Raw genomic sequence first — 56216 nt, forward strand, 5'->3', positions numbered from 1 at the left:
CCTCCATTGCGCTCTGCGCGCAGCTGACACACATATGTCGCAGCAGGTCGAGAGACGGGCGCGCGGCCTGGCGCGCCGGACAGGATTGCCGTTTGGAGACCAACCTCTTCCGATATGTCTGGGAGAAGAGCCGCGGCGAACAGATCATCGTCCTGCTGATCATTCTCGCCTCGATCCCTTTCACCTGGGCGTCCTTCGACGTGCCGAAGCGGATCGTCAACGACGCCATCCAGGGCGGCGCGTTCAGAGACGGCCGGACGAGCGCCACGCTGCTCGAATTCACGCTGAGCCTGCCATCGTTCCTCGGGGGCGCCAGTTTCAAGCTGTTCGAGGGCTTTCAGGTCGGCCAGCTTGGCCTACTGCTTGGCCTGAGCGGCTATTTCCTGTTCCTGGTCCTGGTCAACGGCGCCTTCAAATACGTCATCAATGTCCGCAAGGGCATTCTCGGCGAGCGCATGCTGAGGCGTATGCGCTACGACCTGTTCAGCCAGCTCATGCGCTTCCGTCCGGAGGACATCCGGGCGGTCAAGCCGGCGGAGGTCGCCAGCATGATCAAGGACGAGGTCGAGCCGATCGGCGGCTTCGTCGGCGACGCCTTCATCCAGCCCGTGTTCCTGTTGACGCAGGCGCTGACCGCACTGACCTTCATCATGGCGCAGAGCGTCTGGCTCGGCTCGATCGCGCTGCTGATCGTCCTTGCGCAGGCGATCATCATCCCGATCCTGCGGCGGGAGCAGCTGCGGCTGGGTCGCGAGCGCCAGATCGCGTCGCGCCAGCTCGCCGGCCGTATCGGCGAGATCGTCGATGCGGGGCCGACCATCCAGGGCCATGGCGCGACGACCTATGTGCAGTCCGACATCGCCGGGCGGTTGGGTCGGCTCTTCGACATCCGCTACGCGCTCTACAAGCGCAAATTCGCGGTCAAGTTCCTGAACAATCTGCTTGCCCAGATCACGCCGTTCTTTTTCTACGCGATCGGTGGGTTCTTTGCCCTGCAGGGCCGGCTCGACATCGGTCAGCTCGTCGCCGTCATCGCCGCCTATCGCGACCTGCCGCCGCCGATCAAGGAACTGATCGACTGGGACCAGCAGCGCAACGACGTGACGATCAAATACGAGCAGGTAATCGCGCAGTTCAACGCTGAAGAGACGGTGCAGCTCGACGAGGCGGATGGCGTGACCCGCCTGCCCGAAACCGGCGAGATCCGGCTCGAGAGCGTGCAGATGCTGGACAACCGCGGCCAGCCACTGCTGACGCCGCTCTCGGCCCGAATCCCGCGCCCCGGTACTGTCGCGGTGATCGGCCCCCAGGGCGGAGCGGCCGAGGTGCTCGGCCGCATCCTGGGGCGACAGGCGATGAGCTATTCGGGACGCGTCGTCATCGACGGGGTGCCACTGTCGCGGATGTCGGTCGAACGGGCGAGCCATCTGATCGGCTATGCCGGCCACGAGACCGAGATCATCGCCGGCACGATCCGCGACAACATCCTGCTGCCGTTGAAGCGCAACCGCCCGAGCCTCAAACCGACCGGCAAGGTCACGCCGGACGAACATCGCCGCTTCGTCGAGGCGATCCGCTCCGGAAACACGCCATTGCCGTTCGAGGCCGACTGGACCGACTATGACGGTGCCGGCGTCGCCGACAACGCAGCGCTTGCGGCCCGCGTCAGGGCCGTGCTGGACGTGCTCGGCTGCGCCGAGGACGTCTATGAGCTCGGCCTCGACGGGAAGGTGACCGCGACGCTGCGGCCCGAGGCGAAGGCGCAGATCGTCGATGCGCGCTGGGCGGTGGCGGAAGAGCTCGCCCGGAGCAAGTTGGCCGGGCTGATCACGCCCTTCGATCCCACAAGCTACAACGATAATGCCTCGATCGCCGAGAACCTGATCTTCGGTGCTCGCATAGGTCCGCGTTTCGCCAATGAGACGCTCCTGTTCGAGCCTTACGCCCACGCGATCCTCAAAGCGGAATCGCTGATCGAGCCACTGGTCGAAGTTGGTTCGCGTATCGCCGCGACAGTCGTCGAGATCTTCGCGGGCCTGCCGCAGGGCCATGCCCTGTTCGAGCGCTATTCCTTCGGTTCCGGGCTCGAATTCGATCGACTCGCCGAGCTGACGACACTCCTCGCGAAGCACGACATGCGCACGCCGCTCGACGCCATGGCGGAGCGGGATCTCGTCGCGCTGGCGCTGGGCTATATCGAACCCAAGCACAGGCTCAACCTGCTCGACGAGCGCCTGCGCCGGCGCATCCTGCGTGCCCGTGAGAGCTTCAAGGCGCATCTTCCGGCGGATGCCGCCGAAGACGTGCATTTCTACGATCCCGACAAGGTCATGCTCGGGGCCAGCCTGCGGGACAACCTGATGTTCGGGCGCATCGGCCATGGCGTCCCCGATGCCGGCAGGAAGGTGGCGATGGTCGTTCGCAAGGCGCTGGCGCGGGCGGGCCTCGACGGCGACCTCTACCGGATCGGGCTCGACACCGATTGCGGCATAAGGGGGCGCTTCCTGCCGACCAGGCTCAAGCTTGCCGTGCCGCTCGCGCAGGCGCTGATCAAGGCGCCGCAGGTCGCGGTGCTGGATATCGGCGCCTTCCTCGCGACGTCGGCCGAGCCTGACAGGATTCTCGCGCGGCTGCGCGAACATTGCTCGGGCATGACCCTGTTCCTTCTCGTCGGGGATGCTAGTCTTGTCGATGGCATTCCGCTGCGGATCGTCTTCAGCGGCCCGTCCGGGGCGATTGAAAGCGAGAGCGGCGAGCATGCCGACGACTCCGCTGTTGCTCCCTCCCGACGGCGCAACGGCGTCGAGCGGATGGAGGCACGATCATGACACTCGAAGCGGATATTGCCTCCCTGGGCCGGCTTCCCCTGTTCCGGTCCCTGCCGCCGCCGCGGCTCAAGCTCGTCGCCTTGATGGCCGAGAAGCTGCACTTCGCCGCCGGCGAGAGGATCATCGACGAGGGCGACAAGCCCGAGGGGGTCTATGTGGTCCTGCAGGGCGAGGTCGAGATCTCGCATGAGGACCCCGAGCACCGTGGCCCGCGGCTGCCGCTCGCTCCCGGCAGCCTGATCGGCGACGTGCCGCTCTTGTGCGGGCAGAGCTTTGTCGGGGCGGTCACCGCCAAGAGTGCGGTCAGCGCGCTGCGCCTGCCGAAGGATCTGTTCTTCGAATTGCTCGAGACGATCCCGGATTTCAGCCTGGCGTTGTCGCGCGATCTGGCCTCGCGACTGTACCGCCTGGCGGACTTCACGCTCCATGGGGAGAAGGTGCATTGACGGCATGAGCCTGCAGCAGACAGCCGGACGGCGGCACAACGGCATGGGCGCTGGCATGGGGCAGGTTTCGTCGTGGAGCCGGGACGTCCGCTTCGCGTCGGGCATGGTGCTGCTGTTCTTCGCGACGACGCATTTCCTCAACCATGCGACCGGGATCGCGGGCGTCGAGGTCATGGAGCAGGTGCAGGAGTGGCGCTACTGGCTGTGGCATTCCTGGATCGGCACGGTCGCGCTCTACGGCGCGCTGATCGTGCATCCGCTCTTCGCGCTCCTGCGCGTCGCGCAGCGCCGTACCTTCAAGATGCCGGCGCGTGAGATGCTGCAGATCGCCCTGGGTCTGGCGATCCCGCTCTTCCTGGTCGATCACATCGTCGGGACGCGGGTGATGGGGAGCTTCTTCCATCTCGACGAGAGCTACCACGCCGTGCTGCGCCGCCTCTGGCCAGGTCATGCCGCGACGCAGTCGCTGCTGCTGCTGCTGGTCTGGGTCCATGGCATCATCGGCCTCCACTTCACTCTGCGCTCGCGCGACGGCTATCAGCGTTGGCGCGATCCCTTCCTGCTCGCGGCGATCCTGATTCCTGTCCTGGCGCTGATCGGCTTTGCGGTCGCTGGACGCGAGGCTGCCCGGATGACGATGGCGCCGGAGGTTGCGAGCGACGCGCAGATCGTCATGTTCAACCAGCATGTCACCTGGGCGAAGGGGGTGTTCTACGGCCTCGTCGGCTGCTTCGTCGGTTTCGTTGGCATCCGCGAGATCCGCGTCCGGACGACCAGGCAGATCACGGTGCGTTTCGTCGGCCATGGCGTGCGCAAGCTCGCACCTGGGCCGACCGTGCTCGAGATGTTCCGGCGCTTCGGCATTCCCCATGCGGCGCTCTGTGGCGGCCGGGCGCGCTGCGCCACCTGCCGGGTTCTGGTGCTGGACGGAGGCGACGCGCTTGCGCCGCCGGGCGCGAATGAGGCCAGGCTGCTGCGCCGGATCGCCGCGCCCGAGCGTGTCCGTCTCGCCTGCCAGATCAGGCCGCGCGACGACGTGCAGGTCCAGATCCTCCTGGCCTCGCGGCTCAAGGCGACGACGCCGGGTGAGCTCGAACCGGATGCGAGCATCGGCAAGCGCGGCCTGACGGTGGTCGTGGCCGATTTGCGGGCGTTCTCCGCCCTCTCCGAGCGGCAGTTGCCGCAGGAGCTGATCGGCCTGCTGAACCGCTTCTTCGACGAGATGTCGCAGGCCATCACCGCCCATGGCGGGCGCATCGACGCGTTCTATGGCGACGGATTCATGGCGGTGTTCGGGTTGGAGGGCTCGACCGCCAAGGGGGCGCAGGCGGCGATCGCCGCTGCCGGCGACATCGTGCGCGCGGTCGAGGCGCTCAATCGCGAATTCGGTGCGGCGCTGCCGTTGCCGCTGCGCATCGGCATCGGCATCCATAGCGGCGAGGCGATCACCGGCGCCGTCGAGAATGACAGCATGGGCCGGCGCGAGATCACCGTCGGCGAGACGGTGGCGGTCGCCGCGCAGCTCGAACTGGCGACGCGCCGGGTGCTGGCCGACATCCTCGTGTCGGAGGAGACGATCCGGATCAGCGCGCGCCGATATCGCGGCACGACGGCGCTGAAGATCACGATGCGGGGGCGGGAGAAGCCGCTCAGCGCGCTCGGCTTCGCCAGCGCGCCGGAGCTCGCCGACACCGAGGAGGAGAGCGATGCCGCACCGGCCATCCTCGATGCCACGGTGGATGCCGGTGCGAGCGCGGTGCATGCCGACGAGAGCGGCGATCTCGCGATCGCGGCCCGGCCGGTCGAGGCCGGGGCGCAGGAGGAGGAGGCGCCTGCGCGCGACGAGCTTGCCGCACCGCCTCCGGCGCAGCCCAGGAGGGCGTCGCGCAAGAGGGTGGCGGCCAGCAAGCCGGCAGCCCCCGACGGGGATGAGCCCTAGAGTTCGCGCCGATCGGATCCGGGTCCAAGGCTCAGGTCGGGCCGAATACGAGGAAGCGCCTGCGGTCGAAGCCGGCGGCGCGCATGGCGTCGTCGTTGATCGTCAGGCCCAGGTCGATGATCGGCGGGGCCATGCGTGCAGCCGTCAACGCGCCTATCTGGCCCTGCGCCCGTTCCAGGCTGAGCGCATAGTCGATCACCAGCACATCGGCGTCGGCTGCGAGCGCGAGCAGTTCGGGCGGTGTCGCCCCGTGCGCCCCGAACGGCTTGAGCGACAGCCCAAGCATGATGAGGGCGTACGGGCCGGCCGGGGCAATTTCGATCTCCTGCAGCTTGGCGGCGTGATGGCGCAAACGGCAGGGCGTGCCGTTCAGTGACATGCCGGAGAATTCCGGGATCTTGGGATCGATCACCGTCACGCTTTCGGGGCGGTGGGTCAGGAAGCCCGTGATCGGCAGGCCGGCGCCACCGATCTCGACGATATGCGCGCAATGCCGCACGGCATGGGCAGCGAGAACCTGCCGCATGGCGGCCGGAGGGCTGGCTAGATGGGGCAGCACGATGCCGGACGATGGCGCGGCGAGATTGCTGGTCTTGACTGGTGTGCTTGCGTATGGTCCCGCCACTTTCATCCCGCTTTTCGAATTCGCCACCCCGACACGGCATGACACGCGACACGCCTCCCGACGCCTTCTATGACATTCTGCGCGGGGTCGCAGCCCTCACCGGCAACGGCGTGGTGGCGGATCTCGCACGACTTGTCGCCGACGAGATGCCGCCGGACCTCTGGGTGGCCTTCAATCACAAGCAGATCGGTTCGAAGCGCTGGCTGATCGATGCCCTTGCCGAGGCGATGCCGCGGCTCGATGGGCCGGTCTGGGTGCTGGGGGCGTGGTATGGCGTGCTCGGCGCGATGCTGCTCGCCGATGAACGGCTGGCGATCCCGGCGGTGGTCAGTGTCGATCTCGACCCAGGCTGCGCACCCGTGGCCGAGCGGCTCAATCGCCGCCATCTCGCCGCCGGTCGTTTCCGCACGCTGACTGCCGACATGATGACGCTCGACTTCTCAGGGCAGGAGCCCGCGCCGGGTCTCGTCATCAACACCAGCTGCGAACATCTCGACGATGTGCCGGGCTGGCTCGCGACCCTGCCGCCCGGCCTGCCGCTGCTGCTGCAGTCGAACGACTATGTTCGCGAGCCCGATCATCGCAGCTGCGTCGCATCGCTCGAGGCCTTCCAGGCGCAGGCCGGGCTGTCGGAGACGCTGTTCGCGGGCGCGCGGCCGACGAAGAACTACACCCGCTTCATGCTGATCGGTCGGCGATGAAGTCTCCTCGCATCGCGATCGCGATGAAGGGCTATCCGCGCCTGTCGGAGACCTTCATCGCTCAGGAGCTGCTCGGCCTGCAGCAGCGCGATTTGCCCTTCGCGATCTGGTCGTTGCGCCGGCCGACCGATGTCGCCCGGCATCTGATGCACAACCAGATCACGGCGCCGGTCTGCTACCTGCCGGAGTATCTGCACGAGGAGCCGGGGCGGGTTCTGCGCGGCGTCGCGCGAGCGCTGGCTCTCCCGGGCTTCGCGCGGTTGCTGCCGACGTTCCTGCGGGATCTCGCGCGCGACCGGACGCGCAACCGCCTGCGCCGCTTTGGCCAGGCCTGCGTGATGGCGCGCGAGCTGCCGGCTGAGATCACCCATCTGCATGTGCACTACCTGCACACGCCGGCTTCGGTGATCGCCTATGCGGCGCTCTTGCGGGGCCTGAGCTGGTCGTTCTCGGCCCACGCCAAGGACATCTGGACGACGCCGGATTGGGAGAAGCGTGAGAAGATCGCATCCGCCGACTGGGGCGTGACATGCACGCAGGACGGCCACCGGGAGCTCCAGCGGCTCGCGGACCGAACCGACAAGGTCGATCTTGTCTATCACGGGCTTGATCTCGCGCGCTTTCCGGCGCCGCCGGCCCGTCCGCCGCGCGATGGTACCGATGCGGCCGACCCGGTGCGCTTCGTCACCATCGGCCGTGCGGTCGAGAAGAAGGGATTCGACGATCTGCTGGCGGCGCTGGCGACATTGCCGGCCGGCCTGCATTGGCGCCTGACCCATATCGGCGGCGGCGAGAAGCTCAAGACGCTGCAGGCGCAGGCGCAGAGCCTGGCCCTCGCCGAGCGCGTCACCTGGGCGGGGCCGCGGGCGCAGGGCGAGGTCATCGCCGCGCTGCGCGAGGCCGATCTCTTCGTGCTGCCCTCGCGGCAGGCCGGGGACGGCGATCGTGATGGGCTGCCCAATGTCGTGATGGAAGCGGCGAGCCAGGCCTTGCCGATTGTTGCCACCGACTTCGCGGGCATTCCCGAATTCGTTCGCCAGAGTGTCGAGGGGCTGCTCGTCCAGCCGGGCGATGTCGAGGGGCTGGCGCGGGCGCTGGCCGAACTCGCCGCCGCACCGGAACGGCGGGCGATGCTGGGCCGGGCCGCGCATGAGCGGCTGACGGGAGCCTTCTCGGCGGCTGCCGGGCTCGACAAGGTCGCCACCCTGCTGCGCGCCTCCGCCGGGCTCTCGCCGTGAGCGCGACAGGCACGGGCGGGCGCGTCCTGATCGCGGTCACGCATCTGCTTGGCAGCGGGCATCTGGTGCGGGCGGCCCATCTCGCCCGAGCGCTGGCGGAGAACGGCTTTTCGGTGACGCTGGCGAGTGGCGGCATGCCGTTGCGGCCTATGGCCGGCGAGCCCTTCACCTTCGTGCAACTGCCGCCGGTCAAGGTCGAGGGCGTCGATTTTCGCAATCTGCTCGACGAGGGCGGCCGGCCAGTCGATGCCTCGCGGTTGGCGGACCGACAGGCGTCACTGGCAGGGCTCGCGACGTCGCTGAGGCCGGATCTGGTCATCACCGAGCATTTCCCGTTCGGGCGGCGGCAACTGGCCGGTGAGTTCCTGGGCCTGATCGCGGCAGCGAAAGCTGCCAGCCCGAACGCGCTGGTGCTGTCCTCGGTGCGCGATGTGCTGGTGACGCCGCGCCCGGACCGTATCGCCGAGGCGGAAAGGCGGCTGGCCGAGCAGTTCGACGGCATTCTGGTCCATGGCGACCGGACCTTCCTGCCGCTGGATCTATCCTGGCCGGTGTCGCGGGAACTGGCCGGCAAGCTGCATTACACGGGCTATCTGGCGCCGCCGCCGCTGCGAATGGAGCGTGGCAATGACGGAGAGGGCGAGATCGTCGTTTCCGGCGGCGGTTCGGCAGCGGCGCTGCCGCTCTTCCGGCTCTGCATCGAGGCTGCGCGCCTTTCCACTTCCTCACGGTCCTGGCGGATACTCGTCGGCCGGGGTGTCGCCGAGGCCGATTTCGACGGCCTGCGGCAATCGGCCTCGCCCAACGTCACTGTCGAGCGCGTGCGTCCCGATTTTCCTGCCCTGCTCGCCCGCTGCGCGCTGTCGATCAGCCAGGCCGGCTACAACACCGTCCTCGATCTCGTCGCCGCCGGTCGTCCGGCCATCGTCGTGCCCTTCGACGAGGGCGGGGAAACCGAGCAGGCAGTCAGGGCCGAGGCGATGCAGCGGGCGGGGCTGGCGCGCTGCCTGCGGCTATCGGAAGGCGGCGCTGCTGGCGCCGTCCGGTTTGCCGAGGCCGTCGAGGCTGCGCTGGAGGACGGGGCCCCAACGGCGTCGGCGATCGAGCGCAATGGGGCCGCCAAGGTCGCCGGCATCGTGGTGGGTTTGCTGGCGGAGCGCAGCTAGGGCTTGCTGCCGTCCGTGGATGCCGCAGGCGCTTTCCCGGCATGCCTCTTGCGAAAGCCCGACCCGGCGCTTTGCGAATTGCCGCTGCAAGGCTTTCCCTCTAATTAGGGAAGCATTGCCTCCCTCCTCGGTCGGCGTCGGGACAACCGGTCACTTGCCGGTCATGCTCCCACGCCCGGAGACTTGACGATGACAACGACGAATGCCGCCGGCCTGCCCGACATGAAGCTGTCGGTGCGCCAGACCTTCGGGATCGATTCGGACCTCGAAGTGCCGGCCTATTCCAAGACCGAGGCGCATGTGCCCGACCTCGACCCGGATTACCGTTTCGATCACGACACCACGATCGCGATCCTGGCCGGCTTCGCGCATAATCGCCGCGTGATGATCTCGGGCTATCACGGCACCGGCAAGTCGACCCATATCGAGCAGGTCGCGGCCCGCCTCAACTGGCCCTGCGTTCGCGTCAACCTCGACAGCCACGTCTCGCGCCTCGACCTCGTCGGCAAGGATGCGATCGTGCTGAAGGAAGGCAAGCAGGTCACCGAGTTCCAGGACGGCATCCTGCCCTGGGCGCTGCAGAACAACATCGCGCTGGTCTTCGACGAGTACGATGCCGGCCGCCCGGACGTGATGTTCGTGATCCAGCGCGTGCTGGAGCAGTCCGGCAAGCTGACGCTGCTCGACCAGAAGCGCGTCATCCGCCCGCACGCCGCCTTCCGCCTGTTCGCTACGGCCAACACGGTCGGCCTCGGCGATACGTCCGGCCTCTATCACGGCACGCAGCAGATCAACCAGGGCCAGATGGACCGCTGGTCGATCGTGACCACGCTGAATTACCTGCCGCATGACAACGAGGTCGCGATCGTGCTGGCGAAGTCCAAGCACTTCCAGGGCACGCCGGAGGGCAAGGGCGTCATCGACAAGATGGTCCGCGTCGCGGATCTCACGCGCAATGCCTTCATGAACGGCGATCTCTCGACCGTGATGAGCCCGCGCACGGTCATCACCTGGGCCGAGAATGCCGCGATCTTCGGCGATGTCGGCTTCGCATTCCGCGTGACCTTCCTGAACAAGTGCGACGAGATGGAGCGCACGCTGGTGGCCGAGTTCTTCCAGCGTTCCTTCGGCAAGGAACTGCCGGAGAGCGCGGCGAATGTCGTGCTGAGCTGACGGAGGCGGGCGCAGGCCCGGTACGAGGATGGCCCGGTATGAGGGAAGCTGCCATTGCGGGCGCGTCGCCTACGAGGTCGAGGTCGACCTCGCGGAGACGATCACCTGCAACTGCTCCTGGTGCCAGAGGCGTGGTTCGATCCTGGCCTTCACCAAGGCCTCGAATCTCGATCTGAAGTCGGGAGAGACGGCGCTGACCGAGTATCGCTTCAACAAGCGGACCATCCAGCACCTGTTCTGCGAGACCTGCGGCGTCGAGCCCTTCGCGCGCGCCGGTCTGCCGGACGGCACGCCGATGGTCGCCGTCAATGTGCGCTGCCTGATCGGCGTCGAGCCGACCGAGCTGAACTCGACGATGTTTGACGGGCGTTCGCGCTAGGAGAGGCCATGGCCAGGATTCAGCGCGAGACGGACACCGCGGCGGCGAGGGAGGCCGTCGTCGGCGGCCTCAGTGCCTACAACGCGGCGATCGTCGGAGCTCGCAACAGCCAGCCTTTCGCACTGAGCCTGCGTGACGATGCCGATGTGATCGTGGGCGGCCTGATCGGGGAGCTCAAGTGGGAATGGCTCCACATCGATCTGCTCTGGATCGACGAGGCCCATCGCGGCAAAGGGCATGGCGAGGCGCTCGTCGACATGGCTGAGAAGGCCGCGCGCGACCACGGTGCGCGCGGCGTCTATCTGAGTACGATGAGCCTGCAGGCGCCGGATTTCTATCCGAAGCTGGGCTATCGGCAATGTGGCCTGATGGAGGATTATCCCGTGGCCGGCCATCGGATCCACCACTTCGCGAAGGCGCTATGAGCATCTCGAACCGCAAGCCCGGAACGACCAAGGAAGCGCCGGCGGAGCCGCTGAAGCGCGCCATTTCCTCGGCGATGAAGGCGATCGCGCGCAAGCCGGAGATGGAGATCGTCTTCGCGGCCGACAAGCCGTCTCTCGTCGGCGAGCGCGCCCGCCTGCCCGAGCCGCCGCGAAAGCTGACGCGCGAGGATGTCGCGGTGCTGCGCGGCCATGCCGATTCGATGGCGCTCAGGCTCGCTTGCCACGATGCCAGCGTGCATCGCCGCGCCGCGCCGGAAGGCGATGCGGCCCGTGCCGTCTTCGATGCGGTCGAGCAGGCGCGCGTCGAATGCGTCGGCGCGCGGCGCATGGCCGGCATGGCCGGCAACATCACCGCGATGCTCGAGGACCGCTATCATCGAGGCGGGCGCTATGAGGAGATCACCGACCGGGCCGACGCGCCGCTGGAGGATGCGCTCGCCCTGATGGTGCGCGAGCGGCTGACCGGCCTGAAGCCCCCGAAATCGGCTCAGAAGCTGGTCGATCTCTGGCGCGAGCAGATCGAGGAGAAGGCCGGCGCCGATCTCGACAGGCTGTCGAAGGCGGTCGAGGACCAGCGTGCCTTCGCCCGCACCGTGCGGGACATGCTGGCCTCGCTCGACATGGCCGAGCAGACCTCGCAGGGCGAGGATTCCGAGGAGGACGAGGACAATCAGGACCAGTCCTCCGACGAGCAGCAGCAGCAGGAGGGCGAGGCCGAGCAGGAAAGCGCCGGCGAGCGCTCCGAGGTCGAGGTCTCCGACGACGCCACCGAAGAGTTGCAGGAGGGGGCCAGCGAGGCCTCCGACGCGCCCTCGGGCGAATGGGATGACGAGGACGAGAATTCGGAGGCCGAGGAGGCCGGCGAAGCGCCGCGCCCGCGCGAGTCGAAGAGCGACGGCCGCCCGCAGACCGACTACAAACCCTATACGACCAAGTTCGACGAGACGATCACCGCCGAGGAGCTCTGCGACGCCGAGGAGCTGACGCGGCTGCGCGCCTATCTCGACAAGCAGCTCGCTCATCTGCAGGGCGTCGTCGCGAGACTTGCAAACCGGCTGCAGCGCCGCCTGATGGCGCAGCAGAACCGCTCCTGGCAGTTCGATCTGGAGGAGGGGGCACTCGACCCGGCGCGCCTGCCGCGCATCATCATCGACCCGTACCAGCCGCTCTCCTTCCGGCAGGAATCGGACGTCAATTTCCGCGATACGGTCGTGACGCTGCTGATCGACAATTCCGGCTCGATGCGCGGCCGGCCGATCACGGTCGCGGCGACCTGCGCCGACATCCTGGCCCGCACGCTGGAGCGCTGCGGCGTCAAGGTGGAGCTGCTCGGCTTCACGACGCGGGCCTGGAAGGGCGGATTGTCGCGCGAGGCCTGGCTGCAATCGGGCAAGCCGGCTAATCCGGGGCGCCTCAACGACCTGCGCCACATCATCTACAAGGCGGCGGACGCGCCGTGGCGGCGTGCGCGCAAGAATCTCGGGCTGATGATGCGCGAGGGCCTGCTCAAGGAGAATATCGACGGCGAGGCGCTGGATTGGGCGCATAAGCGCATCCTGGCCCGGCCGGAGCAGCGCAAGATCCTGATGGTGATCTCGGACGGGGCGCCGGTCGACGACTCGACGCTCTCGGTCAATGCCGGCAACTATCTCGAGCGCCATCTGCGCCACATCATCGCGGAGATCGAGACCCGCTCGCCGGTCGAGCTGATCGCCATCGGCATCGGCCATGACGTGACGCGCTACTACCGTCGCGCCGTCACGATCGTCGACGCCGAGGAACTCGGCGGCGTCATGACCGAGAAGCTCGCCGAACTCTTCGAGGAAGATGCGGCGCTCGGCGGCCGGTCTTCGCCCGGGTCGCGGCGTCTGCAGTGAGGGGCGGCCTGGCTCGATGCGCCTGACCCGCCGCGCGGCTCTGGCCGGCCTTGCCGCTACCGTCGCGACCTCCGCCTCGGCCGAAACGACGGAAAGCGGCCGTATACCGGTCGCCGTCACGGCCCGGCCGATCACCTCCTTCGAGCCGCGCAGCCCGGAGAAGAGGCTCTTCGGCAAACTGACTTTCCGAAGCGGGCTTGTGCTCAGCGGCAACCATTCGCGCTTCGGCGGGTTCTCCGGCCTGTGGCGCGGACCGAATGGCCATGACCTGGTCGCGGTCACGGATAACGGCTTCTGGCTGACTGTGAAGGTCGTATCTCGCAATGGTCGGCTTGCGGGGCTGGAGCGTGCAGAGCTCGCGCCCATCCTGGGGAGTTCAGGCCGTCCGCTGCACCGGTCGCGCTACTACGATACCGAAAGCCTCTGCATTGCCGACGGCGTGGCCTATCTCGGCGTCGAGCGGACGCATGACGTGCTGCGCTTCGACTGGGCGGCAGAGGGCGTCATGGCGCGGGCCCGGATCGTGCCGGTGCTGCGCGAGGTCAAGCGCCTGCCGAACAATCGCGGGCTGGAGGCGATCGGCGTCGTGCCCGCAAGCCAGCCGCTAGCGGGGTCGATCGTCGCGATCGCCGAGCGTTCCGGCGCCGATGACGAGCCGACGCTGGGTTTCATCCTGGGAGGCCGTCAGCCCGGACAGTTCAAGGTCATCAGGCATGACGGCTTCGACATCACCGACCTCGCCTTCCTCCCCGATGGCGACCTGTTGCTGCTGGAGCGCTGGTATCGTCCGCTCCGCGGTGTCGGCATGCGTATCCGCCGAATCGCGGGGGCCAGCCTGAAGCCGGGTGCGCTGCTGGACGGCCCCTATCTGATCGACGCCGACCTTGGTCAGGAAATCGACAATATGGAGGGGCTGTCCGTCCACCTTGAGGGCGGCAGAACCGTACTGAGCGTGATCTCGGACGATAACTTCTCGTTCCTGCAACGGACGGTGCTGCTGGAATTCGAACTGGGCTGAGCCCCAAGCCCGCAAAACGAAAAAAGCGGCCTTGCGGCCGCTTCATTCAATCGAGAGGGCTGGTCCGCTCAGGCGGTGGCCAGCTTCTTCTCGATGTCGCGCTTCAGGGCGAGCGCGCCGACCGACAGGTCACCGGCCGGAGCCTTGACCAGGAAGGCGTCGAGGCCGCCGCGATGATCGACCGTGCGGAGCGCATTGGCCGAGATCCGCAGGCGCACGGCGCGACCGAGCGCATCCGACTGCAGCGTGACGTTCACGAGGTTCGGACGGAAGACGGTCTTCGTCTTGCGGTTCGAGTGGCTGACGAGGTGGCCGGTCAGGGTGGCCTTCCCGGTCAGTTCGCAACGGCGCGCCATGGTATCGTTCCCTATATCCAACCGGCTGGCTCAAACAAAAATGCCGACACGCGACGTGCCGGACATGAGCACCGGAAGTCAAATTGAAGTCGCGGTTCCATAGCCAAGCCCGGCGGGCGCGTCAAGGAAAAGTCATGCGAACTTCGCTCTTATCGCCGATGTGATCCCGGGAGGGCAAGGCCGCCAGCTTTGGCGCTCGCCAAATCGGGCGAAAGAGGTCACGATTCGGACCGATTCGCAGTGCAGATCCTGATCTTGGCATGTCCCCAAGATCGCCAACACCCGGAGGAAGTGGATGAAGCCCGCCATCGCATCGTCCCTGGCCGGGTTCCTCGCGCTGGGAATCGCTGCTGCCAGCGTGCCTGCCTCGGCCGCCTCCCTCGATGCGCGCTACGACGTTTCCCTTCTCGGCCTGACACTCGGGACCGCCAGCCTCAGCGGCGGCATCGACGGGTCGAGCTACAAGCTCGATGTCGCCGCCAAGCTGACCGGGCTGATCGGCGGCTTCACCGGCGGGCGCGGCTCCGGCGCAGCCAGCGGCAGCCTCAACGGCGCGAAGCTGTCGCCAGCGAGCTTCGCGGTCAGTTCCGCCAGTTCCAGCGAAAGCCGCACGGTGCGGATGGCGCTCGACAGCAACAGCGTCGCCGCCGTCGAGATCGAGCCGCCGATCGAGGCCAAGCCCGATCGCGTGCCGCTGAATGACGGCCATCGGCGTGGCATCATCGATCCGCTCTCGGCCTTCCTGATGCCGGTGAACGGCAAGGGGCTGGCGAACGCCTGCAACCGCACCCTGCAGATTTTCGACGGTGCGGCGCGTTACGACATCAAGCTCAGCCATGCCGGTACGCGCGAGGTGAAGCTCGAGGGCTATAGCGGCCCGGTCGCGGTCTGCCAGGTACGCTATGTGCCGATCGCGGGTCATCGGGCGCTACGGCCGAGCACCAAGTTCATGATCGAGAACAAGGACATCAGCACCTGGCTCGCGCCGGTGGCGGGAACCAATGTGATGGTGCCGGTGCGCGTCTCGGTGAAGACGATGATCGGCACGGCCGTGCTCGAAGCCTCGAGCTTCAAGGTCGATCCGGGCGTGACGGCGAGCGCCAATAGGCGCGATTGAGCCCCTGCTCGCGCCCTAGTGAGCGCTGGACTTCGAGAACAGGTTGATGACCAGCACGCCGGCGACGATCAGCGCCATGCCGATGATCGCGGGGGCGTCGAGCTTCTGTCCGAAGAGCACGCGTGCGATGATGCTGATCAGCACGATCCCGACGCCGGACCAGATCGCATAGGCGACGCCGACGGGAATCGTCCGGAGCGACAGCGACAGGAACCAGAATGCGCTGACGAAAGCGGCGACCGTGACCAGCGAGGGCACGAGCCGCGTGAATTCGTTCGAGGCCTTCAGCGCCGAGGTGCCGATCACCTCGCTGATGATCGCGGCTGCGAGATAGAGATAGCTCACGCCGCCTTGGCGCCCGCCAGGAAGGTACCCATCCGCTCCAGCGCGCGCTCGATGTTCGGCAGCGAGTTGGCATAGGAGAGCCGGATATAGCCCTCGCCATGGACGCCGAAATCGGGGCCGCCGATCGTTGCGACACCGGTCTCCTCCAGCAGCGCCGAGGCCAGCTTCTTGGCCTTCCAGCCGGTCTGCGAGACGTTCGGGAAGGCGTAGAAGGCGCCCTTGGGCACGATGCAGGAGATCCCGGGCAAGGCGTTCAGCCCCTTCACCACCGCCTTCCGGCGCCGGTCGAACTCGGCCAGCATCATGGCCACCGCATCCTGCGGCCCGGTCAGGGCGGCGAGGCCGGCCCATTGCGCCGGGGCATTGACGCAGGAATGCGAGTTCACCGCGAGCTTGCGGGCGTTGTCGTAGAGCGGCTTCGGCCAGACCGACCAGCCCATGCGCCAGCCCGTCATGGCATAGGTCTTCGACCAGCCGTTGAGCAGGATCAGCCGGTCGCGGATCTCCGGATAGGAGAGCAGGCAGACATGCTCCTCGCCGTCATAGAGCATCTGGTCGTAGATCTCGTCGGACATGATCGCCACGTCGGGGAAATTCGCCAGCCCGGCGACGAGCTTGTCGACCTCGGCCTTGGGCGTGACGCCGCCGGTCGGATTCGCAGGCGAGTTGATGATCAGCAGCCGCGTCTTCGGCGTGATCAGCGACAGCGTTTCCTCGGCCGAGAAGGCGAAGCCGTTCTCCTCGCGGATCGGCACCGGGATCGGCGTCGCGCCGGTGTATTCGATCATCGAGCGATAGATCGGGAAGCCGGGGTCGGGATAGAGGATCTCCGCGCCGGGCTCGCCGAACATCAGGATCGCCATGAACATGGTGACCTTGCCGCCTGGCACGATCATCACGCTCTCTGGCGAGACCTCGACATTGAAGCGCCGGTGCAGATCGGCCGAGACGGCCTCGCGTAGCGGCAGGATGCCATTGGCGGGGGTGTAGCCGTGATGGCCATCGCGCAACGCCTTCACCGCCGCCTCGACGATATGGTCCGGTGTCGGGAAGTCGGGCTGGCCGATGCCGAGATTGATGATGTCCTTGCCCTGGCGCTGCAGCTCGGTGGCGCGCGCCAGCACGGCGAAGGCATTCTCTTCGCCGATACGGGCGAAGGACGGGACGACATGGAGCGGCATGGCGGCGTTTCCCTGGGCGTGGTCGTTTCGATCGAGGCCCGGTCAGGCGGGCTCTTGCTCTTGTCTTGGCTCCAAAAGGCGCGTGCATGCAAGCCCGCTTGCCGGGGCGCCTGCGATGCCACGTCACGGCCGGTCTGCAGAAATAGTATGACTATCTCGCTTTTGCATCTTGCTCCGGCAGGGACGATCGGCATGATGGCGTGATTACAATCGTTTGAAGAAAGACCGGCAAGCGGCCGTCAGCGCCGCGTCCGCGCGAGAGGAAAACGAGGATGGCCAAGGCTCCCACTGGCAAGGCACCCGCAGGCAAGAAGCCGGTCCGGAAGATCAAGCCCGAGCAGCTGCGCTCGAAGGCTTGGTTCGACAATCCCGCCAATGCCGACATGACCGCGCTCTACATCGAGCGCACGATGAATTTCGGCCTCTCGCGCGAGGAGCTGCAGTCGGGCCGTCCGATCATCGGCATCGCCCAGACGGGCTCCGACATCGCGCCCTGCAACCGCCATCACATCGAGCTCGCGCCGCGCATCCGCGACGGTATCCGCGAGATGGGCGGCGTGCCCTTCGAGTTCCCGATCCATCCGATCCAGGAGACCTGCAAGCGGCCGACCGCCTCGCTCGACCGCAACCTGCAATATCTCTCTCTCGTCGAGATCCTTTACGGCTATCCGCTCGACGGCGTCGTGCTGACTACGGGCTGCGACAAGACCACTCCGGCCCAGATCATGGCTGCGGCCACCGTCGATATTCCGGCGATCGCGCTGCCGGGCGGTCCGATGCTGAATGGCGACTTCCGCGGCGAGCGTACGGGCTCAGGCACGATCGTCTGGAAGGCGCGCCAAATGATGGCGGCCGGTGAGATCGACTATCGCGGCTTCGTGGACCTCGTCGCCTCCTCGGCGCCCTCGGCCGGCCACTGCAACACCATGGGCACGGCCTCGACGATGAACGCGCTGGCCGAGGCGATGGGCATGACCCTGCCAGGCGCGGCGGCGATCCCGGCGCCGTATCGCGATCGCTACGAGATGGCCTACCTCACCGGCAAGCGCATCGTCGAGATGGTCTGGGAGAACCTGATCCCGTCCAAGATCCTGACGCGTGAGGCCTTCGAGAACACCATCGTCATCAACTCGGCGATCGGCGGCTCGACGAACGCGCCGATCCACGTCAACGCCATCGCCAAGCATATCGGTGTTCCGCTCGACAACGAGGACTGGACGAAGATCGGCTACGACACGCCGCTGCTGGTCAATATGCAGCCGGCCGGCGAATATCTCGGTGAGGACTATTACCGCGCCGGCGGCCTGCCCGCCGTGATCGCGGAGCTGCTCGAGAAGGGCAAGCTCAAGCCGGCGATCACCGCCAATGGCCGCACCCATGAGGAGAACTGCAAGGGCTTCTTCGCGGTCAACCGCAACGTCATCAAGAGCTATGACGAGCCGATGAAGAAGGAGGCGGGGTTCCTCAACCTCTCCGGCAACCTGTTCGACTCGGCGATCATGAAGACCAGCGTGATCACGCCGGAGTTCCGCAAGCGCTATCTGGAGAACCCGAAGGACCCGATGGCCTTCGAGGGCCGCGCCATCGTCTTCGACGGGCCGGAGGACTACCACCATCGCATCGATGATCCGGCGCTCGCCATCGACGAGCATTGCATCCTGTTCATCCGTGGCGTTGGCCCGATCGGCTATCCCGGCGCGGCAGAGGTGGTGAACATGCGGCCGCCGGATTACCTGATCAAGAAGGGCGTCACGGCGCTGGCCTGCGTCGGCGATGGGCGCCAGTCCGGCACCTCGGGCTCGCCCTCGATCCTCAACGCCTCGCCGGAAGCGGCGACCGGCGGCGGGCTCGCCTTGCTCAAGACCGGCGACAAGGTTCGCATCGACCTGAAGAAGCGCACCGCCGACATCATGATCTCGGATGCGGAACTGGCTGAGCGCAAGGCTGCGTTCAAGGCGGGCGGCGGCTACAAGTACCCGAAGAGCCAGACGCCCTGGCAGGAGATCCAGCGCAAGATCGTCGGCGAGCTCTCCGAGGGCATGGTCCTCAAGCCCGCAGTCAAGTACCAGAAGATCCACAAGAAGTTCGGTATTCCGCGCGACAACCACTGAGCTCTCAAGGGATTCTCTCGAACCTCAACCGTCATCCCGGGCTTGTCCCGGGATCCATCGTAGAACGCAGTTCTGGATAGGATTGACCCTGCGATGGATCCCGGAGCTCCGCTTCGCTTCGTCCGGGATGACGGCGCGGATGTTGCGATCGGCGGCATGCCACAGGCGCAATGGCGCCGCCCTCGCGGTGCGCGCTGGCGGGGCTGACAAAGTCGCGCAAGGCGGACAGTATGGCGCCTCGCCGCTCCGGTTCATTTGAAACGATTTAGAATGAGCTATTCCCCTCAGGTCGATGCCTTTCGACGGTTGCACGAGGCCGGTTGCTTCGTGATGCCGAACCCGTGGGATGTCGGCTCGGCCCGCTGGTTGCGCGGGCAGGGCTTCAAGGCGCTGGCCTCGACCAGCGCGGGCTTCGCCTTCACGCAAGGCCGCGCCGACCAGGACGTGCCGCGAGACATGATGCTGGCGCACCTGGCCGAATTGGTGAAGTCGGTGCCCGACCTGCCGGTCAATGCCGATTTCGAGAACGGCTATGCCGATACGCCGGACGGCGTCGGCGCCAATGTGAAGCTTTGCGTTGCGACCGGCGTCGCCGGCCTCTCGATCGAGGATGCGACGGGGCGTGGCGAGGAGCCGCTTTACGAGTTCGATCTCGCTGTCGCACGGGTGCGCGCGGCGCGCAGGGCGATCGACGAGACCGGTTCCGGCGTCCTGCTGACGGCGCGTGCCGAGTGCTTTCTGACCAATCATCCGGATGCGCTGCATGAATCGGCGCGGCGCATCGCTGCCTATGCGGAGGCGGGCGCCGACGTGCTCTATGCGCCCGGCCCGAAGACGCCCGAGCAGATCGCGACCATCGTCGCGGCCGCCGGGGGAAAGCCGGTCAACGCGCTCGTCTATGGCGATTTCGGCCTCACGGTGTCCGACATTGCCGCTCTCGGCGTGCGCCGGATTTCGATCGGCGGGGCGCTGGCGCGGGCCGCATGGGCCGCCTTCATCGAGGCGACGCGTCTGATCTCGGAGGAGGGCTCCTTCCGGGGCTTTGCCGGCAATGGCGCGTCCTCATCGCTGAACCCGTTCTTCACTGAAGATGTGAAGGCGCGCTCGTGAGTGGAACGCTGCTGATTGCGCCGGCCTGGCTCGGCCTGAGCGGGCTGTGGGCGCTCGACGCCAAGGGGCGTCGCAAACCCGTCGATGCCGAAGATATCGGACTGTCCGAGGATCTGGCCGACCGGCTCGAAGTCTGGATGGATGCGTTCGACGCGATCTACGAAGAAGACAACGAGGCGCGCTCGCGCTTTCCGAGCGAAGCGGAACAGCTCGCCTGGGAAGCCGAAGGGGCTGTGATCGCCAGTGCAGTTGCGTTGGAACTGGGCCCGGACTGGACGGTCTCGACCGACCTGACCAGCTGGAGGGAGATGACGAAGCCATGACCGAGACGAACGCTCCCGATCGACTGGCCGGAGGCTGGACGCCGCCGCCGTTCCCGCCGGCCAAGGTGCTGGAAGGCCGCTATTGCCGGCTGGAGCCGCTCGATGTCGCTCGCCATCTCGACGACATCTGGACGGCCAATGGCGGCCAGGTGCAGGTCTGGGACTGGCTGCCCGCCGAGCCGCCAAAGGATAGGGAAGCCTATGGCGCCTTGCTCGCCTCGATGGCCGCCCAGGCCGGGATCGTGCCGCTCGCCGTCGTCGACAAGGCCGATGGCAAGGCCAAGGGGCATCTCTGGATCATGGAGATCCGGCCGGCCCATGGTGTCTTCGAGGTGGGCTGGATTACCTATTCGCCGAGCCTGCAGAAGACCCGGGTTGCGACGGAGGCGATCCATCTCGTCGGCGACTACGGCTTCTCGCTCGGCTACCGCCGCTACGAATGGAAATGCAACAACCTCAACGAGCCTTCCAAGCGCGCAGCTCTGCGCTTCGGCTTCCAGTACGAGGGGCTCTTCCGCCAGCACATGGTGGTCAAGGGCAAGAACCGCGACACGGCCTGGTTCTCGATCCTCGATTCGGAATGGCCGGTCTGCTCGGCGGCCTTCGGCGCTTGGCTCGCGCCCGAGAATTTCGACGGGAAGGGCCTCCAGAAGCAGTCTCTCGTCGCCATTCGCGATCAGGCCGCGGGCTGAGATGGCGCTGCGTCGCGCCACGACCGAGGACATCCCGGCGATCGTCGCGCTGACGGAGGCCGCCTACCTGCCGAATGAGGCCATCATCGGCGTCCCGTCCTTGCCCCGCATCGCCGATTATGGGGCGGTGCTGGCGGCGCACGAGGTCTGGCTGGACGAAAGCGAGCAGGGGCTCGACGGTGTACTCGTACTCGAGGACAAGCCCGGAACCTTCACGATCTGGAGCATCGCAGTCGCGCCGCAGGCCATGGGGCGCAAGCTCGGCGCGCGCCTGATGCAGTTCGCGGAGGAGCGTGCGCGGCAGTTGGGCCACGACGCCATCCATCTCTATACTCATGCTGGGCTGACGGAGCGCATCGGCTGGTACGAGCGTCTCGGCTTCATCATCACGCATCATGAGGATCTGGCCGACCGGCGGCTCACTCATATGCGCAAGACTTTCTCAAGAGCCGGCTAAAAGGAACACAGGATGGCAGGACGTTTGAAGGGCAAGGTCGCGGTCGTCACGGCGGCGGGCCAGGGTATCGGCCGGGCGATCGCGGAAGCCTTCGTCGCCGAGGGCGCGACGGTCTGGGCGACCGACAAGGACGTCGCCCTGCTGGAAGGCATTCCGAAGGCGAAGAAGCGCAAGCTCGACGTGCTCTCGAGCAAGGCCGTCGAGAACTTCGCCGAAAAGGTCGGCACGATCGACATCCTCGTCAACGCGGCCGGCTTCGTCCATCACGGCACGGCGCTCGACACCGATGACAAGGCCTGGGATTTCTCCTTCGACCTCAACGTCACCTCGATGCATCGCACGATCAAGGCGTTCCTGCCGGGCATGCTTGCCAAGGGCGCGGGCTCGATCGTCAACATCGCCTCCGGCGCCGGTTCGGTGCGCGGCATCCCGAACCGCTATGCCTATGGCACGACCAAGGCGGCAGTGATCGGGCTGACCAAGGCGGTCGCGGCGGACTTCATCAAGAAGGGCATCCGCGCGAATGCGATCTGCCCGGGCACGATCCAGTCGCCTTCGCTCGACCAGCGCATCAAGGATCTCGCCGCGGCGACGAAGACCACGGAAGCCGCCGCGCGGCAGGCCTTCATCGACCGCCAGCCGATGGGGCGCCTTGGCACGGCGGAGGAGATCGCCTGGCTCGCGGTCTACCTCGCCTCCGACGAGGCGAGCTACACCACCGGCCAGATCCATCTCGCGGATGGCGGCTTCGCTCTCTGAGCGCCAGAAAACAACAGGGAGGACGCCCATGCATATTCTCGTTCTCGGCGGCGCCGGCATGGCCGGCCGCAAGTTCATCGAGAGGCTGGCCAAGGACGGCCAGCTTGGCGGCAAGAGCATCGCCAAGGTGACGGCGCAGGACGTCGTCGCCGCGCAGGCGCCGGCGGGCGCGGCCTTCGCCTTCGAGGCCGTCGTGTCGGACCTTGCGGCACCGGGCCAGGCGGAGGCGCTGATCGCCTCGCGTCCGGAGCTGATCGTCCATCTCGCGGCGGTCGTCTCCGGTGAGGCCGAGGCCGATTTCGAGAAGGGCTACCGCATCAACCTCGACGGAACGCGTTTCCTGTTCGAGGCGATCCGGCTGGCCGGCGGCTACAAGCCCCGGCTGGTCTTCACCTCCTCGGTCGCGGTCTTCGGCGCGCCGTTCCACGACAAGATCAACGACGAGTTCTTCACGACACCGCTGACCAGCTATGGCACGCAGAAGGCAATCTGCGAGTTGCTGCTCTCGGATTACTCGCGCCGCGGCTTCTTCGACGGCATCAGCATCCGCTTCCCGACGATCTGCGTGCGGCCGGGCACGCCGAACAAGGCGGCCTCGGGCTTCTTCTCGAACATCATCCGCGAGCCGCTGAACGGCATCGAGGCGGTGCTGCCGGTCTCAGACCAGGTCCGTCACTGGCATGCTTCGCCGCGCTCGGCGGTCAACTTCCTGATCCACGCCTCGACCATGGATCTCGGGGCGGTCGGACCGCGCCGGGCCCTGACCATGCCGGGCTATTCCTGCACCGTCGCGGAGCAGATCGAATCGTTGCGCAAGGTCGCGGGCGACAATGTCGTGGCACGGATCAAGCGCGTGCCGGATCCGGTGATCGACCGGATCGTCGAGGGCTGGCCACGCAATTTCGATCCACAGCGCGCGCTCGCGCTGGGCTTCAAGGCGGAGTCGAGCTTCGACGAGATCATCCGCATCCATATCGAGGACGAGCTCGGCGGCAATTTCGTCAAGTAGGCCCGCGCCTCGACCGCCCGGGCGTGATGCTCGGGCTCAGATATCAAAATGCCCGGCCGCGAGGCCGGGCATTCTGCATTTCAGGACCTGGCTCGAGGGCTCAGGCCGGGCAGGGTTCGCCCGAGGCGTCGGCCAGATCGACGGAGTCGATCTCGGGCGCATGCGCCCAGCCACTGGCGCCCCAGCTCTTCAGCGCGGCCCAGGTCGAGCGGTCGAGCCGGTACTGCTCGCAGGGGAACAGTCCCCCACGCGCCGGCAGCGACTTGAGGAAGGAGCCCTCGGCCCGGAAGCCGGACTTCTCCAGCACCCGCCGCGAGGCCGGGTTGATGACGCGCGTATCGGCCTCGATCGCGGGCAGCTCGAGCAGGGTGAACAGCGAGTCGATCAGCGCCTGCACGGCTTCGGTCGCATAGCCCTTGTTCCAGTGCTGGGTGCCGAGCCAGTAGCCGATGAAGGGCACGCCCGTCGCCTGCTTGTGCGCGCCGATCATGCCGATCAGCTCGTTGGGCTTCGACCTCGGCGTGATCGCCAGCACGAGATGCTCGCCCAGCGCATTGCCCTTGCGCATGGCGAAGATGAAGGGCTCGACCGCATCCACCGGATAGGGATGCGGGATCGACGCCGTCATCTCGGCCACGGCTTTCTCCCCGGCCTGGCGAAGGATGGCGGAAGCGTCCGCCATGCGGGGCCAGCGCAGCCAGAGACGGCGGGTCTCAAGCCGGAAGACATCGTCGCGGGTCAGTTCGGGGAACATCGGTCTCTCCGTCGGCGCAAACGAAAAAAGGGAGCTGGGTTTTGCCCCATCTCCCCTTTTCCTTGACCTTCGGGAAACCCGTGGAGGGTCTTTACCCTTGATCCGATCCGGTTCGATGGAACCGGCGGATCGAGGAAATCCCTATCCGCCGTCTTATTCTGCGGCCTCTTGGGCCGGGACTACGTTGACGAAAGCTCGGCCGAGTTTCGTCGTGAAGCGGACTCGGCCCGCCGTCGTCGCAAAGAGGGTATGGTCTTTGCCCATGCCGACATTGACGCCGGCATGCCAACGCGTGCCGCGCTGACGAATGATGATGTTGCCGGGCACGACCGCCTGGTCGCCGAAGCGCTTCACGCCGAGGCGCTTGCTTTCGGAGTCGCGACCGTTGCGGGACGAGCCGCCTGCCTTTTTGTGAGCCATAACGCCCTACCTCGAAAAACTGTTGTGTCTCTCTAACCCGAATCGACGGCGAAAGCCACCCGCTTCGGATACGAAATGCCGCAGCACGATCCTGTCAGGAGCGACAGGCGGAGGGCGGGGCCCTCCGGGATGGTGCCGCGGCGCGAATATCGGCGCCGGTTGCCCGGTCTCAGGCCTCGGAGGCCTCGTCCTTCGCCGCCTTCTTGGCAGGGGCCTTCTTGGCCGCAGCCTTCTTCGGCTTCTCAGCCTCGTCGGCAGCCTCGGCCTTGGCAGCCTTGGCGACCTTCGCCGGCTTGGCAGCCTTTTCCGCGACGACGTCGGCGGCGACGGCACCCTTCTTCATCTCCGGCTGCTTGCCGCCGGTGAGGATGTCGGTGATGCGAACGACGGTCAGCTCGGCACGGAAGCCGCGCTTGCGCTTCGAATTCTGGCGGCGGCGCTTCTTGAAGGCGATGACCTTCTCGCCACGGGCCTGCTCGACGATCTCGGCCGCGACGGTGATCTCGGAGAGGGCCTTGGCGTCCAGGGTGGTCTTGTCGCCATCGGTGAGCAGCAGGACGTTGCCGAAGGCGACGGTGTCGCCCGGGTTGCCCTCGAGCTTGGCGATGGTGATCTTGTCGTTGGCGGCGACGCGGAACTGCTTTCCGCCGGTCTTGATGACTGCGAACATTTTATCCTCCATGTTCGGCCCCGCCCTGTCATGGTCCTCGTCGAGGCGCATGCGGGACGGCTTTTTGGCAGTCGGTTGCGTGGTCGGTTGCTCTTGCCGGTCTGCGACGCAATCACACAGGCCAAAAGAGATCAGGCGCGGGTTTCCCCACGCCGGACGAGGCTCGATAGTCGCATGCCCCGCGCAGGTCAAGGGAAAGCATGTGTACGAGGCTCGATTTATGACGTCTGTAAGACTTGTCTTGCCCGGGGACCGCGTGTAGTAACCAGCCCGCTTCGACCGAAGGCGACCGCGGACAGGTGGCAGAGTGGTTGAATGCACCGCACTCGAAATGCGGCATACCTGCAAGGGTATCGGGGGTTCAAATCCCTCCCTGTCCGCCACTCCTCGCCTCTAACCGATTGGCATGCGGTCGAGAGACTTTCCCGCGTAGCGCTCATCCCACGATTTGCCTCACTGCGTGGCCATGGTCGTCTTACTGGCCTGATCGTAGGATCAGGTGCGACGCAGGCCGGCCGTACGGCCTCAGGAGCCCGCAGGAGGCCGAGGGTGGTCGATCCAAGAATCGTTCGGCGGCGGGCCCAATTTCCAAAGTTGAAGGGCTGGCATCGCAATCGCAGCGGCAATTGGCAGATCGAGCTTCGTGGTTTTCGCGTGACGGTGTTCCAGAAGCCGATGGGCTGGGGCGCCGTGATCAGCCACCCAAGCAAGCCCGAGGGCGCATTCACGCGAGAAACCTACCGAAGCTTCGCCGAGGCCCAATTGGCCTCGTTCGACGTGTTCACGCAGCTCGAGGCGCAGATCACTGACCGTTGATCAAGCTTCGGTGGGCGATCGGTTGCGGCTGCGGCGGGCTTGATCGGCGCCCTCGCGAGCCTACCGCGCTCAGGCCTTGTCGGCCGCGACGATCCTTGACGCATCGCTGTTGCCAACGGCGACCACGGGCAGGTGCTGCCGTTCATCGACGCTCAAGCTGAACAGGTCGGGCCGCGCGTAATGGCCGACCGGGTCGAAATCGAGCCGGGCGCCGAGGAGGTCGTCGCGGTCGATCTCGGCGGTCAGGATACCCTCCTCGTCGACGAGCGGCCCCGCCAGGATCTCGCCGAGCGGTCCGACGATGACCGAGCGGCCGTGCATCATCCACTCGTCCGGCGCAGCCTCGATGCGGCTGGCATAGTCCTCGGGAAAATCGGAGCGGCGCATGACCTGGCAGGCGCCGATCACGAAGCAGCGGCCTTCCATGGCGACGTGCCGCATCGTGGCGATCCAGCTCTCCCGGTCGTCGGCCGTCGGCGCCGCCCAGATCTGGACGCCCTTGGCATAATAGGCCGCCCGCATCAGTGGCATGTAGTGCTCCCAGCAGATCGCTCCGCCCAGCTTGCCATAGGGCGTGTCGACGACCGTCAGGGTCGAGCCGTCTCCGAAGCCCCAGACGAGGCGCTCGGAGCCGGTCGGCATGACCTTGCGGTGCTTGCCCAACAGCCCATCGGGGGAGAGGTAGAGCGCCGTGCAGTAGAGCGTGCCGCCCTCGCGTTCGATCACGCCGACCACCGCGTGCAGATCGTGCTGTGCGCAGGCCGCGACCAACTGGTCGACCTCGGGTCCCGGCACGACGATGGCGCCCTTGACGTAGCGGGCGAAGTCGGCCCGCCCCTCGGCGGTGCGACGACCGATGCTGCAGCCGAAGTCGAGCCCCTTCGGATAGCCGCCGATGAACGCTTCCGGAAAGACCGCAAGCTTGGCGCCGGTCGCGGCCGCATCGGCCATGAGTGCGACGGTGCGCGCGGTGGCGGCCGCGCCGTCGAAGGGAATGGTCGTCGCCTGAACGGCAGCGACTTTGATCCGGGTCATCCCTGTCATTCCTTGTGTTGAGCGGGGTCGCCGATGCCCTGGCGGTCGCGCCAGAGCGGACGATCGAGATCGAAAAGATCGTGGGTGCGGGTGTAGGCGGAGGCGCCATGCATCCGGCCGACGAGGTCGAGAGCCGCGTGGTCGACGCGCGGACGCTGCGGATCGCCGGTCAGGACGTGCTCGGCGTAATGCGCGTGGAGCACCTCGCCGACCGCCATCAACTGGCCTGGCCCGGTCTCCAGCAGATGCGTCAGCCGGCACTCGAGCGCCACCGGGGAGGCCGCGATCCGCGGCGGTCTGATGGCGAGGCTCGGAGCGGTGGCAAGGCCGGCGATCTCCGTCTCGTCGATCTCCGGCGGAGCATCGACGCAGGTGGCGTTCATCGCCTGAGCCAGCGCGAAAGGCACGAGATTGATGACGAACTCGCCGGTCGCGCGGATATTGGCCGCTGTGTCCTTCGGCTCACCCGGGCGCGCCAGGATGCCGAGCGCCACGACCGGCCTGTCGGCGCCGAAGAGATTGAAGAAGGAATAGGGAGCCGCGTTGACGACACCGTCGCACGAAGAGGTCACGACCCAGGCGATCGGGCGCGGCATGATCGTCGATGCCAGCAGCCGATAGCGGTCGGCGGCCGACAAGGCGGCGAGGTCGAAATGGCGTGTCGGAAAGATGTCCTGGCCTGACAGGAGTCCGATCTGCCGGGCATCTGCGGCCGCAGGCCCGCGCCCGGCCGGCCGTTCGCGGAGAGCCGTTGCTCCCGGTGCGGGATTTTCGCTCATTTCGGTCCTGCTGGCCCGGTCGTACGTATCCGGGTGGGGAAGCCATGCCGATGGCGCCTCGGGCAAACCCGAAGCGCCATCGATTTCGCTGCTGCGGAAGGCGTGCGCCTCAGGCGCGGGTGATCTTCACGCTCTTCGGGTCGAAGCCCTGCGCAGCCGCTTCCTTGTCGACCGCACTGGCGATGGCCGTGTTGATGAATTTGGAGACATCGGGCATCCGCGGCAGCAGCTTCGCCTCGACGCCCCATTTCGCCAGCGTCTCCATCTTGGCGATCTGGGCAGGAGACAGCGTCGCCTTGATGTCGGTGAAGGCCTTGGCGTTCCAGGCCGGGTCGTAGCTCGACGCCTTCTGCAGCACTTCGAGCGGGATGTTCTTGGCGGGCTCCAGCGAGCGGAACCAGCCATTGACCAGCTCCTGGTTCTGGCTGGCGAAGAACAGCGCCTCCGAATTGGCCCGCAGGAAGCGCTTCAGCACCTCCGGCTTCTGCTGGAAGAAGCGGTTATTGGCCGAGAGCGCGATGACGGGCGTCACGTTCTGCGAGACGACCTGCGCATGGCCGGCGTTCTCGAAGAAGGAAACGAACGGGTCATAGGTGAAGAAGGCGTCGATACGCTGCGCACCGACGGCGTCGGCCAGCTCGGCCGGGCCGACATTGACGAAGGTCATGTCCTTGCCCGGCACGAGCCCAGCCTTGATGACGGCCTCCTGCGCATTCTGGAACGCGGTGATGCCGAAAGTGCCATAGACCTGCTTGCCCTTGAGGTCCTCGATTTTGGTGATCCCGGACTTCTTGGTCGTCAGCACCGCCGAGCGGAACAGGGCCTGCGACGAGACAGTCGTCACCGGCGCGCCAATGGCCATGGTGGTCACTGCCGCGAAATCGGACAGCGTGCCGATATCGCCGGCGCCCGAGACCAATGCCTCGGTGATGGCCGGCGAGGCCGCGAGCTGGATCATCTCCATGCGCAGGCCGTTACGGGCAGCGATGTCGGTCCGCATCAGGACATGGGCGATCTGGGCCGAGACGGTGGTGGTGTTGAACCAGCACATCTTGACGAGGTCGCCCTCCTGCGCCCGCAGGATAGATGGCGTCGCGAGCGGGAGGGAGGCAGCGAAGCCAGCGGCGAGCTGACCGAAGCGGCGGCGCGAGATTGTCGATGTCACAGCTTATTCCCCTTTTTGCCATTCGGGCTTCAGCGTCTCCCAGAGGTCGTTGACCGTGGAGACGAACCATGGGTCGGATCGCATATCGGCGGTGCGCGGCCGGGGCAGCGGCACGAGGACCTCCTCCCGCACCCGGCCCGGGCGCGGGCTCATCACCACAACCCGGTCGGCCAGGAAGACGGCCTCGTCGATGCCATGCGTGACGAAGATCACCGTCTTGCCGGCTTCCGAGGAAATGCGGGCGATCTCCTCCTGCAGCAGGACGCGGGTCTGCGCGTCGAGCGCGCCGAAGGGCTCGTCCATCAGCAGGATGTCGGGATCGGGCGCCAGGGCGCGCGCAATCGCGGCGCGCTGCTTCATGCCGCCGGACATCTGGTGCGGATACTTGTCCTCGAAGCCGGTGAGGTGGACGGTCGCAATCAGAGAACGCGCGATCTCGGCGCGCTCGGCCTTCGGCATGCCCTTGGCCTTGAGGCCGAACTCGACATTCTGCTGCACGGTCATCCAGCCGAACAGCGCGTAGTCCTGGAAGACGACGGTGCGTGAGGGATCGGGCTTCGTGATCGGCCGCCCGTCCTGGAGGATCTGGCCGCTGGTAGCGGACTGGAATCCGGCGATGATGCCGAGAAGCGTCGACTTCCCGCATCCGGACGGACCGAGCAGCGAGATGAACTCGCCGCGGCGGATGCGCAGCGACACGCCGTCGAGCGCGACGACCGGATCGTCGGAGGCTTTCGATCCGTAGACCTTGCCGACATTGCGGATGTCGATCTGGGTATCGGCCGGCGCCGGCTGGGATGCACGGTCCCGAAATGCGGGAGCGATGAGGGCGGTGTTCGTGGCCATTTCCTGCCCTCAATTGCGCTCGGAGGGAGCCCAGGCGTTCACACGGCGCTCAATGCGCTCGAGAACGGCGGACATCGCGAAGCCGACCAGGCCGATCGTGACCATGCCGGCCACGACATTGTTGATCTGGAAGAGCATGCGGGACTGCTGGATCAGGTAGCCGAGGCCGGTCTGGGCCGCGATCAGCTCAGCCGTGACGACGCACATCCAGCCGACGCCGAGCGCGATCCTGAGCCCTGGCAGGATGATCGGCAGCGAGGCCGGGATCAGCACGTCCCAAAAGAGCTGCCACGGTTTGGCGCCGAGGCAGAGCGCCGCGTTCATCTGGTTCTGGTCGAGGCTTCGGACGGCCGTGTAGGTCGCAACGAAGGCGGGAAAGACGGCTCCGAGAAAGACGAGGAAGTAGGAGGCGGCATCGCCCAGACCGAACCAGAGGATGGTGATCGGGATCCAGGCGAGCGGCGGGATCGGGCGAAGCGCCTCGACCACCGGCCGGACATAGTCCGACACGTCGCGCCACCAGCCGCAGACCAGGCCGAGGACAAGGCCGACGACGCAGGCGAGCAGGAAACCGACCGCGACGCGCTGCAGACTTGCGCCGAGATGAACCCAGAGCGAGCCATCGAGGGCCAGCTGCCACAACGCTTCGGCGACCGCGACGGGCGAAGGCAACAGGAAGCCATCGACGAAGCCGAGCCCCGTCACCGCCTGCCAGAATGCGAAGAAGGCAGCGAGGCCCAGCATGGCGCGCACGGATTTGTCGGCGAGTATCCGCGCCAATGGCGGGGACTTCCGCTTGCGAGGCGCGGCAGGCAGGGCGCCTGCGTCGGCTTTCGCTTCCATGAGAGGTTCTCCTTCACGCCGCATGCGGACGCCATCCAATCGCTGGCGGGTCTATTCAATGACTGATTATGTCGGCTTTTACCGTCAACGTACGTTTCTGATTGAACTGGTGATTTATCGAGCAAAGAGGCTCTATTTGGCGCCACATGCTCGATGGCGCGCTGAATATTTGTGCGATGCACAATAGATAATATCGGAGAAATCCGACAATAGACGGCGTGCCGGGGATCGGACATGCTGATCCGGGCGACAGGCTGAGGGCTACCGTGGATATCGAAGAGAAACTGGCCCGGATCGGCATCTCCGGGACGCTCTACAAGCTGTATCTGACGGTCGTGGGCCTTGGCGGCGCGTCGATCACAGAGATCGCCGCTCAGGCCGGGCTGGCGCGAACGACGGCGCACGACCTCCTGATCAAGCTCGAGGCCGAGGGGCTGATCCGCTTCGTCGATCACGGCAAGCGCCGCTTCGTCGTGGCGCAGGATCCGGGCGTTCTGCTCGAGCGTATCGAGGCGCGCCGGCAGATGCTCGAGGACGTCATGCCGGTCCTGCGCTCGATGTATCACCACGAGAGCGGGCAGCCGAATGTCCGCTTCCATCCAGGCGCGGAAGGGATCCGGACGGTTCTGTGGGACACCCTGACCGGCAGCGACAAGGTGCTGCGCGCGACCTTGTCGATGAAGGAGCTCATGGCGGAGCCGGGCCTGGAGGAAATGGAGCGCTACCTCTCCGAGCGGGCGCGGCGCGGCATCACGCTGCGCGTGATCCGCTCGGCCGAGAGGGACATCGTGCCGATCTGGCCATCGAGCGAGGAGGAACGGCGCGAGCTGCGCTACGCTCCCAGCGAGCACAATCTGGCGATGACCTGCTTCATCTATGGCAACAAGGTCTGCCTGATCTCCTCCGCGCGCGAAAGTTACGGGCTGATCATCGACAGCTTCGAGTTCGCCGCATTCCAGGCGTCGATGTTCGATGCGATGTGGAGCTTGAGCACCCCCACGCCCGATCGACCGTGACCGTCAATCGCAGTCGCGGTGGATCGTTGGGCGCGATCCGGGGGGCTGCGCCGCCTCCCCGAGAGTCGTCAGTCGCTCAGGCGCTGCCTCTCTGCACCAGCGAGTAGTCGACATTCCTGACTGGCGTATCGATCGGGTTGCCCTCGATGCGCGAAACCAGCATGTCGGCTGCCGCCCAGCCCATCTGGTAGCCCTGGGTCCTGATCGTCGTCAGGCCGGGCGGAATCTCGGCCGCGATCTCGAAGTCGCCGAAGCCGGCGACCGCGAGATCATCCGGCACCCTCATGCCTCGGCGCTGCGCCTCGAACATCACGCCGACGGCGAGAAGGTCCGAAGCGCAGAGAACGGCCCGCGCGCCTCCGGCTTCCAGCAGCTGCGTCAGGCCGCTGGCTCCGCCGCGAAAGCTGGACGCGTCCTCGGTTGCGTCCTCGCGCTGCGGCGAGACCACGAGGTCGGCGCGTAGCCCCGCGTCGCGCAGGGCCTGCAGGGCGCCCTCCCGGCGAGCGTCGTAACGACGAAGGCCGGGCACGGGATAGTCGAGATATCCGATCCGGTCGTAGCCCTTGGCGATCAGGTAGCGCGCGATCTCGGCGCCAGCGTCATGATTTCGAAATCCCGTCGCCATGTCGATGATCGGCCCCTCGGTCTCCCAGACCTCGACGACGGGAAGTCCGGAGCCGTGCAGGAGCGCACGGGTTTCCTCGCCATGGCGCGTACCGGTCAGGACGAGACCGTCGGGGCGCCGCCGGATGAAGGCCGCGACGGCAGCGGCCTCCGATTCCAGCGAATAGCCGGTGTTGGTGATCATGAACTGGTAGGAGGACTGCCTGAGGCGATCGGCCATGCCCTGGATGCTGTTGGCATTGTTGGAGTTGCGCAGGGACGGCACGACGATCCCGATCATCGCGCTGCGACCGGAGGCGAGATTGCCGGCGAGCATGTTGGGAACGAAGCCCAGCCGCTCGCCTTCGCTCAGAACCCGTTCGCGCGTGCCGACGCTGACCGCGGATGGATTCTTGTAGACGCGAGAGACCGTCATCAGCGAGACGCCGGCGGCATGCGCGACGTCCGACATGGTCGCCCAACCGGACAGCCGCTTCGCGGGATCATGGTTCATCGATCGGCCTGCTGCCTGCCTTTTGAGCACCTTCGATGCCCTTCGTCGCGACACACTACTTGACAGAAGGGGAAACATAAACCTGGATGTTAGCGATAACGTTAGCGCTAACAATCGAGTTTTTCGTGTCGAACTCCGAAGCTCTCAAAGACCGCGTTCTCGGCTGGATCGAGCGCGACCGCGACGAGATCATCGCGTTTCTCTCGGGCTTCCTGCAGGCGAAGTCGCCGAACCCGCCGGGCGATACCGTGCTGGCGAGCGCGCATGTCGAACGCTTCCTGGCGGGGCAGGGGCTGCCCTTCCGCGTCCTCAGCGCGCTGGACCACCTGCCCAACATCGTCGGCACGGTCTCCTCCGATCGGCCCGGGCGCCACCTCGTCCTTAACGGCCATATGGATGTGTTCCCGGCAATCGAGGAGGTTGCGGGCCAGCGCAGCCAGTGGAGCGGCGAGGTCACCGACGGCCGCATCTATGGTCGCGGCGCCGCGGACATGAAGTGCGGCACGACGGCTTCGATCTTCACCTACCGCTATCTGGCGGAGCTCATGCCCGAGCTGGCCGGGCGCCTGACGCTGACCGTGGTTTCCGACGAGGAGACCGGCGGCCGTTATGGAACGCGCTTTCTGATGGAGACGATTCCCGACGAAGTGATCGGCGATTGCTGTCTCAACGGCGAGCCGAGCGGCCTTGCGACACTGCGCTTCGGCGAGAAGGGCGCGCTGCGGATGGCGCTGACGGTGCGTACCCGCGGCGCCCACGGCGCCTACCCCCATCTGAGCGAGAGCGCGATCAAGATCGCTTGCCGCCTGGCCGCGGATCTCGAAGCGTTGGCCGAGCTGCGGCCGGAGCTGCCCGACACCGTCCGCGCTGCGATCGCGCAGCCCGAGGCCCGTCAGGCGATGAACATCAGTCTCGGTGACGGGGCTGCCGACATCGCCGACCGCGCGACCGTCAATATCGGGGTGATCCGCGGCGGGCTGAAGGTCAACATGATGCCCGACGAATGCCTGCTCGAGGTCGAGGTCAGGATGCCGCCGGGGCTCAGCATCGAGCGCGTCGAGGCCGAACTCGCCGGCATCCTCGCGCGCTATCCGATGGTGACGCGGGAAACCCGGCCCGATCACAGCTATCCGTCGAGCTGGTGCGACCCGGCCGGAGAGATGGCCGACATCCTGCGCGCGACCACGCGGCAGGTGACGGGCCGTGAGGCGGTTCCCATCGTCAGTCTGGGCGGCTCGGATGCGCGCTATTGGCGCTGGCGCGGCGTCCCCGCCTATCTGTACGGCCCCTCTCCGAAGACGATGGGCCATCGTGAGGAACACGTCACGATCGACGAGCTCTTCGCCGTCCTTCGCGTCCATGCGCTTTCGGCAATCGATTTTCTCGCAACGAAGAACGGAGGGGAATGATGGTCATCGCTCGAACATTCGTCATTGCTGCAGCGCTGCTGGCCGGCGGCTTTTCGGTTTCGGCAGCAAACCCGCCGGCCAAGGACAAGACGGTCACGATCCTGGTCCGGAACGACTCCGTCGGCTTCGACCCGCACAAGGCGACCGGGCGCGGCGCGGCCGAAATCCTGTTCATGATGGCGGACACGCTGGTCGCGGTCGAAGACGACCAGAAGACGCTTCATCCGCTGCTGGCGAAATCATGGTCGCTGTCGGATGACGGCCTGACCTACACCTTCAATCTGCGCGACGACGTCAAGTTCTGCGACGGCAAGCCGATGACGGCTGCCGACGTGGTCTATTCGCTGAAGCGCCTCATCGCTCCGGAGACGCGCTCGCCCGCCGCCTGGCGGCTCGGCAAGGTCGCCGACATCGTCGCCAAGGACGACACCACGGTCGTCTACACGCTCAAGGAGCCGCATAACGAGCTGCTGCTCCATCTCGCGCAGAGCTTCGGCTCGATTGTCGACCGCGCCAATGTCGAGAAGCTCGGCGCCGATTTCGGCGTGAAGGGCCTGAACGGCACCGGCCCGTTCTGCTGGGGCGAGTGGCGGCCGCGCGACCAGTTCATGGTCCTGCGCCACGATGCCTACAAATGGGGGCCTGCGATCTACGACAACAAGGGCCCAGCCAAGGTCGATGCGATCGTCTGGCGCGTCGTTCCCGAGGAGAGCGCGATCCTGGCCGCGATGCAGACGGGCGCCGGCGACATCTCCTATGTCCTGCCGGAATGGTCGATCGACCAGCTCAGCAAGATGCCGATGCTGACCAAGGCCGAGCCGCGCATCTCGAACTACTCCGCCTATCTGGGTCTGCGCCCGAACCGCAAGATGACCAGCGATATCCGCGTCCGCCAGGCGATGAACCTCGCCGTCGACCGCGAGGCGCTGGCCAAGAGCATGTGGTTCGGTCAGGCCCGTCCTGCCAAGACGCTGGTCAGTCCGGGCACCATCGACTACTCCGGAGCGACCGAGGCCGCCTTCGATCCCGCCAAGGCCAAGGCACTACTCGACGAGGCTGGCTGGAAGCTCGGCAATGACGGCTTCCGCTACAAGGATGGCGAGCGGCTATCGCCCTCGATCCTGGCCGCCGGAACCGCAGGCTGGCGTTCCCGCCTCGAGGCGATCCAGGGCTACATGAAGCAGGTCGGCATCGACCTGAAGCTGCTGCTCGTCGAGCCGGCGGCGGCCATGGCGCAGATCAACACCTCGCCCGAGTTCGACGGCTACGCGCTGTTCTCGCCCTACGCCACCTCCGGCGAAGTGCTGATGATGTTTCACTCGGCCAATGTGCCGGCGCCGAACCGCTTCAACTGGAAGGACAAGGCTACGGACGATCTGCTCGCGATCGGCCAGACCAGTCTCGACGCCGGCAAGAAGGCCGAGGCCTATGCTGCGGTCCAGAAGATCGTCGCGGATCAGGCGCTCCTCATCCCGCTCGTGCACGAACGCCTGTTCCTGTTCTCGACCAAGCGGGTCAAGGGCGTCGACGTCCACGGCATCTACAACAGTGCCGTCTACAAGGGCCTCGACATCGAGATCGCCAAGTGAGCGCAGCCCTGTTGGCCGAAGGCTTCAAGGCCGAGCCCTATTGGTGGGAGGCCGTGCCCCGGGGGACGGCCAACCTCCGGCCGCTGCCAGCGGCGGCCGATGTCGCCATCGTCGGCTCCGGCTATGCGGGCTTGTCGGCCGCGATAGCCCTGGCGCGCGCCGGCCGCAGCGTCGTCGTCATCGAAGCGCAGAGCGCTGGCCATGGCGCCAGCACGCGCAGTGTCGGCATGATCGGTGGCAGATTGCGGCAGAGCTACACCGCGCTCGCCAAGGATTTCGGAGCAGAGAAGGCGCTTGGACTGCTCAGGGAAACCTGGGACGCCTATGGCTGGTTTCGCGGCTTCGTCCGCGACGAGGCGATCGAATGCGACCTCGCACTATCCGGCCGGCTGATCTGTGCCTGGACGCCGAAGGATATGGAGGGGCTCAAGCGCCAGGCCGACTTCCTGACGAAGACCTTCGGCATCCCCGCCCACACCATCGGCAAGGAAGGTCTGCGCGCGGATGTCGCGACCGACCTCTATCATGGCGCGATGGTGCTGCCCGAGGATGGCGGCGTCGATCCCGCGAAATATCATCTCGGCCTGCTGCGCCTCGCGCGTGGCGAGGGCGTCGAGGTCATCGAGCACACGGCTGTGACCGGGCTCGTCGAAGGCGACGAAGCGACCGAAATCGTCACCGCCAGAGGCAGCGTGCAGGCCCGAGACGTCATCCTGGCGACCAACGCCTATACCGGCCGGGAGCTGCCCTGGTATCGCCGGCGCGTGATCGCGGTCGGCAGCCACATGATCGCGACGTCGCCGCTGCCGGCGGGTGAGGTCGACCGCCTTCTTCCCGGAGGGCAGCTGGTCAATGACACGCGCAAGCTCGCCTATGCGTTCCGCGCCAGCCCCGACCGGCAACGGCTTCTCGTCGGGGGGCGTGCCCTGCAACTCGACAGGGTCGACCCGGTCGGCATCGCTCGGCGCCTGAAAGAGGTGCTCGTCCTATCATTCCCGTCGCTGGCGGACATTCGCGTCAGCCATGCTTGGGAAGGCCGCGTCGGTTTCACCTTCGATCGCATTCCGCACATGGGGCGGCGCGGCAAGGTGCATCACGTGCTCGGCTGTAACGGCTCTGGGATCGTGATGAGCAGCTATCTCGGACGACGCACGGCCGAGCTGTTGCTGTCCGGCCGTTCCACGAGCCTGTTCGCGCAGCAGGAGCTGCCAGCCCGGCCCTACTACAACGGCATCCCCTGGTTCATGCCGCCGATGACCTTCGCCCTGTCGCTCCAGGACAGGGCGCGGTCCTGGTTCGGCTGACAACATCCAAGACGAATTCGGAGAGCTTCATGACCTTTTCCCTGATTGCGCGCGATGAGAAGACCGGCATGTTCGGCATCGGTATCGCCACCTCCAGCATCGCGGTCGGCAATCGCTGTCCCTGGGCGCGAGCCAAGGTCGGCGCGGTGACGTCGCAGCATCGCAGCGACATTCGGCTCGGGCCGAAGGGACTCGATTTCCTGTCTGCCGGGCTGAGCGCCGAGGAGTCGGTCCGCCGCCTGATCGACGAGAGCGAATTTCCCGACCAACGCCAGGTCGCGGCCATTGATCGCGAGGGGCGGACGGCGTTCTACTGCGGCCCGAAGATCCCCTCGATCAACTCGGGCTTTCAGGGCGCGAACTGCGTCTCGACCGGCAATGTCATCGCCAATCCCGATGTGCCCAAGGCGATGGTCCGCTATTTCGAGGGGGCGACCGGCGTGCCATTCGTCGAGAAGCTGCTCGGCGCGATCGATGCCGGCCTGGCCGCAGGCGGCGAAACCCAGCCGATCATGTCGGCGGCGCTCCTCGTCGTCGACGAACAGGACTGGCCCCTCGTGGATCTGCGCGTGGACCTGGAAGCGGAGCCGCAGGCGAAGCTCCGGCAGCTGTGGGAGGCCTATGAGCCGCAGCTCGAACACTTCGTCGTGCAGGTCCTGCGCCCGAACGACGTAAAGCCGCGCAAGGCCGTGGAAGCCATTCAGGCCTGATCGCTAGAAGCCCGGGAGGTCGCCTCATGCTCAGATACACGGCGCAGCGCCTGCTGCTGGCGATCCCCGTCATCCTGGGCGTCCTGCTGATCGGGTTCGCCTTGCTGAACCTCGTTCCGTCGGACCCGGCGACCGTTCGCGCCGGCCCGACGGCAAGCGCGGAGATCATTGCCCAAATTCGGATCGAAATGGGCCTGGATCGCCCGCTCTGGGAGCAGTTCCTGCGCTATGTGTCGAACGTCCTGCAGGGCGATCTCGGCAACTCGCTGGTCAACAACATGTCGGTGGCGGAGGAGCTGTCACGGTCCTTCCTCGCGACGCTCGAGTTGATCCTGCTCTGCCTGGTCTGGGCGGTTCCGATGGCGATCCTGCTCGGCGTCGTCGCGGCCGTCTCCCGAGGTGGCATCCTGGACCGTCTGATCATCAGCGGGGCCGTTGCCGGCATCTCGCTGCCGGTCTTCCTGATCGGCATGGTCCTGCTGTGGACCTTCGGGTTCAAACTGCAGTGGCTGCCGTTTACCGGGCGTGGCGGGCCGCTTTGGACCGCGGACGGCTTTCGCCACGCCGTGCTGCCGTCGCTCTGCCTGGGGCTGATCTTCATCGGCCCGGTCGCACGGATCACGCGCACCTCCATGCTGGAGATCCTGGGCGCCGATCACATCCGCACCGCCCGGGCGAAGGGGCTGACGGAGAGCGTCATCGTTGGCCGCCACGCCTTGCGCAACGCGCTCATCCCGGTGACCACCCTGATCGGTCTGCAGATCGGCTACCTCCTGGGTGGGGCGATCGTGACCGAGACGATCTTCTCCTGGCCAGGCGTGGGGCGTCTGGCCGTCGGAGCGATCGTGGCCAATGACCTCCCGGTCGCCCAGGGCGCGATCATTGCGCTCGCTCTCGGCTTCATCGCCATCAACATCATCGTCGATCTGCTCTACGCCGTGCTCGATCCGAGGATCCAGGCCCGATGACCCTCGCTACCGGCAATGTTCTCCCTCGACCTGCGCCTTCACAGTTCCGAATCCGCCTGAGGGGCGATTATCTCGCCATGGCCTCCTTTGCCGTGCTTGCGGCGATGGCCCTTGGTGCCATCTTCGCGCCATGGCTCGCACCCTATGACCCGCTTGCCATCGAGATGACGCGGATCATGCAAACGCCCAGCGGCGCGCACTGGTTCGGGACCGACGGTCAGGGTCGCGACATCTTCAGCCGCGTGTTGTTCGGGCTCAGGCTGACGGCCATGATGGGGTTCTGCGCCATCGCCGTGGGGGGAGCGATCGGCACCGCCATCGGGTTGCTCGCGGCCTTCTATCCCCGGCTCGACGGAGCTCTGATGCGCCTGATGGATGTGCTCCTGTCCTTCCCTGCGATCCTGTTCGGACTGGCCGTGGCGGCGATCATCGGAGCCGGCACGCTGTCGGTCATCATCGCGCTGGCCATTTCCACGGTTCCGCTGACGGCGCGCATCGCGAGGGGAGCGGGATTGACGGTGATTGCGCAGGACTACATTGCGGCCGGCCGCGTCATCGGGCTCACGGATAGCGGGCTGCTGCTGCGCTACATCCTACCCAATTGCCTCTCGACCATCGTCGTCTTCCTCACCTTGCGTCTCGGGCAGGCCATTCTGCTGGCCGCATCACTCGGGTTTCTCGGGCTGGGAACCCAGCCGCCGGCGCCGGAGCTCGGAACCATGGCCGCCCAGGGCGTGAACTTCTTCTTCTTCGCGCCTCATGTGACGATCATCCCCAGCCTGGTCATTTTTGCCCTCGTCCTTGCCACGAACATTCTGGGTGATTTCCTGCGCGACATCCTCGATCCGAGACTCCGGGGATAACTCTCTGGAAGGAAGGCGGGGCCTTGCCAGCGCCTCCTCCGAACGCCGCGCGGCATGCCACCGCCACACGCGTCAAATCAGCGAGAGAACGCCGATCGCGACGAGGCTCATGGCCCAGATCGCATCGAGGTTGACCCAGCTGCGCGAGATGAACTTCAAACCGAGATATCGGTAGACCATCCATGCCGAAGCGCCGGCCGTGACGAACAGCACGAGCGTATGGACCACGGACACCCACAGGGCGACGTCGACACTCGAATTGATCAGGACACCGGCTGCGCGCTGTCCGCTGTCCGTGTCGGCAGAGCGACAAAGGCCAAGGTAGATCGGCACGAGCATCAGGCCGGCGCCATGAGCGACAGCAACCGCGAAAGACCAAAGCACGAGTTGCGACGGCGGGATGCGTGCCAAGGCCCGCGGGTGCCTCGGCACGACGAGGAGAAAGCCGCCAAAGCCGATCAGAAGCAGGCCAGCGGCGACCTGAATCTGACGCTGCCAATCCAGCAGGGTCGCCAGCAGCGCAAAGGGCAGGATCGCGACGAGCATCGACAGGAGATGGCCGAGCGCCAGGGATCCGAGCGCCGCCCACAATGCGCGCGCGCTTCGTCCCATGAGGCCTGCAGACACGGCAAGCGGCCACCCCATCCCCGGATTCACACCGTGATAGGCGCCACTCGCCATCACGGCCGCCCATAGGCCGGCTCGACCCCAGTCGAATTCGTTCAACGTCAGACCGAGGGATAGCAGAACGAGTCAGTCGAGCAGTCGCCACCTTCGAGCCGGATCTGGTGCGCCCGATAGCCGTCAGGGAAGCTCACCCAATAGTCCCGGGCGAGTTCGAGGCCGCCCCCCGGGCCAGCATTGGCCATCACCTGCGCTCCTGGCACGCCATTAGGATAGAACTGGTCGTCCCAGGTCGAGTAGAGCGAATTGGTCCAGTAGACCCGCTTGCCATCGCGGCTGATCTCGACCATCTGCGGCCCACCGGCATAGGCTTTGCCGCTTGGATGCGGCGTGCGCCGGGCAATGCCGCCGATATGCACGGAGCCGGTCAGTTTGGGCTTTCTTGGCTCCGACACATCGTACTGGCGCATCTCGCCTGTGCCCCAGCAGGAGACGTAGAGAAACCGGTCGTCCATCGAGAGATCGATATCGGTGACCAATGGCGGCACGGCCCCGAAGCCCTGCAGGAGCGGGGGCAAATCGCTCTGCGGCGCAGGTTCGGCCGGGATGGTCGCCGACTTCTCGATGTGGAACTTGCCGCCCTCGCGCCACCACGTCCAAATCGAACCCTCGAGGTTGGTGGTATCCACGACGACCCCGAGGAAGCCATGCTCGCGACTGGGATCATGGGCCGGGCGAACCTCCAGAGCCATTTGATGGTTCGCGCCGAGGTCGATCGTCTGCACGTTGCGGCGCTGGCGCAAATCCCAGAAATGGACACGATGGCCATACTTGTTGGCGAGAAGGTCCTCGGGGACGATGCCGTTCTCGAATTGCGGCGGGACGGCCCACTCGCTCGACACCATGTAGTCACGCGGCAGGTTCCACCAGAAATCGTAATGCTTGTCCTGCAGGCCGCGATCGATCTCCCAGCGGCCCATAATGTCGAAGGTTTGGCAGTCCATGATGAAGACACCGGGAGGGCCGTCGACGCCATCCTTGCCGCCGCCGCCGAGGGTGCTGACATAGATGCCCTCGGGCCCGCAATGGATCGTGTGGGGGCGCGAATATCCGGTCTTCCTGAAGACCTCCTCAGGCTCGATGATCTTATGGATCCTGGCCTTCGTCGGATCTGGTTTCGTGTCGATCACATAGATGCGCGACGACCGTAGTCCCGGAATGATCAGATAGCGCCGCTCGAGGAATACGTGACCGGTCAACGGCGACAGTGACGACGAGCAGGCGTTCCAACCGAAGTGATGAAACTCGTCGCCCTTGTTCGGCATGGTCACGGCATGAACGACCTGCGCGTAGGTTGGCGAGCCGCGTTTGACGTCGACGACGGCAAGGGCGTCAGGTTTCGAAAAGTCGGGGCTAAGCAACAGGGTGTAGGCGAAATTCTCTGCCGGCGCTTCCATCGCGAGTTTCGGCGATGCATGAAATGTCGGATCAGGCCGAATATTCATCGAGCTGCCTCCCATGCTGGGGTGAGGAGCGCCGAGCCATCCGAATTCGCGGCATTCCGCACTGGTCGGCGCCCGATGAGACACTATGCTTGGGTCGTGACTTCAGACAAAGACGATTATTGTTGCCCACTGAAGCTCAGATCGCCTCATGGGCCGGCAGATACCTATCAGATTCCTGCATCTCCGTCGCGCTTCCACTATTCGCGGATCGAGGATCGGCGCAACGATACGGTGAGCGACCAGGATCGCTTCGTGGGTGTGACCTGAACGGCGGGCGTCACGGCCTGACGTAAGTCCACCCTCGTTCCTGCAACTCCATGACACGTACGACGCCGGACTTCACGACCGAGACATCGGATATGAGGGAGATTTCCTTGTTCTCGGCCTTGCTCATGTTTGCTTGCGTATTGCCGCAGGCCTTGAAGGAAATCCCTGGAGTGCTCGCCGCGATCTCCTTGATCCGTGCCTTGACCGGAGAGGTGTCGTGGCGAAGCATGTGCAGGCCCGGTCCGAAGGTGATGATCTCTATTTCGACTTTCTCTCCCAGATCTTTGTAGTGCTGAGCGACGTTCGTCGCGTTGTTCAGCGCGAGATTCATCGTCGCGGGCTCATTCGAGTTCACCTGCAGAACAAGGCGGTGGGTTTTCGCTTCGGACTCAGGTCGCTTCGATGCCTGCGCCGTGGCGGCCTGCCTCTTGTCCTGCGCCACTGACGGCGGCATGGCGATCAGGAGCGCCGCAACGCCGGCCAGCGCAGCCCCGGCAGTTTTTTGATAGCGATTCATCCCAGTTCTCCCCTGTTGGTTCGAGGGTCATCGATTGCTCGGCTTGGCGGTGACATTCGGCCATTTGCAGGCTGTGGCGACCCTGTCGCGCACGGCCTTCAGCCCGGTCAGCGCGAACTGCCCTTCATGGGTAGCGCCGGCCCGGGATTCGAGGCGGACATTGAGGCCGCCTGCGTCGGGCAGCGATTGCAGCAGATTCACGACGTCGGCCCTGAAGGCGGCGCCCGGGCCGAATGACGGCGCCGCAGCCGCGACCTGCAGAGGCTGCGCGTCATTGATCCGGTAGACGATGATGGAGTCGGTGCTGCCAGCGGCCACCGCTGGCCCCGAAACCGCCAGTTCGGTGCGCCCGCCCCGGCAATAGATCGTCAGCCGCGTCAGAGCGTTCTGGGAGCCGCCGCGCGAGAATGTCGTCGCGGTGATAATCGGCGTGTAATCGATCGGCGACGTCGTCTCGCTGACGACCCAGTTGTCGGCGGTGCGCACCGAACGTTCTGTCGGCGCGATGCTGCGCGACAGCTTGTCCAGGCACTCGAGCCGTGCCGCAGGCTCCATCACGGCGCAGGCGCGAAGATGCGCCATCGGATCGGGCGCATCCTGCGCCAGAGCGACGCTGCGTGCGATCTCGAGCGTGATGGAGAGCGGGATTGCTTTCATCGCAGGGCCCGTGGTGCGCGCGTCTGGCGATCCAGCCACTCCTGCGCTGCCGGGAAGCGGTCGAGGCCCGGGACGGTGGCGGCCAGGTTGATCGACTTCCACTTCGGATCGAACCCGGCTGCCTGAAGCCTGTCGATACGGGAGAACAACACGTCGACGAAGCGGGAGACGCGTTGGTAGCGATTGGTTTGCGGCCCCCAATTGAAGGCGACGAGCGCGGTCGGCACGGCGATCGTCTGCACGCGTTCACCTTGCTTGATCAATCCCGGATATTCGCCCGGCTCCAGCACCGCCGGCAGGTAGTAATCCTCGAACCTGCTATCGTATTTGACCGAAAGGAACTTGAAGCCCGGCTCGAAGCGTCCGCGCACGAAGGCATCGACCGGCTTCGAGGTGATGAAGACGACCGCGGCCATCTCGCCCTTGCGCATCTGTTCGAGCGCAACCTGATGCGGAATGAAGGTCTGTTCCGCATTGATACCGAGCCGGCTGAAGATCAGCGGCCCCGAATAAGCGGCTGCGGTTCCCTGGGTGTTGAAGTTCACCTTCTTCCCGGCGAGATCCTCCAGGCTCTGGATCTCGGGCCGGACGAAGATGTGCAGTTCCGACGGGAAGAGGTTCAGGAGATAGGTGATGCGGCGCCGGATCTGAGGCAGCTGCGCCTTGTACTCGTCCAACGCGTCGGAGTTGATGATCGCGGTGTCGATGCCGCGCAGATAGAGCAGCGAGTTCAGGTTCTCCGTCGCGCCTCGCGTGACGATCGGCAGCACATGCAGGTTCGGTCCATCATCGACGACCCGGGCCATCTCCGCCGCCAGACGAAGAGGCGCGCCTTCGATCAATCCGCCGGCCATGCCGACGGTCCAGGCATTCATCTTTTCCTGTTCGGTCGCCTGCGCCGGGCTGCGACGCGGCGAGGACGCATGCTGCCCCTCGGCCCTGGCCGTCTGTGCGGAGAGGTCGGTCGGCTCGAGCGCCGGAGCGAGCGCAAGCAGGGCGGCGAGCAGGAGCAGGCATCTTGCTGCGAATCTTGTCATCCTCGAACTCCCTCGTGAGCATCACGATCGGACGACCTGCCGGAGCCGCAGAGACTGACGAGCGGTTCACCGAGCCAGGGCGTCGAGCCTCTCCTTCGCTTCTCGAATGCCGCCTTCATGCGCCTTCGCGTAAAGCTCGCGCGCCCTCGTCACCTCGCCCCGCGTGCCATAGGTCTTCCAGGCCGAAAGAACTCTGGGGTCGTATGTCTCCGCGAGCATGAAGACCGCGCGGGCACTGCCGAGCTCGGTGGCTCGTTCGAGCACGATCCGCGCAGCACCGATATCACCCTGTCCGAGCAGCATGCCGGCACGTGCAATCATCCTGGCCGCCTCGGCGCCACCTTGCTGGTCCGAGGCAGCCGACGACGCCGCAGCGATGTCGCCCGCAGTTACAGTCTCCCGGGAAACAATGCTGCCTGTCGCCGTTTCGGGCTGCAGGCGCGCGGCGGCCGCGCGCCTTGCCGTATCGAGTTCGGTCGCAAAGGCTACTGCTCTGTCGCGCTCGTCCTTGGCCGATTGCTGAAGCGCCGCCATTTTGGCCTCATCGGTGCGCCGGCGGAGTTCCGTCTGTTCTCCGACCAGGCGAAACTGCGTGGCCAGCTTCTCGTTGACCTGCTGTGCCGTCGCCAGTTCGTTCGCCAGGGCAGCATTCCGCGCCTTCTCTTCGTCGAGCGCTCGACGATGCTCGGCCGTACTTGTCGTGAGATCCTGGCGCGCAGTGGCGGCGTCCGCGAGAGCGGCCTCCTTCTGGCGCTGCTGCTCGAGAAGTTGCTCGCTCTTCGCGCTGACCGCCTGCTTGAGCAGCGCAGTCTCGGTGCTGGCCTCCTGCTCCTGCGCCGCCTGCGCCTCGATCTTCCGCCGCACCGTCGCCAACTCGCTTTCCAGGGCGGCACTGCGAGCCCGCTCGTCGTCGAGCGCCTGGTCATGCTGCGCCGTGCCGGCTTTCAGTTCCTGCCGCGCAGCCGCGGCCTCGGCGAGCGCGGCGGCGGTGCTCTCGCGCTGCTGTTCGAGGGATCGCTCGGCATTCGCGAGCTGGGCCGGACCAGGCCGCGCGGCTTCATCGCTCGCCTGGCGCAATTGCGCCGCATGCGTTTCGATTTCGCGCCGCGCCAGCGCCAGTTCACCCGCCAGGCTGGCGTTGCGGGCGCGCTCCTGCTCGAGGGTCTGAATGTGCTGCGCCGTGGTGGTCGTCAGCTCCTGCCTCGCAGCCACGGCCTCGGCCAATGCGGCCACATTCTGACGATGCTGTTCGAGCATCTGCCCGGTCTTCGTGGCCTCCGCCTGTTTGGACAGAGCAATTTCGCTGTTCGCCCGACGCAGGCGCTCGGTCTGCGTCTCGATGTCGAGCCTTGCCGTCGCCAGCTCCTTCGTCACTGCGGCGTTGCGAGTCCGCTCTTCATCGAGTGCTCGGGCATGTTGTTGTGCGCTGGTTGCCAGCTCCTGTCGGGCAGCTGTCGCTTGCTCAGCAAGCACTGCCGAGCGCTCGCGCTCCTGCTTGAGCGCCTGTTGCTCGGCCGCCACGTCCGCTCGCAGCTGAGCTTCGAGGCGCTCGATGGTGCGCCTAGCCTCGCCAAGCTCCTGCGTCATAGCCATGTCTTGGGCCGAGACCTGAGTGGGCGGCCGGGTCGGGGATTGCTGCGCATCCGGCACGGGGAGCACCGCGGCCTGCTGCTGCCGCGCGGCCTGCTCCTGTCCGGTAGGCGGGCTGGGCTCTCGCTCTATCGTCTGCCGGACCTCCGGGACGTTCTTCGAGTCCGGGCTCGCCGGGCGCGCTTCCTGAGCGACCTTGCCATCGCCGAAAGAGCGGGCTGGGGGGTGCGCGGCTTCCTGGCTCAGATAATAGAACAGGGCCGTAGCCGCTGTGATCGCGACGACGACCGCAGCAAGGGAGCGGGATCGTGCTGGCCTGCCGATGGGATCCGCGACAACGGCTTCTTCGTCGTCTGGCTGGAGATAGGCGTCGCGGGCGAACGGATGCCAGTGCGTGGGCGTGATCTTGACGGGCTCGTCGTCCTTCCCGACCCAACCGCCTGCTTCCACTGACCAGCGGCCGACGTCATACGATGCATTCGCGTCGTCCTCGAGGATGACGAAATGCCCATCTTTCGGTGCAGTCTCTATCCCGTGGCGCATGACGGACGCCTGTGTTGTTGGCGTTATCGATCCATGACTTCTCCGCTTTGCCTACGAAAGAGACCGTCCTCCTCGTGGCAAGTAGTTAAAATGCACAGTATCTCGAATTGCAGCGCTGCGCCACAGCGGCTTCGAGGCATGCCGATGTCTTGAAAAGGCTGGCTGGAGACCTATCCGACGCAGGATCGGGGGCGAGGCGAGCGCTCAGCCATGAGCAAGGGGCGCCCGATGTGGAGGCGCCTTCGGATCGAGCCGCACCGCACCACGTTCAGCACTTCACTCGAGGGTCCGTTTTCGCCACGCGCGCCAGAAGATAGTCGACTTCGGCCTTGGCGCGGGCGGTGAGGGTGGATCCCGGCTTGCGCTGGGCGTCGCTCTTCAGGATACCGCGCTTCATCATGGTGTATTTCCGCACGGCCAGGCCGGCTCCGAGCTGCTGCTCGTAGCGCATCAGCGGCAGGTGCGCGTCGAAGATGTCATGCGCCTCGTCGCGTTGGCCCGCCTTCTGAAGCTTGACCACGTCGATCAGAAGTTCCGGGAAGGCGTAGCCGGTCATCGCGCCGTCGGCGCCACGCTCCATCTCGAAATCGAGGAACATTCCGCCATTGCCGGTCAGGATCGAAATCGGCCGCAGCGAGCCATCCGCCTGGAACTTGCGCAGCGTCGAGATCTTCTCCAGCCCTGGCCAGTCCTCGTGCTTCAGCATCACGCAGGATGGGTTGTCGCTGACGATCTTGCGGATCACGGCAGGCGTCATGATCACCGAGAGGGTCAGCGGAAAGTCCTGGATGACGAAGGGAATGTCCGAGCCGATCGCCTCGACCGCCTGCGCGTAGTAGCCGGTGATCTGGTCATCGGTCCGCAGGGATGGCGGCGGCGCGATCATCACCCCGGCGGCGCCGAGCTCCATCGACTCGCGCGCCAGCGTCCGCATGGCGGCAAAACCCGGCGCGGAGATGCCGACGATGACCGGCTTGCCCGGCATGTTCCGAACTGCCGCCTTGACGATGCCGAGCGACTCGTCCGGCTCGAGTTTGGGCGCCTCGCCCATCATGCCGAGCACCGTCGTGCCGTCGGAGCCAATCTCGTCGTAGAATGAGAACAGTTTGTCGGCCGAGGCCCAATCGACCGCGCCATCGGGGTGGAACGGTGTCGGTGCGATCGGGAAAACGCCCGAGGCGCTGGCGGCAAGCAGCATTGTGGAGCTTTCGTCGTTGCAGGTGATCAGGCGGACGCGATGTCCATGACGTCGCCGCGCATGAAGCCGAGGGGCACCGTTGCCCCGGGCCGAAGGGCCGCGATCTCGTCGGATGCGTCGACCAGTGCGGCGAGTTCGATGCCGTCGCGTTCGAGCATGACGCGGAAGCCGCGACCGATGAAGTTGACGGAGCCGACCCGGGCTTCGAGCCGCTGGTCGCAGCTGTCCGTCCTGCTGCCGACGCAGACCTTTTCAGGGCGTACGGCGATCTGGCGACCATCGACGGCGATGAAGTTGCACTCGCCGAGGAAGCCGGCGACGAAGCGGTTGGCCGGCCGGTCGTACAATTCGCGCGGCGTGCCCGCCTGCACGATCCGCCCCTTGTCCATCAGCGCGATCCGGTCGGACAGGAACAGCGCCTCCTCCTGGTCATGGGTGACGTAGACGACGGTTGCGCCGACGGCTGCATGCAGTCGCTTGAGCTCGATCTGGATCGCCTGGCGCAGGTTCTTGTCGAGCGCCCCCAGCGGCTCGTCCATCAGCAGGATATCGGGCCGGATGACCAATGCCCTGGCCAGGGCGACGCGCTGCTGCTGTCCGCCGGAAAGCTGGCGCGGCAAGCGCTCGCCATAGGCGGTGAGATCGACCAGCGAGAGCGCCTCGGAGACGCGGTCGTCGATGTCACGCTTTGGCATCTGCCGCATCTCCAGCCCGAAGGCGACGTTGCGCCGCACGCTCATATGCGGGAAGAGCGCATAATTCTGGAAGACCATGCCGATATTGCGCTTCGACACCGGCACCGGGCCGATATCGGCCCCGCCGACCAAGATCTGGCCGGCATCGTAGGTCTCGAAGCCGGCGATGGACTTGAGTAGCGTCGTCTTGCCCGAGCCGGAAGCCCCCAGCAGCGTGCAGAACTCGCCGGCGGCGATCTCCAGGGAGACGCCGTCGAGCGCGCGGGCCGTGCCGTAACTCTTGCCGAGCGAGCGGACCGAGACGGCTTTTCCTAGGGCGGCGATGCTCATGATGTCTTGCGCTTCGAAAAGAGGAGATTGATGCCGAGCACTACGACCGTGACCATGATGATCAGGCAGGAGGCGGCGATGATCGTCGGATCGATCTCGTGAGCGACGCCCTCATACATCAGCTTCGGCAGGGTTCGGCTGCGGATATTGGTCAGGAACAACGCGATCACGACGTCGTCGAACGAGGTGATGAAGGCGAAGATCGCGCCAGCCGCGATACCCGGCGCGATGCCCGGAAGCATCACGCGGCGGAACATCGTGGCCCAGGAGGCGCCGAGGCCCAGCGCCGCGAGCTCGAGATTCTGGTCGAAGGATTTCAGCGAGGCCCGCACGGTGATGAAGACATAGGGTGTCGCGAGCACGACATGGCCGAGCGTGACGGCCCAGATCGAGCCGACGAGACCGGTCGGCGCGAGCAGGTAGTAGAGACCGACGGCAAGGATGATGACCGGCACGATCATCGGCAGGATGAAGAGCGTCTCGACCGTGCCGCGCCAGCGCGGCTTCATGCGTGACACGCCCAGGGCAGCAAGCGTTCCGAGCGAGACCGAGATCACGACGACGAGCGCGGCGATCTGCAGCGAACGCGTCAGCGCCGCGACCCATTTGCTCGTGCTGAAGAAGTTCTCGTACCAGACGAGGCTGTAGTTCTCGGGCGGGAAGCTAAGGAAGGGCGAGGAGCCGAGGCTCATCGGGAAGACGATGACGATCGGCGCGATCAGGAAGGCTCCAACAAGTCCTGCGCAGAGGATGGCGAGCCAGCCGCCGGGCGAGCGGCCGCGCGAGGTGACCGTGAAGGGCTCGCCGGCCTTGCCGCCGCCGCCCTCGATCAGGCGCTCGAGCCCGAAGAAGCGCTGGAACAGGGCGAGCATCGCGATCGTCGCAGCCAGCAGGACGGTGGCGAGCGCCGCAGCGAAGGGCCAGTTCAGGTCGGTGTTGATGTTCGTCGCGATCATCTGCGCGATCATGGTCTGGCCGGGGCCGCCCATCAGGGCAGGGGTCAGATAGAAGCCGATCGCATTCATGAAGACGATCATCGCGCCCGCGACGACGCCCGGCGCCGTCAGTGGCAGGATGATGCGGCGGAAGATGGTGAGGGGACCGGCGCCGAGGCCTTCCGCCGCCTGGACCGTCGACAGCTCGAGATTGCGGAAGGCGGCATAGAGCGGCAGCACGATGAACGGCATGAGCACATGCGTCATCCCGATCAGCACGCCGGAGAGATTGTAGATGAAGGCGATGGGCGTGGAGGTCAGGCCTGTCCCCATCAGGAGCTTGTTGAGCACCCCGTTGCTCTGCAGCAGGATGATCCAGGCCGTGGTGCGCACCAGCGCGCTCGTCCAGAACGGCAGCAGCACCAGCAGCATTAGCAGGGCGCGCATGCGTGGGCCGACCGTCGCCATGACATAGGCGAGCGGATAGCTGGCGAGCACGGCGAGGACCGTGACCAGGCCGGCAATGCCGAGCGTCGTGCCCAGGACGGATCGATAGACCGGAACCTCGACCATCCGCCGGAAATGCGAAAGCGTGAAGCCGGTCTCGCCGAAGGCGAGCTTGAGCAGCGACAGCACCGGGACGGCGAACAGCACCGCAAGAACGATGGCGAAGGGCAGCAGCCCGAGCCACACCGGGAAGCCCCGTCCCGCTGCTGCGGGGCGGGGAGCGGATGCTGATGGAGAGGTCGTCATGTCGGTCAAGCGACGAAGAGCTGGCGCGGAAAGTTGGTCAGCCGCACGCAGCCATCCGCGGTGATGGTGATGGTCTCGGACATGCCGAAGCCCTTCGCCAATACATAGGTATGGAAGGTCATACCGGGCTCGAAGCGCCAGGTCGCGGTTGGTTCCGCCTCCAGCGGCTCGCCCCCGTTCGGCTGCAGCATCAGCCCGACCGAGTAGAACGTCTTGTTGGTGTAGGTGTCGCGCAGGCCGGCCGACAGTACGCCCTCGCGATAGATCGCGTCCGGCACGGTCGCGGCGACGCCAGGCTTCACAGCGGCGATGGCGGCATCCTGGATCGCGATCAGCTTCGCCACGATGGCATGCTCCTCATCGGTCGCCGAGGCGACCTTGATCGGGCGCATGAAGCGCGCATGGTAGTGGCGCACATTCGGCGTCGTCTCGAGCTGGACGATGTCGCCGGTCGCGAGCACGCGATCGGAATAGCCGCCATGCAGGTGGTAGGCGCGCTCGCCCGACGACAGCACGCCTGGTCCGGGCAGGTCGCTGCCGGCGCGGATCATTGCGGCGCAGATCTCGGCTGCCATCTCGCGCTCGGTCGCTCCGGCCTTGGCCGAGGCGATGCCCGCCGCCATGCCGGCCTCGGCCGCCTTGCCGGCCGCGCGCTGATAGGTGATCTCGGCGGGCGACTTGATGAAGCGCATCGTGGTGGTGAAGCGCGAGGCGTCGCTCCAGATGGTCTCGGGCAGGGCGGCGCGCAAAGCTTCATAGCGCGAGACACTGAGTGTCCAGGCCTGCATCTCGACCGCGAGCCGCGCCTTGGCACCGACGGCTTCCGTGATCGCACGGGCCGCGACTGCGATGCGGTCGTCGGAATCGGTCCACATCACCCGCTTCGGAAACACGCAGGTCGCGTCGAGATAGTATTCCTCGACATCCCGGCAGAACAGCACGGGCTCGCCTTCGAGCGGAATGACCGCGAACTGGAAGCTCGAATATCCGCGGGTGAAGAAGCCGGTGAGATAGGTCACGGTTTCCGGCAGGAACGCCACGAAGGCATCTTGCCCGGTCCGCGCCAGCTCGGCGCGGACTTTCTCGACCCGCGCGAGATAGTCCTCGCGCGGGAACCAGGGGGTGGCGATCGACATCGTCATTCCTTCAGCATGGCGGTGTAGGCCTCGGTCACCTTCGCGCCGTTGTCGGCCCACCATTCGATGTCGAGGAACAGCGCGTTCTTCAGCCGCTCCGGCGTAGATGGAAGGTTTTCGGCCCGCGCAGCCGGGATCGAGGCCCAGGCCTTCTCGGTCGTCGGCCCGTAGGCGACGAATTCGGACAGGCGCCCGTTGTTCTCGGGCTTGACGATGTAGTTCAGGAAGGCGACGGCCTCGGCCTTGTTGGGGGCGCCCTTCGGGATCATGAAGAAGCCGACCTGCGGGATCTGCTGTTCCCAGGCCATCGCGATCGGCAGCTTGGACTCGATGCCGGACTGGAAGCGGCCGTTCCAGCCCAGGGCCATCACGACCTCGCCGGAGCCGAGCGCCTGCACGGGCTGCGCGCCGCTCGCCCACCAGACCGCAACCTGGGGCTTCAACGCGCGGATCTTGTCGAGCGCGCGCTTGAGGCCGGCCTCGGTCGACAGCGTCTTGTAGACATCCGCCATCGGGACGCCGTCTGCGAGCAGCGCCGCCTCGACGACCGTCTCGGGCTTGTCGGGGAGGGTTCGCTTGCCCGGGAACTTCGCCGTGTCCCAGAAGTCCGCGAAGCTCTTGGGCTGTGCGCCGCCGGCCGGGAAGGCCTTGGTCGAGAAGCCGATCAGCGTCGAGAAGATTTCGGAGGCGACGCCATAGTCGTTGCGCGCGCCGGGAATGACGTGGTCGGTGTTGACCATGTCGGGCGTGATCTTCTCGAACAGTCCCTGGCGGACGCCGCGCATCAGCCCGCCGCCGCCGGCCGTGACGATGTCCCAGCTCACGGATTTGGTCTCGACCATCGCCTTGATCTTGGCGGTCTCGGGCCCGGTGTCCTCTTCGACCTTGATGCCGCTCTCCTTGGTGAAGGGCTGGATCCAGGCCTTGCGGATGGCTTCCTGATAGGCGCCGCCCCAAGAGGAGAACGTCATCTCCTTCGCGCTGGCGATACCCGGGGCGAACAATGCCAATGCTGTAGCCGCGACGACGAGCTTCTTCATAACCCTCTCCTCTGTGCCGAAATGCGGTTTAGGCGGCGGTTGCGCCGCAAAGAGCGGCGAATTTGCTGAGCATGGTCTTGGCCGGCAGGGCTTCCTCGGCGGTTGCCTTCAGCTCCTCGATGTCGGCGCCGTCGCGTTCCATCGTGGTGCGGCTCTGCTCGAACCAGAGCTGCGCCTGTGCCTTCGTGACTTCGGGATGGCCCTGGATGCCCCAGACCTTGCGGTCCCGGAAACGCCAGATCTGATTGGGGCAGAGGTCGCTGGACGCCAGAATGCGCATGTCCGGATGGTCGGCGCGGACCTCGTCATTGTGCCAGACGAACATGTAGACCCGCTCGCCGATCTCGTCGGCGATGGCGTCGGTCTTCGCCTCCGGAGTGACGTCGAGCCATTTGTTGCCGACCTCGCAGAAGGAGCGCCGGAACACCTGATCGCGCCCGCAGAGTGCCGAGGCGAGGATCTGGCTGCCGAAGCAGACACCGAGCATCGGTATGCCGAGGGCGTCGGCCTCGCGGATCAGATCGTGCTCGCGATGGATGAACGGGATGTCCTCATAGGCGCCGTGAGGACTGCCGGACAGGAAGATGCCGTCATATCCGGCCAGGCTTTCGGGGAAGTCGCCGTTGAAAACCCAGCGGGCATCGACGTCGAGCCCCCAGGATTCGAAGCGCTCGGGCAGCTTCGCCACCGATTCCTGCCTGGGGCCGTTCTGGAGGAAAAGCAGGCGTCCGCTCATGACGTCGATCCTTGGTTCTTCAGGTCTTCGCGCGCGCCTGCCGGAGCAGCGTAGCTCGGCGTGCCGGCGAGCAGGTCGAGGATGCCCTGGCGGGCATTGTCGATATGGTGGGTCATCGCCCGGGCCGCCGCGTCGCCATCGCCCTGCTCCAGCGCTGCGATGATCGCGAGATGCTCGGCCTTGCCCGGATCGAAACGACGCGGAATGCGTGACAGCCCGAACATGCGGGTGCGCTCGCGGAGGTCCTTGACGAGCCGCGCCATCATCCGGTTGCCGCTCGCCTCCGCGATCGACTGATGGACGAGGTCGTCGACGGTCCAGTGGCGATCGTGGGAGACCTCGCGGGGGTCGATCATTCCCTCGATGGCGGCACGCAATTCGGCGAGTCGGGGGAGCGTCATCCGGCCCGCCGCGAGCCGCGCCGTCTCGCCTTCGATGAGGCGGCGGGTCGCGAGAATCTCCATCACATCCTCGAACGAAACGCTCTGGACGGTGAGGATCCGCTTGTCGCGGCGCAGATAGCCTTCCCCGGCGAGGCGCCCGAGGGCCTCGCGAACCGGGGTCCGCGAGAGGCCGAGCTGCTCGGCAAGCTTGCGATCCTGGACGACCGTGCCGCCCGGCAGCACGCCGGCGAAGATCATGCGCCGGATCTCGTTCATCGCGCGCACGGCCAGCGATTCATCGGAGGGCGGTGGGCCCGAGCTTTGTAGCTGCATCTCCATGTGGGATACTTTTGGTATACCATTGCTCCGGGTCAAGTGGATCGATGCAAAAATGTGCAGCAGCGGCGCCTCGTTTTTGATCAGTCGTCCGGGTGAGAGCCCAGGGCGCGAGTGTCCGGCTGCGCCGGTTTGCGGCGCGATTTCAGACATAATGGTTGCAGGCCCGGTGACGAATGCGCCCATTCCGGACGGCATCGGTTCGGTCGAAAACTATCGACCCAAACCAGCTTCGGGCCCGCGGCGACCGCCCGAGCTCAGGCTGATGCCGCGTCTGCCGTTCGAGGGTTCCCCGCCTCTCGCCGCAGCAGCCGTTGATAGGCGACACCGATGGCAACGAGGCTTGACCCGAGCCCGATGAAGGACAGTGCGCGCAGCAGGCCTTCGAGTCCGGACATGTCCACGAGGAAGGCCTTGCTGACCGCTATCGTGACGATCCCGAGCGACGCAAGCCGGAGGTCCTTGGAGTTCAGCCGGAAGCCGGCCGTGAGCAAAGCCACGCCATAGAGGAGAATGGCTGCCGAGTAGGCGTAGAGCTCGGTAGAGCCGACACCATGCCCGAGGAGCTCCGGGCCGACGAAGGCGCGGCGGACTTCGACGAGGACGTATGTGAGCGCGCCCGTTATCGCGGTCGCGCCGAACACGCGCTCGACAATCGGGCGGCTGAGATACTCCCGCGCCCAGGCTGCCGCGGCAAAGGCGAGCGCCGACGGCGCCAGATACCCGACGAGGGCATTGTCGAGCAGCAGGATGCCGCTGAGAGGCTGGTTCGTCGCGAACGGACTCGCGACCAAGGCCAGGACGGCGAACAGGGCGCAGGATGCGACGGCTGCCGAAAGCGGGTCGATTGTAATGTCGCGGTCGGACAGGCTGATCGAACCGGCGATCATCAAGGCGATGGCCGCGAGGAAACCAAGCGATGCGTAGACTCCGGATTCCGCCAGCGTGATCGGGACATCGGAGGAGAGATCGCGGCCGTGGAAACCGTGCCTGATCAGCAGGAACGCGCCCAGCAGCGCTGTAAAGAACGCCGCGATGCGGGATGCACGTTCCAGCGACTTGTCGACATCGCGCAGCCACCAGGATGTGCCCGCAAATGCGATTGCGGTCGCTCCGTAGCCCCACAGGATGCGGTTGAAGATGATCGGGCCATCGACGCCGCTTCCGTCCAGAATTGGATTGCACCGGAACCCGAGCCCCAGCGCTGTCCAGGCGATCGACAGGCCGCCGAGGATTGTCACGGCCCATTTCGTAACCGTGGCGCCTGCGAGATCATGCCAGGCGCGTGCTGCTGTGGTGAGGCCAAGCAGCACGAGGGTGATCATGACGGTTTCCGAGAAGGCGATGGCCGCGTGCCCTGCAGGCACGAGCTTCGGTCCGGCGAATGCGTGCCTGACCATCAGGATGGCGCCGAGCGAAATCAGGAAAGCGGCGCAGGCGCTCAGGGCGTCGCTGACGACAGAGCGTTGGTCGCGGGAGAGCTTGTAGCCGACAACGCCCAGGATCGCTCCGGCGACGATGTACCAGAGCAGGCGATTCAGGATCGGCCAGCCGGTGACGGCCGTGCCATCGAAGAGCGGGTTGAGCAGTCCGCCGAGGGCCCCGACGCTGAGGAAGATGACGGCCGAGATCGAGACCAGCGCGGCCATGCGGAAGATGTTGCCTGATGGTCTTTGCCCGAGGATCTGGAAGCCGCTGGCAAGCAATCCGATGGCGATGATCAGGCAGGCGGCCTCTTCGAAAAGCGAATTCCGCGGCGTGAAATAGTGGCCGGCGAGCCGGACGACGCTGGGCGTCAGGTTCGCGCCGACAAAGAACTGATGAACCTCGAGTACGACGAACGCCGCTGCAAAGAACGCGGCCAAGGCTTGATGGATAATGCGCGGCCGATCGTTGGCGCCGCGCAGGGCCAGTGCGCCGACGGTGAAGCACAGCGCGGGCAGAGCGTAGGCCGGAATGAGCCAGTTGAAGATTGGCCATGGCCCCATATCCGTCAGGATCGGATCCCAAAGCCAACGCGCCAACGCGGCGGTGGCCAAGCTGGCCGACATGGATCGGAGCAGCGGGATCGGCCGTCTCCGCGCAAGGACCGCGACGCCCGCGGCCGAGATGGACAGGCCGACGACGAGCCAGGTCTCGCGCAGGGCAAACGCGACGGCGATGCCGAGCGCGATGGCGCCGGCAGCGGCGTAGGCTGCCGAACCGATCAGGGCGAGCGGATTGCGACGGGTCCTCGTGTTCGCGCGCTCGACCCGCAGCAAAAGCTCGGAGGCTGCAAAGAGAGCAGCCGCCAGCACTATCGACAGGGCCGCGAAGCCGAGCGATCGCTCGAGG

Annotated in this window: 54 protein-coding genes and 1 tRNA gene (1 of these 55 cut by a window edge); 28 read left to right on the forward strand and 27 right to left on the reverse strand. The window is 66.1% G+C overall.

Features of this window, described 5'->3' with window-relative positions; all coding sequences use genetic code 11:
- Positions 1-92 precede the first annotated feature (92 nt).
- Genes VGN82_RS09420 through VGN82_RS09430 form a run of 3 tightly spaced genes read left to right on the forward strand, consistent with a single transcriptional unit; the run spans position 93 to position 5213 of the window.
- Entirely contained in the window at positions 93-2828 is a 2736-nt protein-coding gene (locus VGN82_RS09420) for an ABC transporter ATP-binding protein/permease (RefSeq protein ID WP_327526743.1), read from the forward strand.
- The gene (locus VGN82_RS09425) at positions 2825-3274 is read left to right on the forward strand and encodes a cyclic nucleotide-binding domain-containing protein (RefSeq protein ID WP_327526744.1); all 450 of its coding nucleotides are present in this window, start codon (positions 2825-2827) and stop codon (positions 3272-3274) included. Before VGN82_RS09420 ends, VGN82_RS09425 begins: the two co-directional genes overlap by 4 nt.
- Positions 3275-3278: 4 nt before the next feature.
- On the forward strand, positions 3279-5213 hold the full coding sequence (locus VGN82_RS09430) for an adenylate/guanylate cyclase domain-containing protein (protein ID WP_327526745.1): 1935 nt from the start codon (positions 3279-3281) through the stop codon (positions 5211-5213).
- A gap of 31 nt (positions 5214-5244) precedes the next feature.
- Here the strand turns inward: VGN82_RS09430 and VGN82_RS09435 are convergent, their stop codons facing one another.
- Positions 5245-5838: a hypothetical protein gene (locus VGN82_RS09435; protein WP_327526746.1), complete on the reverse strand. Its 594-nt coding sequence runs from the start codon at positions 5836-5838 to the stop codon at positions 5245-5247.
- Positions 5839-5876: 38 nt separating this feature from the next.
- Between VGN82_RS09435 and VGN82_RS09440 the strand changes: the two genes are divergently transcribed.
- From VGN82_RS09440 to VGN82_RS09475, 8 genes are all read left to right on the forward strand, one after another.
- Positions 5877-6539 carry a class I SAM-dependent methyltransferase gene (locus tag VGN82_RS09440; protein WP_327526747.1) on the forward strand — a complete coding sequence of 221 codons (663 nt, stop codon included), beginning with the start codon at positions 5877-5879 and terminating at the stop codon, positions 6537-6539.
- Positions 6536-7777, forward strand: a complete 1242-nt coding sequence (locus VGN82_RS09445) for a glycosyltransferase (protein WP_327526749.1) — start codon at positions 6536-6538, stop codon at positions 7775-7777. Before VGN82_RS09440 ends, VGN82_RS09445 begins: the two co-directional genes overlap by 4 nt.
- Positions 7774-8943 carry a glycosyltransferase family protein gene (locus tag VGN82_RS09450; RefSeq protein WP_327526750.1) on the forward strand — a complete coding sequence of 390 codons (1170 nt, stop codon included), beginning with the start codon at positions 7774-7776 and terminating at the stop codon, positions 8941-8943. The genes VGN82_RS09445 and VGN82_RS09450 overlap by 4 nt, the downstream gene beginning before the upstream one ends.
- Positions 8944-9132: 189 nt before the next feature.
- Positions 9133-10116, forward strand: a complete 984-nt coding sequence (gene cobS / locus VGN82_RS09455) for a cobaltochelatase subunit CobS (RefSeq protein ID WP_327526751.1) — start codon at positions 9133-9135, stop codon at positions 10114-10116.
- A gap of 28 nt (positions 10117-10144) precedes the next feature.
- Entirely contained in the window at positions 10145-10495 is a 351-nt protein-coding gene (locus VGN82_RS09460; RefSeq protein ID WP_327526752.1) for a GFA family protein, read from the forward strand.
- Positions 10496-10503: 8 nt separating this feature from the next.
- The gene (locus tag VGN82_RS09465) at positions 10504-10920 is read left to right on the forward strand and encodes a GNAT family N-acetyltransferase (RefSeq protein ID WP_327526753.1); all 417 of its coding nucleotides are present in this window, start codon (positions 10504-10506) and stop codon (positions 10918-10920) included.
- Positions 10917-12818, forward strand: a complete 1902-nt coding sequence (gene cobT / locus VGN82_RS09470) for a cobaltochelatase subunit CobT (RefSeq protein WP_327526754.1) — start codon at positions 10917-10919, stop codon at positions 12816-12818. Before VGN82_RS09465 ends, cobT begins: the two co-directional genes overlap by 4 nt.
- Positions 12819-12834: 16 nt before the next feature.
- Positions 12835-13836 (forward strand): esterase-like activity of phytase family protein, encoded by a 1002-nt coding sequence (locus VGN82_RS09475; RefSeq protein ID WP_327526755.1) that lies wholly within the window; start codon positions 12835-12837, stop codon positions 13834-13836.
- Positions 13837-13904: 68 nt separating this feature from the next.
- Here VGN82_RS09475 and rpmB read toward each other — a convergent pair whose 3' ends face one another.
- Entirely contained in the window at positions 13905-14192 is a 288-nt protein-coding gene (gene rpmB / locus VGN82_RS09480; protein WP_327526756.1) for a 50S ribosomal protein L28, read from the reverse strand.
- Between the two features lie 295 nt (positions 14193-14487).
- Here rpmB and VGN82_RS09485 point away from each other — a divergent pair, with 295 nt between their 5' ends.
- The gene (locus VGN82_RS09485) at positions 14488-15309 is read left to right on the forward strand and encodes a DUF3108 domain-containing protein (RefSeq protein WP_327526757.1); all 822 of its coding nucleotides are present in this window, start codon (positions 14488-14490) and stop codon (positions 15307-15309) included.
- Positions 15310-15324: 15 nt separating this feature from the next.
- On the opposite strand, the gene VGN82_RS09490 is transcribed toward VGN82_RS09485, so the two are convergent.
- Together VGN82_RS09490 and VGN82_RS09495 are read right to left on the reverse strand one after the other, a co-directional pair.
- Positions 15325-15654, reverse strand: a complete 330-nt coding sequence (locus VGN82_RS09490; protein WP_327526758.1) for an SMR family transporter — start codon at positions 15652-15654, stop codon at positions 15325-15327.
- Positions 15651-16835 (reverse strand): pyridoxal phosphate-dependent aminotransferase, encoded by a 1185-nt coding sequence (locus tag VGN82_RS09495; protein WP_327526759.1) that lies wholly within the window; start codon positions 16833-16835, stop codon positions 15651-15653. Before VGN82_RS09495 ends, VGN82_RS09490 begins: the two co-directional genes overlap by 4 nt.
- A 272-nt stretch (positions 16836-17107) precedes the next feature.
- Here VGN82_RS09495 and VGN82_RS09500 point away from each other — a divergent pair, with 272 nt between their 5' ends.
- From VGN82_RS09500 to denD, 7 genes are all read left to right on the forward strand, one after another.
- The gene (locus VGN82_RS09500) at positions 17108-18946 is read left to right on the forward strand and encodes an IlvD/Edd family dehydratase (protein WP_327526760.1); all 1839 of its coding nucleotides are present in this window, start codon (positions 17108-17110) and stop codon (positions 18944-18946) included.
- 270 nt (positions 18947-19216) lie between these two features.
- Complete coding sequence (locus VGN82_RS09505) at positions 19217-20056, forward strand: isocitrate lyase/PEP mutase family protein (protein WP_327526761.1); 840 nt, start codon at positions 19217-19219, stop codon at positions 20054-20056.
- Positions 20053-20379: a hypothetical protein gene (locus VGN82_RS09510; RefSeq protein WP_327526762.1), complete on the forward strand. Its 327-nt coding sequence runs from the start codon at positions 20053-20055 to the stop codon at positions 20377-20379. Before VGN82_RS09505 ends, VGN82_RS09510 begins: the two co-directional genes overlap by 4 nt.
- Positions 20376-21071: a GNAT family N-acetyltransferase gene (locus VGN82_RS09515; RefSeq protein WP_327526763.1), complete on the forward strand. Its 696-nt coding sequence runs from the start codon at positions 20376-20378 to the stop codon at positions 21069-21071. Before VGN82_RS09510 ends, VGN82_RS09515 begins: the two co-directional genes overlap by 4 nt.
- Position 21072: 1 nt before the next feature.
- Positions 21073-21528, forward strand: coding sequence for a GNAT family N-acetyltransferase (locus VGN82_RS09520; protein WP_327526764.1), 456 nt, complete (start codon positions 21073-21075; stop codon positions 21526-21528).
- Between the two features lie 12 nt (positions 21529-21540).
- Positions 21541-22287, forward strand: a complete 747-nt coding sequence (locus tag VGN82_RS09525) for an SDR family oxidoreductase (RefSeq protein WP_327526765.1) — start codon at positions 21541-21543, stop codon at positions 22285-22287.
- A gap of 28 nt (positions 22288-22315) precedes the next feature.
- Positions 22316-23296 (forward strand): D-erythronate dehydrogenase, encoded by a 981-nt coding sequence (denD, locus tag VGN82_RS09530; protein ID WP_327526766.1) that lies wholly within the window; start codon positions 22316-22318, stop codon positions 23294-23296.
- Positions 23297-23396: 100 nt separating this feature from the next.
- On the opposite strand, the gene VGN82_RS09535 is transcribed toward denD, so the two are convergent.
- The 3 genes from VGN82_RS09535 to rplU all read right to left on the reverse strand — a co-directional run bounded on the left by VGN82_RS09535 (position 23397) and on the right by rplU (position 25140).
- Complete coding sequence (locus tag VGN82_RS09535) at positions 23397-24050, reverse strand: GNAT family N-acetyltransferase (RefSeq protein WP_327526767.1); 654 nt, start codon at positions 24048-24050, stop codon at positions 23397-23399.
- Between the two features lie 153 nt (positions 24051-24203).
- Positions 24204-24470, reverse strand: a complete 267-nt coding sequence (rpmA, locus tag VGN82_RS09540; protein ID WP_327526768.1) for a 50S ribosomal protein L27 — start codon at positions 24468-24470, stop codon at positions 24204-24206.
- A gap of 169 nt (positions 24471-24639) precedes the next feature.
- A complete protein-coding gene (gene rplU, locus VGN82_RS09545) occupies positions 24640-25140 on the reverse strand; it encodes a 50S ribosomal protein L21 (RefSeq protein ID WP_327526769.1) in 501 nt (166 codons plus the stop codon).
- Between the two features lie 293 nt (positions 25141-25433).
- Between rplU and VGN82_RS09550 the strand changes: the two genes are divergently transcribed.
- Positions 25434-25523, forward strand: a tRNA-Ser gene (locus tag VGN82_RS09550).
- A 166-nt stretch (positions 25524-25689) separates the two neighbouring features.
- Positions 25690-25956 carry a hypothetical protein gene (locus VGN82_RS09555; RefSeq protein WP_327526770.1) on the forward strand — a complete coding sequence of 89 codons (267 nt, stop codon included), beginning with the start codon at positions 25690-25692 and terminating at the stop codon, positions 25954-25956.
- Between the two features lie 69 nt (positions 25957-26025).
- Here VGN82_RS09555 and VGN82_RS09560 read toward each other — a convergent pair whose 3' ends face one another.
- From VGN82_RS09560 to VGN82_RS09580, 5 genes are all read right to left on the reverse strand, one after another.
- Positions 26026-26991 (reverse strand): carbon-nitrogen hydrolase family protein, encoded by a 966-nt coding sequence (locus VGN82_RS09560; RefSeq protein ID WP_327526771.1) that lies wholly within the window; start codon positions 26989-26991, stop codon positions 26026-26028.
- Positions 26992-26996: 5 nt separating this feature from the next.
- Positions 26997-27770 carry a flavin reductase family protein gene (locus VGN82_RS09565; RefSeq protein WP_327526772.1) on the reverse strand — a complete coding sequence of 258 codons (774 nt, stop codon included), beginning with the start codon at positions 27768-27770 and terminating at the stop codon, positions 26997-26999.
- A gap of 109 nt (positions 27771-27879) precedes the next feature.
- Positions 27880-28935, reverse strand: a complete 1056-nt coding sequence (locus tag VGN82_RS09570) for an ABC transporter substrate-binding protein (RefSeq protein ID WP_327526773.1) — start codon at positions 28933-28935, stop codon at positions 27880-27882.
- Between the two features lie 3 nt (positions 28936-28938).
- Complete coding sequence (locus VGN82_RS09575) at positions 28939-29781, reverse strand: ABC transporter ATP-binding protein (RefSeq protein WP_327526774.1); 843 nt, start codon at positions 29779-29781, stop codon at positions 28939-28941.
- A 9-nt stretch (positions 29782-29790) separates the two neighbouring features.
- Positions 29791-30624, reverse strand: coding sequence for an ABC transporter permease (locus VGN82_RS09580; RefSeq protein WP_327526775.1), 834 nt, complete (start codon positions 30622-30624; stop codon positions 29791-29793).
- Positions 30625-30890: 266 nt separating this feature from the next.
- On the opposite strand from VGN82_RS09580, the gene VGN82_RS09585 reads away from it, so the two are divergent.
- Positions 30891-31640, forward strand: a complete 750-nt coding sequence (locus VGN82_RS09585) for a TrmB family transcriptional regulator (RefSeq protein ID WP_327526776.1) — start codon at positions 30891-30893, stop codon at positions 31638-31640.
- A gap of 76 nt (positions 31641-31716) precedes the next feature.
- Here VGN82_RS09585 and VGN82_RS09590 read toward each other — a convergent pair whose 3' ends face one another.
- Complete coding sequence (locus VGN82_RS09590; protein ID WP_327526777.1) at positions 31717-32757, reverse strand: LacI family DNA-binding transcriptional regulator; 1041 nt, start codon at positions 32755-32757, stop codon at positions 31717-31719.
- A 125-nt stretch (positions 32758-32882) separates the two neighbouring features.
- Between VGN82_RS09590 and VGN82_RS09595 the strand changes: the two genes are divergently transcribed.
- From VGN82_RS09595 to VGN82_RS09620, 6 genes are read left to right on the forward strand one after another with little or no spacing between them, the layout of a single operon-like run.
- Positions 32883-34166: a M20/M25/M40 family metallo-hydrolase gene (locus tag VGN82_RS09595; protein ID WP_327526778.1), complete on the forward strand. Its 1284-nt coding sequence runs from the start codon at positions 32883-32885 to the stop codon at positions 34164-34166.
- Positions 34166-35755, forward strand: coding sequence for an ABC transporter substrate-binding protein (locus tag VGN82_RS09600; protein ID WP_327526779.1), 1590 nt, complete (start codon positions 34166-34168; stop codon positions 35753-35755). The genes VGN82_RS09595 and VGN82_RS09600 overlap by 1 nt, the downstream gene beginning before the upstream one ends.
- Positions 35752-37059: an NAD(P)/FAD-dependent oxidoreductase gene (locus VGN82_RS09605; RefSeq protein ID WP_327526780.1), complete on the forward strand. Its 1308-nt coding sequence runs from the start codon at positions 35752-35754 to the stop codon at positions 37057-37059. Before VGN82_RS09600 ends, VGN82_RS09605 begins: the two co-directional genes overlap by 4 nt.
- Positions 37060-37088: 29 nt before the next feature.
- Entirely contained in the window at positions 37089-37769 is a 681-nt protein-coding gene (locus VGN82_RS09610; RefSeq protein WP_327526781.1) for a DUF1028 domain-containing protein, read from the forward strand.
- A gap of 26 nt (positions 37770-37795) precedes the next feature.
- The gene (locus tag VGN82_RS09615) at positions 37796-38737 is read left to right on the forward strand and encodes an ABC transporter permease (RefSeq protein WP_327526782.1); all 942 of its coding nucleotides are present in this window, start codon (positions 37796-37798) and stop codon (positions 38735-38737) included.
- Positions 38734-39600: an ABC transporter permease gene (locus VGN82_RS09620; protein WP_327526783.1), complete on the forward strand. Its 867-nt coding sequence runs from the start codon at positions 38734-38736 to the stop codon at positions 39598-39600. The genes VGN82_RS09615 and VGN82_RS09620 overlap by 4 nt, the downstream gene beginning before the upstream one ends.
- Positions 39601-39672: 72 nt before the next feature.
- On the opposite strand, the gene VGN82_RS09625 is transcribed toward VGN82_RS09620, so the two are convergent.
- The 14 genes from VGN82_RS09625 to VGN82_RS09690 all read right to left on the reverse strand — a co-directional run.
- Positions 39673-40281: a hypothetical protein gene (locus tag VGN82_RS09625; protein ID WP_327526784.1), complete on the reverse strand. Its 609-nt coding sequence runs from the start codon at positions 40279-40281 to the stop codon at positions 39673-39675.
- Positions 40282-40328: 47 nt separating this feature from the next.
- On the reverse strand, positions 40329-41729 hold the full coding sequence (locus VGN82_RS09630) for a selenium-binding protein SBP56-related protein (protein WP_327526785.1): 1401 nt from the start codon (positions 41727-41729) through the stop codon (positions 40329-40331).
- Positions 41730-42006: 277 nt separating this feature from the next.
- Complete coding sequence (locus VGN82_RS09635; protein WP_327526786.1) at positions 42007-42513, reverse strand: DsrE family protein; 507 nt, start codon at positions 42511-42513, stop codon at positions 42007-42009.
- Between the two features lie 27 nt (positions 42514-42540).
- Entirely contained in the window at positions 42541-43170 is a 630-nt protein-coding gene (locus tag VGN82_RS09640; protein ID WP_327526787.1) for a hypothetical protein, read from the reverse strand.
- Positions 43167-44207 carry a TAXI family TRAP transporter solute-binding subunit gene (locus VGN82_RS09645; protein ID WP_327526788.1) on the reverse strand — a complete coding sequence of 347 codons (1041 nt, stop codon included), beginning with the start codon at positions 44205-44207 and terminating at the stop codon, positions 43167-43169. Before VGN82_RS09645 ends, VGN82_RS09640 begins: the two co-directional genes overlap by 4 nt.
- A gap of 66 nt (positions 44208-44273) precedes the next feature.
- Positions 44274-46340 (reverse strand): coiled-coil domain-containing protein, encoded by a 2067-nt coding sequence (locus VGN82_RS09650; RefSeq protein WP_327526789.1) that lies wholly within the window; start codon positions 46338-46340, stop codon positions 44274-44276.
- A 268-nt stretch (positions 46341-46608) separates the two neighbouring features.
- The gene (locus VGN82_RS09655) at positions 46609-47538 is read right to left on the reverse strand and encodes a dihydrodipicolinate synthase family protein (protein ID WP_327526790.1); all 930 of its coding nucleotides are present in this window, start codon (positions 47536-47538) and stop codon (positions 46609-46611) included.
- Between the two features lie 26 nt (positions 47539-47564).
- A complete protein-coding gene (locus VGN82_RS09660) occupies positions 47565-48563 on the reverse strand; it encodes an ABC transporter ATP-binding protein (protein ID WP_327526791.1) in 999 nt (332 codons plus the stop codon).
- A complete protein-coding gene (locus VGN82_RS09665; RefSeq protein ID WP_327526792.1) occupies positions 48560-50191 on the reverse strand; it encodes an ABC transporter permease subunit in 1632 nt (543 codons plus the stop codon). Before VGN82_RS09665 ends, VGN82_RS09660 begins: the two co-directional genes overlap by 4 nt.
- Before the next feature lie 65 nt (positions 50192-50256).
- Positions 50257-51387, reverse strand: a complete 1131-nt coding sequence (locus VGN82_RS09670; protein ID WP_327526793.1) for a M24 family metallopeptidase — start codon at positions 51385-51387, stop codon at positions 50257-50259.
- A 2-nt stretch (positions 51388-51389) separates the two neighbouring features.
- A complete protein-coding gene (locus VGN82_RS09675) occupies positions 51390-52427 on the reverse strand; it encodes an ABC transporter substrate-binding protein (protein WP_327526794.1) in 1038 nt (345 codons plus the stop codon).
- Positions 52428-52455: 28 nt separating this feature from the next.
- Complete coding sequence (locus VGN82_RS09680; protein WP_327526795.1) at positions 52456-53163, reverse strand: type 1 glutamine amidotransferase; 708 nt, start codon at positions 53161-53163, stop codon at positions 52456-52458.
- Positions 53160-54068, reverse strand: coding sequence for a GntR family transcriptional regulator (locus VGN82_RS09685; RefSeq protein WP_327526796.1), 909 nt, complete (start codon positions 54066-54068; stop codon positions 53160-53162). The genes VGN82_RS09680 and VGN82_RS09685 overlap by 4 nt, the downstream gene beginning before the upstream one ends.
- A gap of 71 nt (positions 54069-54139) precedes the next feature.
- Positions 54140-56216, reverse strand: the 3' portion of a protein-coding gene (locus tag VGN82_RS09690) for a DUF2339 domain-containing protein (RefSeq protein ID WP_327526797.1). 1655 nt of this gene lie beyond the right edge of the window; 2077 of the gene's 3732 nt are visible here — the last part of the coding sequence; the start codon falls outside the window, past its right edge; it ends in the stop codon at positions 54140-54142.

This window comes from Allobosea sp. (assembly GCF_035999205.1).
GTDB lineage: Bacteria > Pseudomonadota > Alphaproteobacteria > Rhizobiales > Beijerinckiaceae > Allobosea.

What these genes read in the sequence shown, in the direction of transcription:
- VGN82_RS09425 (WP_327526744.1), top strand. Translation starts at nt 2,825, where the DNA reads ATGACACTCGAAGCGGATATTGCCTCCCTGGGCCGGCTTCCCCTGTTC.
- VGN82_RS09430 (WP_327526745.1), top strand. Translation starts at nt 3,279, where the DNA reads ATGAGCCTGCAGCAGACAGCCGGACGGCGGCACAACGGCATGGGCGCT.
- VGN82_RS09440 (WP_327526747.1), top strand. Translation starts at nt 5,877, where the DNA reads ATGACACGCGACACGCCTCCCGACGCCTTCTATGACATTCTGCGCGGG.
- VGN82_RS09445 (WP_327526749.1), top strand. Translation starts at nt 6,536, where the DNA reads ATGAAGTCTCCTCGCATCGCGATCGCGATGAAGGGCTATCCGCGCCTG.
- cobS (WP_327526751.1), top strand. Translation starts at nt 9,133, where the DNA reads ATGACAACGACGAATGCCGCCGGCCTGCCCGACATGAAGCTGTCGGTG.
- VGN82_RS09460 (WP_327526752.1), top strand. Translation starts at nt 10,145, where the DNA reads ATGGCCCGGTATGAGGGAAGCTGCCATTGCGGGCGCGTCGCCTACGAG.
- VGN82_RS09465 (WP_327526753.1), top strand. Translation starts at nt 10,504, where the DNA reads ATGGCCAGGATTCAGCGCGAGACGGACACCGCGGCGGCGAGGGAGGCC.
- cobT (WP_327526754.1), top strand. Translation starts at nt 10,917, where the DNA reads ATGAGCATCTCGAACCGCAAGCCCGGAACGACCAAGGAAGCGCCGGCG.
- VGN82_RS09475 (WP_327526755.1), top strand. Translation starts at nt 12,835, where the DNA reads ATGCGCCTGACCCGCCGCGCGGCTCTGGCCGGCCTTGCCGCTACCGTC.
- rpmB (WP_327526756.1), bottom strand. Translation starts at nt 14,192, where the DNA reads ATGGCGCGCCGTTGCGAACTGACCGGGAAGGCCACCCTGACCGGCCAC.
- VGN82_RS09485 (WP_327526757.1), top strand. Translation starts at nt 14,488, where the DNA reads ATGAAGCCCGCCATCGCATCGTCCCTGGCCGGGTTCCTCGCGCTGGGA.
- VGN82_RS09495 (WP_327526759.1), bottom strand. Translation starts at nt 16,835, where the DNA reads ATGCCGCTCCATGTCGTCCCGTCCTTCGCCCGTATCGGCGAAGAGAAT.
- VGN82_RS09500 (WP_327526760.1), top strand. Translation starts at nt 17,108, where the DNA reads ATGGCCAAGGCTCCCACTGGCAAGGCACCCGCAGGCAAGAAGCCGGTC.
- VGN82_RS09505 (WP_327526761.1), top strand. Translation starts at nt 19,217, where the DNA reads ATGAGCTATTCCCCTCAGGTCGATGCCTTTCGACGGTTGCACGAGGCC.
- VGN82_RS09515 (WP_327526763.1), top strand. Translation starts at nt 20,376, where the DNA reads ATGACCGAGACGAACGCTCCCGATCGACTGGCCGGAGGCTGGACGCCG.
- VGN82_RS09520 (WP_327526764.1), top strand. Translation starts at nt 21,073, where the DNA reads ATGGCGCTGCGTCGCGCCACGACCGAGGACATCCCGGCGATCGTCGCG.
- VGN82_RS09525 (WP_327526765.1), top strand. Translation starts at nt 21,541, where the DNA reads ATGGCAGGACGTTTGAAGGGCAAGGTCGCGGTCGTCACGGCGGCGGGC.
- denD (WP_327526766.1), top strand. Translation starts at nt 22,316, where the DNA reads ATGCATATTCTCGTTCTCGGCGGCGCCGGCATGGCCGGCCGCAAGTTC.
- VGN82_RS09535 (WP_327526767.1), bottom strand. Translation starts at nt 24,050, where the DNA reads ATGTTCCCCGAACTGACCCGCGACGATGTCTTCCGGCTTGAGACCCGC.
- rpmA (WP_327526768.1), bottom strand. Translation starts at nt 24,470, where the DNA reads ATGGCTCACAAAAAGGCAGGCGGCTCGTCCCGCAACGGTCGCGACTCC.
- rplU (WP_327526769.1), bottom strand. Translation starts at nt 25,140, where the DNA reads ATGTTCGCAGTCATCAAGACCGGCGGAAAGCAGTTCCGCGTCGCCGCC.
- VGN82_RS09560 (WP_327526771.1), bottom strand. Translation starts at nt 26,991, where the DNA reads ATGACCCGGATCAAAGTCGCTGCCGTTCAGGCGACGACCATTCCCTTC.
- VGN82_RS09565 (WP_327526772.1), bottom strand. Translation starts at nt 27,770, where the DNA reads ATGAGCGAAAATCCCGCACCGGGAGCAACGGCTCTCCGCGAACGGCCG.
- VGN82_RS09575 (WP_327526774.1), bottom strand. Translation starts at nt 29,781, where the DNA reads ATGGCCACGAACACCGCCCTCATCGCTCCCGCATTTCGGGACCGTGCA.
- VGN82_RS09580 (WP_327526775.1), bottom strand. Translation starts at nt 30,624, where the DNA reads ATGGAAGCGAAAGCCGACGCAGGCGCCCTGCCTGCCGCGCCTCGCAAG.
- VGN82_RS09590 (WP_327526777.1), bottom strand. Translation starts at nt 32,757, where the DNA reads ATGAACCATGATCCCGCGAAGCGGCTGTCCGGTTGGGCGACCATGTCG.
- VGN82_RS09600 (WP_327526779.1), top strand. Translation starts at nt 34,166, where the DNA reads ATGGTCATCGCTCGAACATTCGTCATTGCTGCAGCGCTGCTGGCCGGC.
- VGN82_RS09610 (WP_327526781.1), top strand. Translation starts at nt 37,089, where the DNA reads ATGACCTTTTCCCTGATTGCGCGCGATGAGAAGACCGGCATGTTCGGC.
- VGN82_RS09615 (WP_327526782.1), top strand. Translation starts at nt 37,796, where the DNA reads ATGCTCAGATACACGGCGCAGCGCCTGCTGCTGGCGATCCCCGTCATC.
- VGN82_RS09620 (WP_327526783.1), top strand. Translation starts at nt 38,734, where the DNA reads ATGACCCTCGCTACCGGCAATGTTCTCCCTCGACCTGCGCCTTCACAG.
- VGN82_RS09625 (WP_327526784.1), bottom strand. Translation starts at nt 40,281, where the DNA reads ATGGCGAGTGGCGCCTATCACGGTGTGAATCCGGGGATGGGGTGGCCG.
- VGN82_RS09630 (WP_327526785.1), bottom strand. Translation starts at nt 41,729, where the DNA reads ATGAATATTCGGCCTGATCCGACATTTCATGCATCGCCGAAACTCGCG.
- VGN82_RS09635 (WP_327526786.1), bottom strand. Translation starts at nt 42,513, where the DNA reads ATGAATCGCTATCAAAAAACTGCCGGGGCTGCGCTGGCCGGCGTTGCG.
- VGN82_RS09640 (WP_327526787.1), bottom strand. Translation starts at nt 43,170, where the DNA reads ATGAAAGCAATCCCGCTCTCCATCACGCTCGAGATCGCACGCAGCGTC.
- VGN82_RS09645 (WP_327526788.1), bottom strand. Translation starts at nt 44,207, where the DNA reads ATGACAAGATTCGCAGCAAGATGCCTGCTCCTGCTCGCCGCCCTGCTT.
- VGN82_RS09650 (WP_327526789.1), bottom strand. Translation starts at nt 46,340, where the DNA reads ATGCGCCACGGGATAGAGACTGCACCGAAAGATGGGCATTTCGTCATC.
- VGN82_RS09655 (WP_327526790.1), bottom strand. Translation starts at nt 47,538, where the DNA reads ATGCTGCTTGCCGCCAGCGCCTCGGGCGTTTTCCCGATCGCACCGACA.
- VGN82_RS09660 (WP_327526791.1), bottom strand. Translation starts at nt 48,563, where the DNA reads ATGAGCATCGCCGCCCTAGGAAAAGCCGTCTCGGTCCGCTCGCTCGGC.
- VGN82_RS09670 (WP_327526793.1), bottom strand. Translation starts at nt 51,387, where the DNA reads ATGTCGATCGCCACCCCCTGGTTCCCGCGCGAGGACTATCTCGCGCGG.
- VGN82_RS09675 (WP_327526794.1), bottom strand. Translation starts at nt 52,427, where the DNA reads ATGAAGAAGCTCGTCGTCGCGGCTACAGCATTGGCATTGTTCGCCCCG.
- VGN82_RS09680 (WP_327526795.1), bottom strand. Translation starts at nt 53,163, where the DNA reads ATGAGCGGACGCCTGCTTTTCCTCCAGAACGGCCCCAGGCAGGAATCG.
- VGN82_RS09685 (WP_327526796.1), bottom strand. Translation starts at nt 54,068, where the DNA reads ATGGGCGCATTCGTCACCGGGCCTGCAACCATTATGTCTGAAATCGCG.